The sequence below is a fragment of the Microbacterium sp. PAMC21962 genome, from assembly GCF_019443465.1.
Classification (GTDB): Bacteria; Actinomycetota; Actinomycetes; order Actinomycetales; family Microbacteriaceae; genus Microbacterium; species Microbacterium hominis.
This window is the reverse complement of the sequence record NZ_CP080381.1, coordinates 399,159-455,569: the sequence shown is the minus strand read 5'-3', so window position 1 is coordinate 455,569 and position 56,411 is coordinate 399,159. Positions and strand designations below refer to the sequence as shown.

Annotated in this window: 55 protein-coding genes and 4 tRNA genes (1 of these 59 only partly in view); 39 read left to right on the top strand and 20 right to left on the bottom strand. The window is 70.2% G+C overall.

Annotated elements, in window-relative coordinates; translation table 11 throughout:
* On the bottom strand, positions 1-155 hold the beginning of the coding sequence (locus tag KY498_RS02190) for a DNA topoisomerase (ATP-hydrolyzing) subunit A (RefSeq protein WP_191008591.1). 2,290 nt of this gene lie to the left of the window's left edge; the window shows 155 of its 2,445 coding nt (coding positions 1-155); the start codon lies at positions 153-155; its stop codon lies beyond the left edge, outside the window.
* A 73-nt stretch (positions 156-228) separates the two neighbouring features.
* Here KY498_RS02190 and KY498_RS02185 point away from each other — a divergent pair, with 73 nt between their 5' ends.
* On the top strand, positions 229-1,365 hold the full coding sequence (locus KY498_RS02185) for an alkaline phosphatase family protein (protein WP_191008592.1): 1,137 nt from the start codon (positions 229-231) through the stop codon (positions 1,363-1,365).
* Between the two features lie 21 nt (positions 1,366-1,386).
* On the opposite strand, the gene sepH is transcribed toward KY498_RS02185, so the two are convergent.
* Positions 1,387-2,433 carry a septation protein SepH gene (sepH, locus tag KY498_RS02180; protein ID WP_191008593.1) on the bottom strand — a complete coding sequence of 349 codons (1,047 nt, stop codon included), beginning with the start codon at positions 2,431-2,433 and terminating at the stop codon, positions 1,387-1,389.
* A 245-nt stretch (positions 2,434-2,678) separates the two neighbouring features.
* Here sepH and KY498_RS02175 point away from each other — a divergent pair, with 245 nt between their 5' ends.
* Positions 2,679-2,969 carry a DUF4193 domain-containing protein gene (locus tag KY498_RS02175; protein WP_060959552.1) on the top strand — a complete coding sequence of 97 codons (291 nt, stop codon included), beginning with the start codon at positions 2,679-2,681 and terminating at the stop codon, positions 2,967-2,969.
* A 7-nt stretch (positions 2,970-2,976) separates the two neighbouring features.
* Here the strand turns inward: KY498_RS02175 and KY498_RS02170 are convergent, their stop codons facing one another.
* Entirely contained in the window at positions 2,977-3,456 is a 480-nt protein-coding gene (locus KY498_RS02170; protein ID WP_060959553.1) for a DUF3093 domain-containing protein, read from the bottom strand.
* Between the two features lie 12 nt (positions 3,457-3,468).
* On the opposite strand from KY498_RS02170, the gene dut reads away from it, so the two are divergent.
* The 5 genes from dut (at position 3,469) to dxs (ending at position 10,353) form a co-directional block, all read left to right on the top strand.
* Complete coding sequence (gene dut, locus KY498_RS02165; protein ID WP_191008594.1) at positions 3,469-3,918, top strand: dUTP diphosphatase; 450 nt, start codon at positions 3,469-3,471, stop codon at positions 3,916-3,918.
* Positions 3,915-4,499 carry a DUF3710 domain-containing protein gene (locus tag KY498_RS02160; protein ID WP_060959555.1) on the top strand — a complete coding sequence of 195 codons (585 nt, stop codon included), beginning with the start codon at positions 3,915-3,917 and terminating at the stop codon, positions 4,497-4,499. The genes dut and KY498_RS02160 overlap by 4 nt, the downstream gene beginning before the upstream one ends.
* A complete protein-coding gene (locus KY498_RS02155; RefSeq protein WP_101306354.1) occupies positions 4,496-5,248 on the top strand; it encodes a DUF3159 domain-containing protein in 753 nt (250 codons plus the stop codon). Before KY498_RS02160 ends, KY498_RS02155 begins: the two co-directional genes overlap by 4 nt.
* Positions 5,249-5,449: 201 nt before the next feature.
* Complete coding sequence (locus KY498_RS02150; RefSeq protein WP_060959557.1) at positions 5,450-8,287, top strand: aconitate hydratase; 2,838 nt, start codon at positions 5,450-5,452, stop codon at positions 8,285-8,287.
* A gap of 86 nt (positions 8,288-8,373) precedes the next feature.
* A complete protein-coding gene (dxs, locus tag KY498_RS02145) occupies positions 8,374-10,353 on the top strand; it encodes a 1-deoxy-D-xylulose-5-phosphate synthase (RefSeq protein ID WP_060959558.1) in 1,980 nt (659 codons plus the stop codon).
* 6 nt (positions 10,354-10,359) lie between these two features.
* Here the strand turns inward: dxs and KY498_RS02140 are convergent, their stop codons facing one another.
* A complete protein-coding gene (locus KY498_RS02140; RefSeq protein WP_191008595.1) occupies positions 10,360-10,863 on the bottom strand; it encodes a hypothetical protein in 504 nt (167 codons plus the stop codon).
* Positions 10,860-11,540 carry a TetR/AcrR family transcriptional regulator gene (locus KY498_RS02135; protein WP_191008596.1) on the bottom strand — a complete coding sequence of 227 codons (681 nt, stop codon included), beginning with the start codon at positions 11,538-11,540 and terminating at the stop codon, positions 10,860-10,862. Before KY498_RS02135 ends, KY498_RS02140 begins: the two co-directional genes overlap by 4 nt.
* Before the next feature lie 42 nt (positions 11,541-11,582).
* Between KY498_RS02135 and pepN the strand changes: the two genes are divergently transcribed.
* Positions 11,583-14,096, top strand: coding sequence for an aminopeptidase N (gene pepN / locus KY498_RS02130; RefSeq protein ID WP_191008597.1), 2,514 nt, complete (start codon positions 11,583-11,585; stop codon positions 14,094-14,096).
* Between the two features lie 116 nt (positions 14,097-14,212).
* Here pepN and KY498_RS02125 read toward each other — a convergent pair whose 3' ends face one another.
* The 4 genes from KY498_RS02125 to KY498_RS02110 all read right to left on the bottom strand — a co-directional run bounded on the left by KY498_RS02125 (position 14,213) and on the right by KY498_RS02110 (position 19,438).
* Positions 14,213-16,357 (bottom strand): 3-hydroxyacyl-CoA dehydrogenase NAD-binding domain-containing protein, encoded by a 2,145-nt coding sequence (locus KY498_RS02125; RefSeq protein WP_191008598.1) that lies wholly within the window; start codon positions 16,355-16,357, stop codon positions 14,213-14,215.
* 11 nt (positions 16,358-16,368) lie between these two features.
* Positions 16,369-17,571 carry a thiolase family protein gene (locus KY498_RS02120; protein WP_061781758.1) on the bottom strand — a complete coding sequence of 401 codons (1,203 nt, stop codon included), beginning with the start codon at positions 17,569-17,571 and terminating at the stop codon, positions 16,369-16,371.
* Positions 17,572-17,643: 72 nt separating this feature from the next.
* Positions 17,644-18,840 (bottom strand): HRDC domain-containing protein, encoded by a 1,197-nt coding sequence (locus tag KY498_RS02115; RefSeq protein ID WP_060959564.1) that lies wholly within the window; start codon positions 18,838-18,840, stop codon positions 17,644-17,646.
* The gene (locus KY498_RS02110; protein WP_060959565.1) at positions 18,833-19,438 is read right to left on the bottom strand and encodes a DUF3000 domain-containing protein; all 606 of its coding nucleotides are present in this window, start codon (positions 19,436-19,438) and stop codon (positions 18,833-18,835) included. Before KY498_RS02110 ends, KY498_RS02115 begins: the two co-directional genes overlap by 8 nt.
* A gap of 25 nt (positions 19,439-19,463) precedes the next feature.
* Between KY498_RS02110 and KY498_RS02105 the strand changes: the two genes are divergently transcribed.
* The 4 genes from KY498_RS02105 to KY498_RS02090 all read left to right on the top strand — a co-directional run bounded on the left by KY498_RS02105 (position 19,464) and on the right by KY498_RS02090 (position 23,970).
* The gene (locus KY498_RS02105; RefSeq protein WP_191008599.1) at positions 19,464-20,714 is read left to right on the top strand and encodes a S9 family peptidase; all 1,251 of its coding nucleotides are present in this window, start codon (positions 19,464-19,466) and stop codon (positions 20,712-20,714) included.
* Positions 20,711-21,739, top strand: coding sequence for a cell division protein ZapE (zapE, locus tag KY498_RS02100; RefSeq protein WP_191008600.1), 1,029 nt, complete (start codon positions 20,711-20,713; stop codon positions 21,737-21,739). The genes KY498_RS02105 and zapE overlap by 4 nt, the downstream gene beginning before the upstream one ends.
* Positions 21,740-21,930: 191 nt before the next feature.
* Positions 21,931-23,202: an ammonium transporter gene (locus KY498_RS02095; protein ID WP_060959568.1), complete on the top strand. Its 1,272-nt coding sequence runs from the start codon at positions 21,931-21,933 to the stop codon at positions 23,200-23,202.
* Between the two features lie 207 nt (positions 23,203-23,409).
* A complete protein-coding gene (locus tag KY498_RS02090) occupies positions 23,410-23,970 on the top strand; it encodes a type II toxin-antitoxin system PemK/MazF family toxin (protein WP_191008601.1) in 561 nt (186 codons plus the stop codon).
* 19 nt (positions 23,971-23,989) lie between these two features.
* On the opposite strand, the gene KY498_RS02085 is transcribed toward KY498_RS02090, so the two are convergent.
* From KY498_RS02085 to KY498_RS02075, 3 genes are all read right to left on the bottom strand, one after another.
* On the bottom strand, positions 23,990-24,340 hold the full coding sequence (locus KY498_RS02085) for a YnfA family protein (protein ID WP_191008602.1): 351 nt from the start codon (positions 24,338-24,340) through the stop codon (positions 23,990-23,992).
* Between the two features lie 4 nt (positions 24,341-24,344).
* Positions 24,345-24,821, bottom strand: a complete 477-nt coding sequence (locus KY498_RS02080; protein WP_191008603.1) for a hypothetical protein — start codon at positions 24,819-24,821, stop codon at positions 24,345-24,347.
* A 78-nt stretch (positions 24,822-24,899) separates the two neighbouring features.
* Positions 24,900-24,975, bottom strand: a tRNA-Val gene (locus KY498_RS02075).
* A 159-nt stretch (positions 24,976-25,134) separates the two neighbouring features.
* Here KY498_RS02075 and KY498_RS02070 point away from each other — a divergent pair.
* The 5 genes from KY498_RS02070 to KY498_RS02050 all read left to right on the top strand — a co-directional run bounded on the left by KY498_RS02070 (position 25,135) and on the right by KY498_RS02050 (position 26,423).
* Positions 25,135-25,207: transfer RNA gene (locus KY498_RS02070), tRNA-Gly, on the top strand.
* A gap of 67 nt (positions 25,208-25,274) precedes the next feature.
* Positions 25,275-25,345, top strand: a tRNA-Cys gene (locus tag KY498_RS02065).
* Positions 25,346-25,373: 28 nt separating this feature from the next.
* A tRNA-Val gene (locus KY498_RS02060) sits at positions 25,374-25,448 on the top strand.
* Positions 25,449-25,734: 286 nt separating this feature from the next.
* Complete coding sequence (locus KY498_RS02055; protein WP_191008604.1) at positions 25,735-26,013, top strand: hypothetical protein; 279 nt, start codon at positions 25,735-25,737, stop codon at positions 26,011-26,013.
* Between the two features lie 8 nt (positions 26,014-26,021).
* Positions 26,022-26,423 (top strand): hypothetical protein, encoded by a 402-nt coding sequence (locus KY498_RS02050; protein ID WP_191008605.1) that lies wholly within the window; start codon positions 26,022-26,024, stop codon positions 26,421-26,423.
* Between the two features lie 266 nt (positions 26,424-26,689).
* On the opposite strand, the gene KY498_RS02045 is transcribed toward KY498_RS02050, so the two are convergent.
* Positions 26,690-27,559 (bottom strand): hypothetical protein, encoded by an 870-nt coding sequence (locus KY498_RS02045; RefSeq protein ID WP_191008606.1) that lies wholly within the window; start codon positions 27,557-27,559, stop codon positions 26,690-26,692.
* 169 nt (positions 27,560-27,728) lie between these two features.
* Positions 27,729-27,914, bottom strand: a complete 186-nt coding sequence (locus tag KY498_RS16615) for a tyrosine-type recombinase/integrase (RefSeq protein ID WP_219879433.1) — start codon at positions 27,912-27,914, stop codon at positions 27,729-27,731.
* A gap of 519 nt (positions 27,915-28,433) precedes the next feature.
* Here KY498_RS16615 and KY498_RS02035 point away from each other — a divergent pair.
* Genes KY498_RS02035 through KY498_RS02025 form a run of 3 tightly spaced genes read left to right on the top strand, consistent with a single transcriptional unit; the run spans position 28,434 to position 30,416 of the window.
* Positions 28,434-29,222 carry a hypothetical protein gene (locus tag KY498_RS02035; protein ID WP_191008608.1) on the top strand — a complete coding sequence of 263 codons (789 nt, stop codon included), beginning with the start codon at positions 28,434-28,436 and terminating at the stop codon, positions 29,220-29,222.
* Between the two features lie 16 nt (positions 29,223-29,238).
* Positions 29,239-29,748 (top strand): glycine cleavage system protein R, encoded by a 510-nt coding sequence (locus tag KY498_RS02030; RefSeq protein WP_191008609.1) that lies wholly within the window; start codon positions 29,239-29,241, stop codon positions 29,746-29,748.
* Positions 29,749-29,756: 8 nt separating this feature from the next.
* Positions 29,757-30,416, top strand: coding sequence for a DNA alkylation repair protein (locus KY498_RS02025; RefSeq protein ID WP_191008610.1), 660 nt, complete (start codon positions 29,757-29,759; stop codon positions 30,414-30,416).
* A gap of 41 nt (positions 30,417-30,457) precedes the next feature.
* Here KY498_RS02025 and KY498_RS02020 read toward each other — a convergent pair whose 3' ends face one another.
* Positions 30,458-31,618 (bottom strand): SLC13 family permease, encoded by a 1,161-nt coding sequence (locus tag KY498_RS02020; RefSeq protein WP_082734146.1) that lies wholly within the window; start codon positions 31,616-31,618, stop codon positions 30,458-30,460.
* A gap of 181 nt (positions 31,619-31,799) precedes the next feature.
* Between KY498_RS02020 and thrS the strand changes: the two genes are divergently transcribed.
* Genes thrS through KY498_RS02005 form a run of 3 tightly spaced genes read left to right on the top strand, consistent with a single transcriptional unit; the run spans position 31,800 to position 34,909 of the window.
* Complete coding sequence (thrS, locus tag KY498_RS02015; protein WP_191008611.1) at positions 31,800-33,818, top strand: threonine--tRNA ligase; 2,019 nt, start codon at positions 31,800-31,802, stop codon at positions 33,816-33,818.
* A 43-nt stretch (positions 33,819-33,861) separates the two neighbouring features.
* Positions 33,862-34,431: an HIT domain-containing protein gene (locus tag KY498_RS02010; RefSeq protein ID WP_191009694.1), complete on the top strand. Its 570-nt coding sequence runs from the start codon at positions 33,862-33,864 to the stop codon at positions 34,429-34,431.
* Between the two features lie 13 nt (positions 34,432-34,444).
* Positions 34,445-34,909: an SMI1/KNR4 family protein gene (locus KY498_RS02005; RefSeq protein WP_223848930.1), complete on the top strand. Its 465-nt coding sequence runs from the start codon at positions 34,445-34,447 to the stop codon at positions 34,907-34,909.
* Between the two features lie 228 nt (positions 34,910-35,137).
* Here the strand turns inward: KY498_RS02005 and pdxY are convergent, their stop codons facing one another.
* Positions 35,138-35,989 carry a pyridoxal kinase PdxY gene (gene pdxY, locus KY498_RS02000; protein WP_101306378.1) on the bottom strand — a complete coding sequence of 284 codons (852 nt, stop codon included), beginning with the start codon at positions 35,987-35,989 and terminating at the stop codon, positions 35,138-35,140.
* 7 nt (positions 35,990-35,996) lie between these two features.
* Positions 35,997-37,355: an aminotransferase class I/II-fold pyridoxal phosphate-dependent enzyme gene (locus KY498_RS01995; RefSeq protein WP_191008612.1), complete on the bottom strand. Its 1,359-nt coding sequence runs from the start codon at positions 37,353-37,355 to the stop codon at positions 35,997-35,999.
* 134 nt (positions 37,356-37,489) lie between these two features.
* On the opposite strand from KY498_RS01995, the gene pdxS reads away from it, so the two are divergent.
* The 12 genes from pdxS to KY498_RS01935 all read left to right on the top strand — a co-directional run bounded on the left by pdxS (position 37,490) and on the right by KY498_RS01935 (position 49,154).
* Positions 37,490-38,329: a pyridoxal 5'-phosphate synthase lyase subunit PdxS gene (pdxS, locus tag KY498_RS01990; protein WP_240191343.1), complete on the top strand. Its 840-nt coding sequence runs from the start codon at positions 37,490-37,492 to the stop codon at positions 38,327-38,329.
* Positions 38,323-38,925: a pyridoxal 5'-phosphate synthase glutaminase subunit PdxT gene (gene pdxT, locus KY498_RS01985; RefSeq protein WP_191008614.1), complete on the top strand. Its 603-nt coding sequence runs from the start codon at positions 38,323-38,325 to the stop codon at positions 38,923-38,925. The genes pdxS and pdxT overlap by 7 nt, the downstream gene beginning before the upstream one ends.
* A gap of 43 nt (positions 38,926-38,968) precedes the next feature.
* Positions 38,969-39,775 carry a hypothetical protein gene (locus KY498_RS01980; protein WP_191008615.1) on the top strand — a complete coding sequence of 269 codons (807 nt, stop codon included), beginning with the start codon at positions 38,969-38,971 and terminating at the stop codon, positions 39,773-39,775.
* Positions 39,776-39,821: 46 nt separating this feature from the next.
* Positions 39,822-40,355, top strand: coding sequence for a DUF1697 domain-containing protein (locus KY498_RS01975; RefSeq protein ID WP_191008616.1), 534 nt, complete (start codon positions 39,822-39,824; stop codon positions 40,353-40,355).
* 34 nt (positions 40,356-40,389) lie between these two features.
* Entirely contained in the window at positions 40,390-41,148 is a 759-nt protein-coding gene (locus tag KY498_RS01970; RefSeq protein ID WP_060959584.1) for a YebC/PmpR family DNA-binding transcriptional regulator, read from the top strand.
* Between the two features lie 123 nt (positions 41,149-41,271).
* A complete protein-coding gene (ruvC, locus tag KY498_RS01965) occupies positions 41,272-41,838 on the top strand; it encodes a crossover junction endodeoxyribonuclease RuvC (RefSeq protein ID WP_060959585.1) in 567 nt (188 codons plus the stop codon).
* A gap of 58 nt (positions 41,839-41,896) precedes the next feature.
* The gene (ruvA, locus tag KY498_RS01960) at positions 41,897-42,520 is read left to right on the top strand and encodes a Holliday junction branch migration protein RuvA (protein ID WP_191008617.1); all 624 of its coding nucleotides are present in this window, start codon (positions 41,897-41,899) and stop codon (positions 42,518-42,520) included.
* On the top strand, positions 42,513-43,544 hold the full coding sequence (gene ruvB / locus KY498_RS01955; protein WP_191008618.1) for a Holliday junction branch migration DNA helicase RuvB: 1,032 nt from the start codon (positions 42,513-42,515) through the stop codon (positions 43,542-43,544). The genes ruvA and ruvB overlap by 8 nt, the downstream gene beginning before the upstream one ends.
* Positions 43,545-43,607: 63 nt before the next feature.
* Entirely contained in the window at positions 43,608-44,048 is a 441-nt protein-coding gene (yajC, locus tag KY498_RS01950; protein WP_060959587.1) for a preprotein translocase subunit YajC, read from the top strand.
* Positions 44,049-44,086: 38 nt separating this feature from the next.
* Positions 44,087-45,826 (top strand): protein translocase subunit SecD, encoded by a 1,740-nt coding sequence (gene secD, locus KY498_RS01945; protein ID WP_101306384.1) that lies wholly within the window; start codon positions 44,087-44,089, stop codon positions 45,824-45,826.
* Entirely contained in the window at positions 45,826-46,815 is a 990-nt protein-coding gene (gene secF, locus KY498_RS01940; RefSeq protein ID WP_060959589.1) for a protein translocase subunit SecF, read from the top strand. Before secD ends, secF begins: the two co-directional genes overlap by 1 nt.
* A gap of 59 nt (positions 46,816-46,874) precedes the next feature.
* On the top strand, positions 46,875-49,154 hold the full coding sequence (locus KY498_RS01935; protein ID WP_060959590.1) for a bifunctional (p)ppGpp synthetase/guanosine-3',5'-bis(diphosphate) 3'-pyrophosphohydrolase: 2,280 nt from the start codon (positions 46,875-46,877) through the stop codon (positions 49,152-49,154).
* Here KY498_RS01935 and KY498_RS01930 read toward each other — a convergent pair.
* The 3 genes from KY498_RS01930 to KY498_RS01920 all read right to left on the bottom strand — a co-directional run bounded on the left by KY498_RS01930 (position 49,133) and on the right by KY498_RS01920 (position 51,783).
* Positions 49,133-49,705, bottom strand: coding sequence for an SAM-dependent methyltransferase (locus tag KY498_RS01930; protein WP_191008619.1), 573 nt, complete (start codon positions 49,703-49,705; stop codon positions 49,133-49,135). The genes KY498_RS01935 and KY498_RS01930 overlap by 22 nt on opposite strands.
* Before the next feature lie 149 nt (positions 49,706-49,854).
* Positions 49,855-51,372: a DUF349 domain-containing protein gene (locus tag KY498_RS01925; protein WP_219879432.1), complete on the bottom strand. Its 1,518-nt coding sequence runs from the start codon at positions 51,370-51,372 to the stop codon at positions 49,855-49,857.
* A 117-nt stretch (positions 51,373-51,489) separates the two neighbouring features.
* Positions 51,490-51,783 carry a dioxygenase gene (locus KY498_RS01920; protein WP_191008621.1) on the bottom strand — a complete coding sequence of 98 codons (294 nt, stop codon included), beginning with the start codon at positions 51,781-51,783 and terminating at the stop codon, positions 51,490-51,492.
* Between the two features lie 192 nt (positions 51,784-51,975).
* On the opposite strand from KY498_RS01920, the gene KY498_RS01915 reads away from it, so the two are divergent.
* From KY498_RS01915 to rpsD, 4 genes are all read left to right on the top strand, one after another.
* The gene (locus KY498_RS01915) at positions 51,976-53,268 is read left to right on the top strand and encodes a replication-associated recombination protein A (RefSeq protein WP_191009696.1); all 1,293 of its coding nucleotides are present in this window, start codon (positions 51,976-51,978) and stop codon (positions 53,266-53,268) included.
* A 29-nt stretch (positions 53,269-53,297) separates the two neighbouring features.
* Positions 53,298-54,842 (top strand): tetratricopeptide repeat protein, encoded by a 1,545-nt coding sequence (locus tag KY498_RS01910; protein ID WP_191008622.1) that lies wholly within the window; start codon positions 53,298-53,300, stop codon positions 54,840-54,842.
* Between the two features lie 44 nt (positions 54,843-54,886).
* Positions 54,887-55,621 carry a DUF1361 domain-containing protein gene (locus KY498_RS01905; protein ID WP_191008623.1) on the top strand — a complete coding sequence of 245 codons (735 nt, stop codon included), beginning with the start codon at positions 54,887-54,889 and terminating at the stop codon, positions 55,619-55,621.
* A 153-nt stretch (positions 55,622-55,774) separates the two neighbouring features.
* Positions 55,775-56,404 carry a 30S ribosomal protein S4 gene (gene rpsD / locus KY498_RS01900; RefSeq protein ID WP_060959594.1) on the top strand — a complete coding sequence of 210 codons (630 nt, stop codon included), beginning with the start codon at positions 55,775-55,777 and terminating at the stop codon, positions 56,402-56,404.
* Positions 56,405-56,411 lie beyond the last annotated feature (7 nt).

Genomic DNA, 56,411 nt, shown 5'->3' with positions numbered 1-56,411 from the left:
ACGGGCTTGAGCCCGTCCCGGGCGTCGGGAAGGGCGCGGGAGTAGATCACCGAGTACGCATACTCGAGGAAGGAGTCCTGCATCTCCGCAGAGACGTCGACGTCCTCGATGCGGCCGTGATCCTCGGGGATGGACGCGGTGCGCGAAGCTGCCATGGATGTGCGGTTCCCTCGGTGCTCGGGTGGGCCGGGAAGAGGGGCCCGTGCGCCGTGTGCGAGACTGGCCCCGATGTCTCTCAGCCTACCCGCGGACCCGCCATCGGCCCGGAGCCTCACCGGTATCGTGCCGCAATTGCTGCGCTCTCTGAACGGCCCCGCGGACTGGTTCCCGCCCGCCCGTTCGGCCGTCCTCGTGCTCGTCGACGGGCTCGGTCGGGGCAACCTCGCGGCCCGCGCCGGCCACGCCCGCTTCCTCATGGAACGCCTGACGAAGAAGGACACCGCGCGCAGCACCTTCCCGTCGACCACGGCGACGGCGCTCACGAGCCTGCTGACCGGAGTGGATGCCGGCATCCACGGCATCGTCGGCTACCGCGGCCGCGTGCCGGGCACCTCCTCCGCTCCCAACCAGCTCAAGGGATGGGAGACCGACCGGCTCGACCCCCTGACGTGGCAGCGGGCGGAGCCGCTGCTGCAGCGCGAGTCGGACGCCGGGCGGGCGTGCTTCGTCGTGAGCAAGAGCGTGTACCGCGATAGCGGCTTCACCCGCGCGATCCAGCGCGGGGCGACGTTCGTCGGTGCAGCGACTCCCGCCGAGCGCCTCGCCACGGCCGCCGACCTCGCCGCGACCCACGCCGGCGCTCTCGTCTACGTCTACCTCCCCGAGCTCGACACCCTCGGGCATGCGCACGGGTGGGAGTCCGAGAACTGGTTGCGCGGCCTCGAAGACCTCGACGCCGAGCTGCGCCGCTTCGAGAACGCGCTGCATCCGGGCACCGGCGCGCTCGTCACGGCGGATCACGGCATGGTCGACGTTCCCGCTCACCGCCACGTGCTGCTGCGCGAGGGCGACGCGCTCCTCGACGGCGTCGAGCTGGTCGCGGGCGAGCCGCGTCTGCTGCAGCTGTACAGCGAGGAGGGCGCCGCCGACGGCGTCGCCGCACGCTGGCGGGAGGCCGAGGGCTCACGCTCGTGGGTGCTGACCCGCGCGGAGGCGATCGCCGCGGGCCTCTACGGTCCCGAGGTGGATGCCGAGGTGCTGCCGCGCATCGGCGATGTGCTCGTCGCGGCCCGCGGGGCCGTGGCGTACTACGACGACCGTCTCTCGGACAAGAAGCCGCAGCGGATGGTCGGACAGCACGGCTCACTCACCGATCAGGAGCGCATCGTCCCGCTGATCCGGCTCGGCGCCTTCACCACCCGGTAGCGCGGCGCGACTCGAGGCGGCTCAGCCGTCCTCGGTCCGCGCGCCGAAGACGATCTCGTCCCACGACGGCATGGAGGTGCGGCCCTTGCGCCGCGACGCCTCGCTGATGACGGTGTCCTCGATGCCGGCGGCGCTGTCGTCGGTCTCGGCGTCGGCGTCGTCGTAGCCCGGTTCGAGCGCGTCGAAGAGTGCGACGGGGGAGTGGGCGCGTTCGGGTGCCGACTCCTCGGCCGGCATCGGCTCGCGCTGACCCCTGCGCCGGCGCAACGCCTCCAGGAGGTCCGCCGTCTCCGCCGAGGTCACGGCATGATCGGGGGCCCGCTTGATCGCGGCATCCTGAACGGCGGGCGCGACCGGCGTGCGCACGTCGGGCCGGACGATGTCCGCCTCGGGTGCCGTTGCGGAGGGGTCGAGGTCGAGGCGGCGGGGACCGAACGCCCCCGAGTCGAATCGGGACGCATCCTTCAGGGGCGAGGCGTCGAGCGCGCGCAGCCGGGGGATCAGCCCCTCCGGCAGCGAGCCCTGACGCGAGAGCTGCGTCGCGTCGGTGTTGAGGGGCGCGAGGCTGCTCCGGCGCGGGTCGAAGCTCCACCGCGCGTCGTGGTCGACCTCGTTGGCCGTGAACTCGAGCTTCACGACCCAGCCGTCCTCGTCCTTCCAGCTGGTCCAGCGTTCGCCGGTGGCGCCCGCTTCCGCGAGCTTGGCGCGCACCGCCACGCCGAACGTCGGCTGCGCGTTCGCGTCGAGCTCGCCGGCGATCAGCACGGGAACGGCGAGGGCCTGACCGACGATGTGCTCGCGCTCGGCCAGCACCGGGCGCTCGAAGCGCTGCACGTCCTCGATCCGCGCACCGAGGAGCTCGGCGACCTCCTGCGCCGACAGGCCGGAGCGGATGTGGGCCTGGATGTCGCGCGGGCTCGGTCGCGCGGAACGCGGTTCGCTCTCACGCTGGGAGCGGCGCAGCTGACTGCGCAGCGTCTCATCGACCGGCAGGGCATAGCGCTCGCCCGCCTCCGTGGCGAGGACGAGGATGCCCTCTTCGGTTCCGATGACTTTGAGCTGTTCCATGCGAAACACCCCTCCCGTTCCCTGCTCGGGCACGATTCCGTTGCCGCGCCCATGCTGTCACAGCAGATCGCCGCCCCTGGGAATATCGCGGGCGTGCCGCGAGTTCCATGCGACGCACCCGCCGGAAGCGGGCACGCGCACGACGATCATTTGCGAAATCCCGACCCGTCGTGCAAACTATCGCCGCCCCACGTCGGTCCGCCCGCCGCTGGTCGGCATTTGGCAACAACCTGGAAGTTGAGAGCATGGCGACCGATTACGACGCCCCCCGCAAGACCGACGACGACAGCGAGTCGATCGAGGCTCTGAAGGAGCGCGTTCCCGACAAGATGTCCGGGGCCGTCGACGTCGAGGATGCCGACAACCCCTCGGGCTTCGAACTGCCCGGAGCCGATCTCTCCGACCTCGAGCTCGACGTGGTCGTGCTCCCGCCGCAGGAGGACGAGTTCACCTGCATCGAGTGCTTCCTCGTGAAGCACCGCACGCAGATCGACCACGAGACCGCCGGCGGCGCCGTCTGCGTCGAGTGCGCCTGATCTGACGTCAGCGCGTCTGCGCACGCCTGATCGCGGCGATGACCCGGTCAGGCGTGCGTGTCGCGAACACCCACTGCGTCACCGGGTCGCCCGGATCGGTGACGGCGATCCGCACCACCGGGTCGATGCCGCCCCTGAGCAGATGCCACGCGTCGCGCGAGAGCTCCGGCCCCCGAGCCGCCCGGGCCTCCTCGCCCCAGAGGGCCTCCGCCTCGCCGAGGTCGTCGACGCCGATGTGGGCGCGACCGACCCGCAGCTCGCCACCTCGCACCTCGACGACGGGGGAGGCGAACACCATCAGTGCGATCAGGGCCGCCGCCACGGCGATGCCGGCCCCGAGAGCGATCGTCGGATCGAGCGGCACGAAGACCAGCGCCACCATGGGCGCGAGCACGGCGGCGCTCAGCAATGTCCACAGCGACGGGCTGAGCCGCTCGCGGTAGACGAGGTCGGTGGGCGAGAAGGGGGCTGTGGCGGCGATGTGCATTACCCTCGTGGAGTGATCGAATCCGTGGACGTTCCCATTATCGCGTCGCAGGTTCCCGTCTACGCGCACCCGGGCGATGCCGGCGCCGATCTGGTCGCGACCGAAGCCGTCCGCCTCGAGCCCGGCGAGCGGGCGCTCGTGGGAACGGGCGTGCGCATCGCACTGCCCGACGGCTACGTCGCGTTCGTCGTCCCGCGCAGCGGGCTGGCCGCCAAGCACGGCATCACCATCGTCAACGCGCCCGGAACGATCGACGCCGGCTACCGGGGCGAGATCAAGGTGGCGCTGTTGAACACCGACCCCCGCGTCGCGTACGAGATCGCCCCCGGCGACCGCATCGCGCAGATCATCGTCATGCCCGTGCCGCGCGTCCGCTTCCTTCCCGTCGAGACGTTGCCCGAGTCCACCCGGGGCGAGGGCGGCTTCGGCTCGACGGGCTACCAGACAGGAGTCATCGCATGAGCGACGAACCGCAGACCCCCGGCGCCGGCGACCGCGCCTCGACCGGCCCGTTCGACGAGTCGGAGGCCAACCCGGTCCGGCCGTACATCGACCTCGGCGGCATCAAGGTACTCCCGCGGGAGGGCCTCAACCTCCGTCTCGAAGTGGAGGAGCAGACGAAGCGGATCGTGGCCGTCGGCCTCGACTACGCCGAGTCGACCCTGCAGGTGCAGCCCTTCGCCGCCCCCCGCTCGAGCGGCCTGTGGGACGAGACCCGCGAGCAGATCCGCCAGCAGATCCGCCAGCAGGGCGGACGGGTCGAGGAGCGCGAGGGCCCGCTCGGGCCGGAGCTGCTGGCCGAGGTGCCGGTCGTCAGCGGACCCGACGCCGTCGCGGGCAAGCGCCTCGCGCGGTTCGTCGGCGTCGACGGTCCGCGGTGGTTCCTGCGCGGCGTCATCGGCGGCGCGGCCACCACCGACGTCGATGCCGCGGCACGGGTGGAAGACCTCTTCCGTTCGATCGTGGTCGTCCGCGGCGGCAGCCCCATGCCCCCGCGCGACCTGATCCCGCTGAAGATGCCGGCAGCTCCCGGTACGGCATGAGCATCCCCGACGACGACGCGCGAGCGTCGGCATCCGACCCCCTCACGCCGCCGTCGGCCTCCGACATCCTGGGACAGGCGCTCGGCGGTGCCGCGCGGCGGGCCGGACTGGACCCGTCGCGACAGTCGCACACCGGTCACGTCGTGTGGGCCGCCATGGGCGGCTGGCGGGGCGTGCTGGAGAGCGTGCTGCCGGGGCTGGCGTTCGTCATCCTCTTCACGGTGACGCAGGACCTCGCGCTCTCGCTCGCGATCTCGGTGGGAGCCGCGGCGCTGTTCACCGTCGTGAGACTCGTGCAGCGCTCGCCCGTCAGCGCTGCGCTGGGCGGTCTCATCGCCGCCGCAGCCGCCGCAGCGCTCGCGCTGTGGACCGGACGCGGCCAGGACAACTTCGTCCCCGGCCTCATCACCAACGCCGTGTACGGCACCGCGTTCCTCGTGTCGGCCCTCATCGGGTGGTCGATCATCGGCCTGGCGGTCGGCTTCCTCATGAACGAGGGCACCGCCTGGCGGGCCGACAACCGCAAACGTCGCGTCTTCTTCTGGCTGGCGATCGCCTGGGCCGGCCTCTTCTACCTCCGTCTCGCCGTGCAGCTCCCGTTCTACTTCTCCGGCGACGTCACGACCCTCGGGACCCTCAAGCTCGTGATGGGTCTGCCGCTGTTCGCTCCGCTCGTCGCCGTGACCTGGCTCGCCGTCCGGGCGGTCTACCCGCGCCGCGTCGAGGACGACGGCGACGTCGCGGCGTGATAGATTTATCTTGATATCAAGATAAATTCGTCCCCTCGCGGTACGCCACCGGCGCCCACCGCGGGTAAGGCCAGCCTCACTAGCCCGGCGACGCGGCGGCGGGGAAGATGGAGGATCAGGCAACGGCCCTCCATGCCGAACCCTGCATCCGCCGACGACTGAGCCCGCGGCCTCAGGAACTCCCAACGAAGGAGAGCAGACGTGTCCACTGTTGACAGCTTCGGAGCCAAGAGCACCCTCACGGTCGGTGGCACCGACTACGAGATCTATCGGATCGACACCGTCGCCGGTTACGAGAAGCTCCCGTTCAGCCTCAAGGTGCTGCTGGAGAACCTTCTGCGCACCGAGGACGGCGCGAACGTCACCAAGTCCCAGATCGAGGCCCTCGGCAACTGGGATGCCGACGCGGAGCCCGACACGGAGATCCAGTTCACGCCCGCGCGCGTCGTGATGCAGGACTTCACCGGCGTGCCCTGCATCGTCGACCTCGCCACGATGCGCGAGGCCGTCACGGCCCTCGGCGGCGACCCGGCGAAGATCAACCCGCTCTCGCCCGCCGAGATGGTCATCGACCACTCCGTCATCGCCGACCTGTTCGGCACCGAGAACGCGCTCGAGCGCAACGTCGAGATCGAGTACGAGCGCAACGGCGAGCGTTACCAGTTCCTGCGCTGGGGCCAGACGGCGTTCGACGACTTCAAGGTCGTCCCGCCGGGCACCGGCATCGTCCACCAGGTCAACATCGAGCACCTGGCCAAGGTCATCTACGACCGCACCGGCCGCGACGGCGTGCTGCGGGCGTACCCCGACACCTGCGTCGGCACCGACTCGCACACCACCATGGTCAACGGCCTGGGCGTGCTCGGCTGGGGCGTCGGCGGCATCGAGGCCGAGGCCGCGATGCTCGGCCAGCCCGTGTCGATGCTCATCCCGCGCGTCGTCGGCTTCAAGCTGACCGGGGAGATCCCGGCGGGCGTGACGGCCACCGACGTCGTGCTCACCATCACCGACATGCTGCGAAAGCACGGCGTCGTCGGCAAGTTCGTCGAGTTCTACGGTGCCGGCGTGGCGTCGGTGCCGCTCGCCAACCGCGCCACCATCGGCAACATGAGCCCCGAGTTCGGCTCCACCGCGGCGATCTTCCCGATCGACGACGTGACGCTCGACTACCTGCGTCTCACCGGCCGCGACGAGCAGACCGTCGCCCTCGTCGAGGCGTACGCGAAGGAGCAGAAGCTCTGGCACGACGCCGCCAGCGAGCCCGTCTTCAGCGAGTACATGGAGCTCGACCTCTCGACGGTCGTACCGTCGATCGCCGGCCCGAAGCGCCCGCAGGACCGCATCCTGCTCAGCGAGGCCAAGACCCAGTTCGAGAAGGACATCGTCGACTACACGACGCCGTCGGTGTCGAACTCGATCGTCGACCTCGAGTCGAAGCACTCGTTCCCGGCCTCCGACCCCGGCTCCGCCCCGGGCGACGAAGAGCCCGAGACGCGCGACGTCCACATCTCCAGCGGCGCTCCGGCCGCGGCATCCAACCCGGTGCCGGTGACCTCACCCGCGGGCGACTCGTACCTGCTCGACAACGGCGCCGTCACCCTCGCCGCCATCACGTCGTGCACCAACACCTCGAACCCGTCGGTCATGATCGCCGCGGGCCTGCTCGCCCGCAAGGCGCGCAACCGGGGCCTCAAGCAGAAGCCGTGGGTCAAGACGACGCTGGGCCCGGGATCGAAGGTCGTCACCGACTACTACGAGAAGTCCGGACTCGACAAGGACCTCGAGGGCCTCGGCTTCTACACCGTCGGCTACGGCTGCACGATCTGCATCGGCAACTCCGGACCGCTCATCGAAGAGGTGTCGGCGGCCATCAACGAGAACGACCTCGCCGTCACGGCCGTCCTTTCGGGCAACCGCAACTTCGAGGGGCGCATCAGCCCCGACGTGAAGATGAACTACCTCGCCTCGCCGCCCCTCGTGGTCGCGTACGCCCTGGCCGGGTCGATGCACTTCGACTTCGAGACCGACCCGCTCGGGAAGGATGCCGAGGGCAACGACGTGTTCCTCAAGGACATCTGGCCGTCGCCCGAGGAGGTCCAGGAGGTCATCGACTCGTCGATCTCGCGCGACCAGTTCATCAAGCAGTACGCCACCGTGTTCGACGGCGACGAGCGCTGGACGAGCCTGCCCACCCCCGAGGGCCCGGTCTTCGAGTGGGATGCCGACTCGACCTACGTCCGCAAGGCGCCGTACTTCGAGGGCATGTCGATGGACCTCACCCCGGTGAGCGACATCCACGGCGCACGCGTCATGGCGGCGCTGGGCGACTCGGTCACGACGGACCACATCTCGCCGGCCGGCAACATCAAGGCGGGCACCCCCGCCGCGCAGTACCTCACGGAGCACGGCGTCGCGCAGAAGGACTTCAACTCCTACGGCTCGCGCCGCGGCAACCACGAGGTCATGATCCGCGGCACCTTCGCGAACATCCGCCTCAAGAACGAGCTGGTCGCCGCCGTCAACGACGGTCAGATCATCGAGGGGGGCTTCACCCGCGACTTCACGCAGGAGGGCGGCCCGCAGTCGTACATCTTCGACGCGTGCGAGAATTACCGCGCCCAGGGCACCCCGCTCGTCGTGTTCGGCGGCAAGGAGTACGGCTCCGGCTCGTCGCGCGACTGGGCGGCCAAGGGCACGTCCCTCCTCGGCGTGAAGGCCGTCATCACCGAGAGCTTCGAGCGCATCCACCGCTCGAACCTCATCGGCATGGGCGTCGTCCCGCTGCAGTTCCCCGACGGCCAGAGCTGGAAGTCGCTCGGCCTCGACGGCACCGAGATCGTCTCGATCGAGGGCCTCGAGCAGCTCAACGAGGGCGTCACGCCGAAGACCGTGAAGGTCACCGCGGCCCCCAGCGAGTTCTCGCCGGAAGGCAAGGAGACCATCGTCTTCGACGCCAAGGTGCGCATCGACACCCCCGGTGAGGCGGACTACTACCGCAACGGCGGCATCCTCCAGTACGTGCTGCGCTCGCTCGTCTGATCGCCGCGTATAACGCCCCGGCATCGGTCCCCGCAAGGGGACGCGGATGCCGGGGCGTTCGCGTGCGCGCGAAGTAGACTCGGAGGATGAGTCTGCTCGCCTCGATCACCGGTCCGCGGGACCTGGACTCCCTGTCCGCGGAGCAGCTCGCGCAGCTCGCGCAGGAGGTCCGCGAGTTCCTGATCGAGAACGTCGCCCGCACGGGCGGACACCTCGGCCCGAACCTCGGTGTCGTCGAGCTGACGATCGCCCTGCACCGCGTCTTCGACTCGCCGAACGACCCGTTCGTCTTCGACACCGGACACCAGTCGTACGTGCACAAGCTCCTGACGGGGCGTCAGGACTTCCGCGAGCTGCGCTCCCGCGGCGGACTGGCCGGCTACCCCCAGCGGGCGGAGAGCGTCCACGACGTCGTCGAGTCCTCGCACGCCTCCAGCTCCCTCAGCTGGGCCGACGGCATCTCGCGCGCGCTGACCCGCACCGGCCGCAAGGACCACCACGTCGTGGCGGTCGTCGGCGACGGCGCCCTGACCGGCGGTATGACGTGGGAGGCGCTCAACAACATCTCCGACGACAACGACCGCAACCTCGTCATCGTCGTCAACGACAACGGCCGCTCCTACGCGCCGACCATCGGCGGCATGGCGCGCTACCTCAACCGCGTGCGCACGCTGGAGAGCTACGAGAGCCTGCGCAAGAGCTCGGCATCCTTCTTCCGTCGCCTCGGGCCCATGGGGCGCGCGCTCTATCGCGGGGTGCGCGGAGGCACGCACGGCTTCCTCTCCCGATTCTCGAACAACGAAGCCCTGTACTCGAACCTCGACATCAAGTACCTGGGTCCGATCGACGGCCACGACCTCGTCGCTCTGCAGGAGACGCTGCAGCTCGCGAAGGACTACAGCGCACCCGTCATCGTCCACGTCATCACCGAGAAGGGGCGCGGGTACGAACCCGCGCGCAACGACGAGGCGGACCAGTTCCACGCGGTCGGCAAGATCGACCCCGCCACGGGGGAGCCGCTGGGCTCCTCGGATGCCGTCGCCTGGACCGACGTCTTCGCCGACGCCCTCCTCCACGCGGGGGAGCGGCGAGACGACGTCATCGCGATCACGGCGGCCATGCTGCGGCCGACGGGCTTGCAGCCGTTCGCGCAGCGCTTCCCCGACCGCGTCTACGACGTGGGCATCGCGGAACAGCACGCCGTGGCATCCGCCGCGGGGCTCGCGTTCGGCGGCCTGCACCCGGTCGTCGCGATCTACGCGACCTTCATGAATCGCGCCTTCGACCAGGTTCTGATGGACGTCGCGCTGCACCGCGCCGGTGTCACGTTCGTGCTCGACCGCTCCGGAGTGACCGGCCCCGACGGTCCGAGCCATCACGGCGTGTGGGACCTCGCGATGCTGCAGCTCGTCCCCGGCATCCGCATCGCCGCACCCCGCGACGAGGCCCGCCTGCGGGAGGAGTTCGACGAGGCGATCGCCGTCGAGGACGCACCGACCGTCATCCGCTTCCCCAAGGGCGCCGTGGCGACGGAGCAGCCGGCGATCGAGCGTCTGCCCGACGGCGTCGACGTGCTGTGGCGCGACGGCGCGGAGGACGTGCTGCTGGTCGGCATCGGACCGATGACGCAGCTGGCCGTCGAGGTCGCGACGCGTCTTCGCGCGCAGGGGATCGGGGCGACCGTGGTGGATCCGCGGTGGGTCGTGCCCGTTCAGCCGTCGATCGTGAAGCTCGCCGCCGCGCACCGTCTCGTGATCACGATCGAGGACGGCATCCGCGTCGGCGGGGTCGGCACGCGCGTGCGGCAGGTTCTGCGCGAAGCGGGCGTGGACACCGCGGTGGACGAGTTGGGTCTGCCCGACGCCTTCATCGATCACGCGACGCGGGAGCAGATCCTCGAGGATGCCGGGCTGTCGGCGGCGAAGATCGCGCAGGACGTCGTCGCCCAGGTGCTGGGGACGCGGATCCCGGTGGCGCGCCCATCCAGCGACACGGGCGCCATCTGGACCGTGCAAGGCGGGGCGGGCAGCTCCGAGCACGCCGAGCACGGGGACGGCCGCGGCTGAGGCCGCTCACCCGCCGAGCAGGCGGTCCTCCTCTTCGATCGCGGGGGTGCGACGCTTCGGTGTCCGCGCTCCCTGCCACCGTCCGTAGGCCGTGGCGCCCGCGCAGAGCGCGAGCAGGACCGTGACGATCGTCGGATCGAGCGCCACCGCTCTCGACAGCGCGACGAACACACCGACCACCGCCGCACCGATGCCGACGCCGAAAGCCGCGAAAGCAACGAGGTGGACCCAGCGGCGACGCACGCCGCGAAGCGCGTGGCCGATCAGCGCGGCGACGGGAAGTCCGACGATCGTCACGACCAGCGAGATGAGCGCGCCGAGGACGGCGAACCATCCGGCGGCGTAGACCGCCACGGAGACGGTCGACAGGTCGAACCGCGCGGCGCTGACCACCAGCGTCCACACCCCAGCAGCGATCACGAGCAGCGCGACGAAACCGAGCCACGCGTGCAGCGCACCGCGCCAGAGCTGGTCGCGCGTGAAGGCTGCCGGTCGCACCGGTGCGCTCACCGCCCTGCCTCCGCGATGAGCTCGAGCAGATCGCGGACGACGCCGCGCACCAGCGGCAGCCGCGCCAGGGGCAGGGTGGTCCGCAGCAGCGCGAGTCCGCGATCGAGCAGTCGCCGGGTGCGCTCCTGCCCCTCGGAGCGGTCGTAGACCCAGAACAGGGCGAGGAGGAGATGCCCCAGGAAGAGCGCGGGCGGCAGCGAGCGGGCGAGCTCTGTCGGCACCGCGCCCGAGCGGGCGCCCTGCACCGCCTCCGCGAACAGGCCTTCGGTGATGGCGCGGGCCTCACGGGAGGCCTCCGCGAGCGGGTTGATCTCCGAGCGCGGCGAGACGGCGGCGGAGAGGAACTCGGCCGCGTGCCCGTGGTAGGCGGTGAGCTGATCGAGCCCCGTGCGATAGACGATCGCGATGCGGTCGACGATCTCGTCCGCGTCGGCGAGACGGGGCGCGGCGGCCTCGCGGTGTCCGCGCTGCACGTCGAGGTACAACTCCTGCACCAGGTCGTTCTTGGTGGCGAAGTGGTAGTAGGCGTTGCCGACCGATACGCCGGCCTCCTGCGCGATCAGACGCATCGTGGTGGCGTCGTAGCCCCGGTCGCGGAACGACTTCAGCGCGATCTCGCGCAGCCGCGCCCGCGTCCGGTCGCTCTTCGACATCGCGGGTGCCTCAGAAGTGAACATGTTCGAAAAATAGCACAACCCGCCCCGTGACAGCATGGAGGGATGAGCTCCGCCAACCTCACGCGCGAAGAGACGGCGGCACGCGCCGCGGTCATCCACCTCGACACCGTCGACATCGATCTCGACCTCCGCTCGGCCCCGGATGCCGCCGAGAGCACCTTCCGCACACGCGCGACCCTCACCTTCACCGCTCGGGCGGAGAGCACGTGGATCGACTTCATCGGCGCCGCGGTGGACGCGGTCGTCGTCAACGGCGTCGAGCAGGGAGTCGACTGGGACGGCGCACGCGTGAGCGTCGCCGGGCTGCGCACCGCAGCGAGCACCACGAACACCGTCACGATCGTCGCCACCGGGCGATACAGCACGTCGGGCGAGGGCCTGCACCGCTTCCGCGACCCCGTCGACGGCGAGACCTACCTGTACACCCAGTACGAGCCGGCCGACTGCCGGCGCGTGTACCCCTGCTTCGAGCAGCCCGACATGAAGGCGCGCTGGCGCTTCACGGTCACCGCTCCCGCCGGCTGGCAGGTGCTCTCCAACGGCGCCGAGACCCGCCGCGAGCCCGTCGACGGGGGAGTGCGCACCCGGTTCGCCGAGACCCTGCCGCTGTCGAGCTACATCACCGCGGTCGCGGCGGGTCCGTATCACCGCGTCGACGGCACGCACCACGGCGCAGCCGGCGAGATCCCTCTCGGAGTGCTGTGCCGCGCCTCCCTCGCTCCTCATCTGGATGCCGACGAGATCCTGGACATCACGCGACGGGGGCTGACGTTCTTCGAGGAGGCGTTCGACTTCCCGTACCCCTGGGGCACGTACGACCAGATCTTCGTGCCGGAGTACAACCTGGGCGCCATGGAGAACCCGGGCCTGGTGACCTTCACCGAGGCCTACGTGTTCCGCGGCGCGTCCACCGCCGCGCAGCACGAGGCCCGGGCGAACACGATCCTGCACGAGATGGCCCACATGTGGTTCGGCGACCTCGCGACGATGCGGTGGTGGGACGACCTCTGGCTGAAGGAGTCGTTCGCCGACTACATGGGCACGCATGCCGCGGCCGCGGTCGGCGGGTTCCCGGATGCCTGGGTCAGCTTCGCCACGCGACGCAAGGGCTGGGCCTACACGCAGGACCAGCTGCCGACGACGCACCCGATCGTCGCGGACATCCCCGACCTCGAGGCCGCGAAGCTCAACTTCGACGGCATCACCTACGCCAAGGGCGCCTCCGTGCTCAAGCAGCTCGTCGGCTTCGTCGGCGAAGACGCCTTCTTCCGCGGCGCGCAGCGCTACTTCGCCGACCACGCGTACGGCAGCACCACCCTGCCCGACCTGCTCAGCGCCCTCGAACAGGCGTCCGGACGCGACCTGCGCTCCTGGAGCGCGGCGTGGCTGCAGACGACCGGCGTCACCGAGCTGCGCGCCGAGCGCACCGCCGACGCGCTCGAGCTGACGGTGTCCACGGTGCGCCCCGATCGCGTGACCGTCGGGCTCTACGTCGAGCGCGACGGCCGCCTCGTCCGCCGCGTCGGCCTGGCGACCGACATCACCGCCGAACGCACCGCGCTCACCGGCGCGGCTCTGGAGGACGTGGTTCTCATCGTCCCCAACGACGACGACCGGACGTACGCGAAGGTCCGGCTGGACGACGCGTCGACGGACGCCGTCGCGCGCGGCCTCTCGACGATCGACGACGCTCTCGCGCGGGCCGTCGTCTGGGCGGCCCTCTGGAACGCGGTGCGCGACGGCATCCTGCCCGCTCAGCAGTACGTCGGAATCGTCGCGCGGCACGCGCCGTCGGAGACCGATGCCGCGCTGCTGACCGAGGCCGCCGCCCGCGCGGCCTTCACGATCGCGCACTTCGCGGCGGACGGCGACCGGTCCGCCCTGGCGGCGCAGTGGCTGGAGACGGCGTGGAACGCGCTGCAGCACGCGAGGCCCGGGTCTGACGCGCAGCTCATCTGGGCCCGCACGGTCGGCGCCGCGGCATCCGTCAGCGCCGAGCGCGCGCCGGACCTGCGTGCGATCCTCGCCGGCGCCGCCCCGGCACCGGAAGGGCTGAGGCTCGACCCCGACCTCCGCTGGGCCTGGACCGTCGCCCTGTCGGCCACCGGCCACGCGGATGACGCGGACATCGCGGGCGAGCTGGCTGCCGACGACACGGCGTCGGGACGCGTCGCGGCACGCACCGCCCGGACGGCGCGTCCGGATGCCGCGGTCCGCGCCGCCGCCTGGAACGACGCCTGGACCGACGCGACCTTGACCAACGACCATCTGGACGCGACGATCGCCGGCGTGCGCGCCGGCGGACGCCGCGACCTCATCGCCGGCTTCGACGACGACTACTACGCGCGCATCCTGCCCGCATGGCGGTCGCGCTCGATCGAGATCGCCCGGCGCCTCGTGATCGGCCTCTTCCCGGCATCCCCCTCGCTCGACGCCGCCGACGCGTGGCTGCGGGATCACCCGGACGCGCCGGGGGCCCTCCGCCGTCTCGTGATCGAGCAGCGCGACGGCCTCGCGCGCGATCTGCGGGTGCGGGCGGCACAGCCCTCGCGCTGAGCAGGCGACGGCGCAGCCACCGGATTCGGACATGAAGAACGGAATCGGATGCCGCGAGGTGCGGCATCCGATTCCGTTGTGATCATCCGAATCCGTGACGGCGGATCCGGCGGTCGTCAGCCGCCGATGCCGCGGATGGGCGGGTGGTGGAAGGTGTCGCCGAACGCCCGCTCGGACGCCCCCTCGCGGTCGAGGTAGGGCGACGCGCCGCCGTCGATGAACGGCCAGCCCGCACCGAGGATGAGGCACAGGTCGATGTCCTCGACCTCGGGCACGACGCCCTCGTCGAGCATCAGCTTGATCTCGGTGGCGAGGCCGTCCTGCACGCGACGCAGGATCGTGTCGGCGGATGCCGGTGCGGACCCGACATGGCCCTTCAGCGCCTTCTCGGCGGCCTTGGTGAATCCGGTCACCCGTCCACCCTTGTCCTTCTCCACGACCTCCGGCAGCTCGGCGAGCTGGTGGAAGTTCTCGTTCGCGTAGAAGCGGTCGGGGAACGCATGGACCATCGTGTCCTGCACGTGCGCCGCCACCTTCCAACCGACCAGGTCGATGAGCTGGAACGGCCCCATCGGCAGGCCGAGGGGGGCGAACGCCTTCTCGACGTCGGCGACCGGGGTGCCCTCGTACACGGCGCGAGCGGCCTCACCCATGACCTTCGCGAGCAGCCGGTTGACGACGAAGCCGGGGGCGTCGGCGGTCAGCACCGCGTTCTTGCCCAGCCCCCGCGCGACCACGAAGGCGGTCGACAGCGCAGCATCCGTCGTCTGCGGCGTCTTCACGATCTCGATGAGCGGCATGACCGCCACGGGGTTGAAGAAGTGGAAGCCGACGAGGCGTTCGGGGTGCGCGAGCTTCGAACCGATCTCTTCGACCGACAGCGACGAGGTGTTGGTCGCGAGGATCGCGTCTTCGGCGACGATCTTCTCGATCTCGCCGAAAACGGCCTGCTTGACCCCGACCTCCTCGAAGACCGCCTCGATGACGAAGTCGCAGTCGGCGTACAGGCTCTTGTCGGTCGTCCCGGTGACCAGCGCACGCAGCTTGTTCGCCGCGTCGGCGTCGAGGCGCCCCTTCGCCTCGAGCGTGCCGATCTCGTCGTGGATGTACGCGACACCCTTGTCGACGCGCGCCTGGTCGAGGTCGGTGATGAGCACCGGCACCTGGAGCTTGCGCACGAACAGCAGCGCGAACTGGCTCGCCATGAGACCGGCGCCGATGATGCCGACCTTGGTGACCTTCTTGGCGAGGGTCTTGTCCGGCGCGCCGACGGGACGCTTCGCGCGCTTCTGCACCAGGTCGAAGGCATACATGGATGCCGCGAACTGATCGCCCGTGACGAGGTCAGCCAGCGCCTCGTCCTCCCGCGCGAAGCCCTCGGCCTTCGTGCCGCTCTTCGCCTTGTCGAGCAGTTCGAGCGCGGCATAGGGGGAGCGGGGGACGGTGCCGATCTTTGATTCGAGCATGCCGCGTGCCATCTTGATGGCGATCGGCCATTTGGTGAGACGCTCGATCTTGCCCGGCTCGTTCTTGCGGTCGACCTTCACGGCACCCGTGAGGACGCCGTCGGCCCAGGCGAGGGAGCTCTCCAGGTAGGTCGCCGCGGGGAAGATCGCGTCGAAGATGCCGTACTCGAACGCCTGCTGGGGCTTCAGCATGCGGTTCTGCTTCAGCGGGTTGCTGATGACGACCTCGAGCGCGTTCTCGATGCCGATGAGGTTGGGCAGCAGGTAGGCGCCGCCCCACCCGGGGATGATCCCCAGGAACACCTCGGGCAGCGCGATCGCGGCCGCCGAGGCATCCACCGTGCGGTAGGTGGAGTTCAGGGCGATCTCCAGGCCGCCGCCGAGGGCGAGGCCGTTGACGAAGGCGAAGGACGGCACACCCAGGTCGCCGAGCGCGCCGATCACCTTGTGACCGAGCTGCGCCACCAGGCGGGCGTTGTCCTTCGACCCCACGCGGGTGATGTCGGAGAGGTCCGCACCGGCGGCGAGGATGTACTGCTTGCCGGTGATGCCGACGGCCTGGATCTCGCCGGCGGCGGCGCGCGCCTTCAGCGTCGCGAGCGTCTCGCCCAGCTCCGTGAGCGTCGCCGGACCCAGGGTGTTGGGGCGGGTGTGGTCGCGGCCGTTGTCGAGCGTGATGAGGGCGAGCACCTTCCCGGACGGGAGGGTGATGTCGCGCACGCGCGAGTGCGTGACGACCTCGCCGTCGGCGAGAGCGGTCAAGGGCGAGAAGTCGATCTCTTCGTAGTTGGTCATGTCCGTACCTCTCAGCGCTTCTTGCCGTTGTAGTGCGGGTTCTCCCAGATCACCGATCCGCCCTGCCCGAGACCGACGCACATCGCGGTCAGGCCGTAGCGGACATCGGGCCGCTCGGCGAACTGCGCGGCGAGCTGGATCATCAGGCGCACACCGGAGGCGGCCAGCGGATGACCCAGGGCGATCGCGCCGCCCCACTGATTGACGCGCGGGTCGTCGTCGGCGATGCCGAAGTGGTCCAGCAGCGACAGCACCTGCACCGCGAAGGCCTCGTTCAGCTCGAAGAGGCCGATGTCGTCGATCGTGAGCCCGGCCTTCTTCAGTGCCTTCTCCGTCGACGGGATGGGGCCAATGCCCATGATCTCCGGCTGCACACCGGCGAAGGCGAACGAGACCATGCGCATCTTCGGCGTCAGCCCGAGCTCCTTGACCGCGCCGCCGCCGGCCAGCAGCGACATCGTCGCGCCGTCGGTCAGGGGCGACGACGTGCCGGCCGTCACCCGACCGTGGGGGCGGAACGGCGTCTTCAGCGCCGCGAGGTCTTCCATCGTGGTCTGCGGGCGGCGGCCCTCGTCCTCGGTCGCCAGGCCCCAGGTGCCCTCGGCATCCTTGATCGCGACGGGCACGAGGTCGGGCTGGAATCTGCCGGCCTCGTACGCGGCCTGCGCCTTGTGCTGGCTGAGCATGCCGAACCGGTCGGAGCGCTCCTTGGTCAGCTGCGGGAAGCGGTCGAAGATGCGCTCGGCCGTCACACCCATGTTCAGCGCGCCTGGGTCGACCATCTTCTCGGCCACGAAGCGCGGGTTGGGGTCGGCGTTGCCGCCGATGGGGTAGTGCCCCATGTGCTCGACGCCGCCGGCGAGGGCGACGTCGTACATGCCGGCGCTGATCGATGCACCCATCATGGCGACGCTCGTCATCGCTCCGGCGCACATCCGGTCGATCGCGAAGCCCGGCACCGTCTGGGGCAGACCGGCGAGGATGGCCACCGAGCGCCCGAGCGTCAGCCCCTGCTCGCCCGTCTGGCTCGTGGCGGCGATCGCGACGTCGTCGACGCGCTCGGCGGGCACCGCGGCGTTGCGCGCCATGAGACCGATCGTCGCCTTGACCGCGAGGTCGTCCGCGCGGGTGTTCCAGTACATGCCCTTCTCGCCGGCACGCCCGAACGGGGTGCGCATTCCATCGACGAAGTAGACGTCCGAGAGCTCGGCCACACTGCCTCCAAGGGTTGAGATTCAGTCCAGCGTACGGTGAAACTCAGTCTCACCGAAACGCTTGGGACGATTCTACGATGCCAGGTCGGACGCAGCCTCGGGTGTCTGGACGGATTCGACAAAAGCGCCGGCGATGACGGGGGCGGTGAGCGCGATCTGCCACGGGCGCGCGCCGTGCGACGCGAGCGCGTCGCCGATGGATGCCGCGTCGATCTCAGCCGGGGGAGTCCAGGCGATGCGACGCAGAGTGTCGGGGGTCAGGAGGTTCTCGGTGGGCATCCGCAGCTCGACCGCGAGCTGCTCGAGCAGCGGTCGCGCGGCCTTCAGGCGCAGGTCGGCGGCGGGATTGCGATCCGCCCAGGCGCGAGGCGGCGGCATCCCGTCGCCCGTCGCGCGCTCCGCCGGCAGCACGGGATCGGCGCGGCCCGCCTCGATCGCGGCCCACCAGCGGTCGAGCTGGCTACGACTGGCTCGCCCCGTGAAGTCCTTCACGCGTGCCAGGTCCTGCTTGCTGGCCGGGTCGGCCAGCACCGCTGCGACCAGCGCGCGATCGGGAACCAGGCGGCCGGGGGAGGTGTCCTGCTCGCGCGCGAACTCCTCGCGCGCGAGCCACAGCGCACGGGCGACCGCCAGCGCGCGACGTCCGCGGACGGTGTGCAGGCCGCTGAGGCGACGCCACGGCTCTTCGCGGGCGGGTTTCACCGGTCGCGTGCGCACCGTCTCGAACTCCTGCGCCGCGATCTCCGTCTTGCCCTGCTCCTCGAGCTCGGCCACCAGCACGTCGTGGACGTCCACGAGATGGAGGACGTCGAGCGCCGCATACTCCAGCCACGGCTGCGGCAGCGGACGGGTCGACCAGTCGGCCGCGGAGTGGGCCTTGGCGAGACTGATGCCGAGCGTGTCCTCGACGACGGCGCCCAGTCCCACGCGCTCGTGCCCGAGCAGGCGGGCGGCCAGCTCGGTGTCGAAGAGGGACGGCGGCTCGAGACGCTCGTCGCGCAGCGACGGCAGGTCCTGACTCGCGGCGTGCAGGATCCAGGGGATGTCGCCGATCGCGTCCTGAAGCGCGCTGAGGTCGCCGACGGCCGGGGGGTCGATGAGGAAGACACCCGCCTCCCGCCGGAAGACCTGGATGAGGTACGCCCGCTGCGAGTACCGGAAGCCGGAGGCCCGCTCGACGTCGACCGCGACCGGGCCCGTGCCGGCGACGAGCGCGTCGACGGCGGTGGCGAGACCGGCGGCATCCGTGATGACGTCGTACTCAGCCACGCGTTCCCCTTCCCGTTGCACCCCGCTGCGAGCCGAACACGGCGATGCCCTCTGATCCCGGCGGAAGTCCCGCCAGCATGCACACCAGCTCCGCCCAGGCCTCGACATGAGCGGACAGATCGCCGTCGGGCGTCCAGGACGACCTCAACTCGATCTGCGCCCCGTCGCCTTCGTCGGCCAGCGATCCGAATCCCTTCGACAGGGTCTTCGTCGCCGTTCCGGACTCCGCATGGAAGGCCGCGCCGCGCGTGTCGAGCGCGTCGACGAGCCAGGACCAGGCGACGTCCGCGAGCAGCGGGTCGACGCCGATTTCAGGTTCGAGCGGAGCTTGCGCAAAACACACGATACGCCACGCGCCGCCCCAGGCGTCCGGCTCGGAGGGGTCGTGCATGAGCACGAAGCGCCCGGTGCCGTACTCGGAGTCGATGCCCTCGGCATCCGGTCGCACGTCGCCGGCGAACGCGATCGCCTCCGGGGCGAGACTCGTCGGCGCGGCGATCTCGCGCACGGAGAAGTCGGATCGGAACGTGAGGGCGCGCAGCTGCTGCGCGGCACGCGCGAAGGCGGGCGTCTCAGCGGCGGGACGGGTGTCATCCACGCTCACAGACTAGGATGGCCCCACGATGAAGGCACCCAGGCGCGCCGCCTTCGGCGCCTCACGAATCGGCCCTGCGGCGACTCTGCGGATGCTGGCTCTCGCTCTCGCCGCCGCCCTGTTCGCGGTGGTGGCGATGGCCGCGGGAGTCGCCCTCCGGATGGCCCGTCGCGTCGTGACCCCCTCGGGGCGCGTACCCGATACCCGCATCGTCGACATCGACGTCCCCGCGCAGACGATCACGCTGGCGCGCACCGCCGATACCGTGCTGCCCGGCCGCTACGGCCTGTTCACCACCGGATCGGCCGACTACCTGAAGGTCGGGTCGGTCCTCTCGAGCGACGAGACCACCGTCAAGCGCAAACTGCTCACCCAGGTGAGCGGGCAGTCGACGCTTGCGCCCGCCGCCGCGTTCAGCGGCTGGTACTACCAGCGGCCCGAGGAACTGCACCTTCCGTTCACGACGGAGCACGTCCACGCGGCGATCGGACCCTGCCCGGCCTGGCTGTTCCCCGCCGAGCCCACCCGCGACCTCGACGACGAGACCTGGGTCATCCAGATTCACGGGCGCGGCACCACACGGGCCGAATGCCTCCGCGCGGTCCCCGTCTTCCACGCGCTCGGCATCACCTCCCTCGTCGTGTCGTACCGCAACGACGGCGACGCCCCGCGCAGCCGTGCGGGCGCCTACGCGCTCGGCGCCACCGAGTGGCGCGACGTGGATGCCGCCGTCGGCTGGGCCCTCCGACACGGAGCGCGCCGCGTACTCCTGATGGGGTGGTCCATGGGCGGGGCCATCGCCCTGCAGACCTCGCTCGGCTCGGCGCATCGCGAACAGATCTCGGGCGTGATCCTCGACTCGCCCGTCGTGGACTGGCGCACCGTGCTCGCCTACCAGGCGAAGGCCCTGCACGTGCCGTCTCCGGTCACCGGTCTGGCCATCGGCGCGCTGCGCTCCGACTGGACCGCGCCGGCCACCGGTGCGGACGGGGCGATCCCGTTCGACCGGCTCGACATCGTGGCCCGGGCGGGCGAGCTGCGGCATCCCGTGCTCATCCTGCACAGCGACGACGACGGCTTCGTGCCCTCGAGCGCCTCCCACCGGCTCACCGCCGCGCGGCCCGATCTGGTCGACCTCCAGGTGTTCCGCACGGCCCGCCACACCAAGCTGTGGAACTACGACCAGCAGCGGTGGACCGACGCGATCGGCGACTGGCTCCGCGAACGCGACCTGCTGCCGGTGCCGGCGACGCACCCGACCGACGAGGGAGAACGATGACGTCGACGACCACCGGGATCGTCCGGCTCGCGGAGCGCCAGCCCGCCGTCTCGGGCGCCGAGATGGTGGCCGCGCTCGTGCCGCCGCCGCAGTTCGACGACGCGACGTTCGAGACCTATCGCGCCGATCCCGCCTACCCGTCGCAGCAGGAGGCGAAGGACCGCCTCATCGCGTTCAGCCGGGGGAGCGGCCCGGCCGAGCGCGGCGGGCTGTTCCGGCGGGCGAAGAAGGCACCCGAGATGAAGCACGGCGTCTATCTCGACGGCGGTTTCGGCGTCGGCAAGACCCACCTTCTCGCCGCGATCTACCACGCGGTGCCCGCACGCCGGAAGTACTTCGGCTCGTTCATCGAGTACACCGCCCTCGTCGGAGCGATCGGCTACCAGAAGACCGTCGAGCTGTTCCGCGGCGCCGATCTGCTCTGCATCGACGAGTTCGAGCTCGACGACCCCGGCGACACGATGGTGATGACGCGGCTGCTGGGAGAGCTGGTGCCCACCGGCACGCGGCTGGCCGCCACCTCCAACACCCCGCCGAACGCACTGGGGGAGGGCCGCTTCGCCGCCCAGGACTTCCTCCGAGAGATCCACGCGATGGCCGCGAGCTTCGAGACGATCCGCATCGACGGCACCGACTACCGCCAGCGTGCCATCGACGGCCACGCCGAGGTGTGGGACGACGACGGCTATCGCGCCGCGATCGACGAGGCCGCCGCATCCGGCGTGGTCTCCGACGACCGTTTCGGCGACCTGATCGCCCACCTCGCCACCGTGCACCCGTCCCGCTACGTGCGCCTGCTCGACGAGCTGTCGGCCATCGGCCTGCGCGATGTGGTCACACTGCAGGATCAGTCCGCGGCCCTGCGCCTGGTCGCCTTCGTCGACCGCGCCTACGACGCGCAGATCCCCGTCCGCGCGACCGGCCGCCCCCTCGACGAGGTCTTCGGCGACGACATGCTCGCCGGCGGATACCGGAAGAAGTACCTCCGCGCGATCTCGCGCCTCAACGCGCTCACGCATTCCTGAGGGGATTCACCGGCGTCGACCGCCCGGACGAAACGTGATGTTTACCTGAGCGGTGCCCGTGTAACCGACGCGAAACACGAGACGCATGCCGTCGGAAACGGCACGCCGCGACACTGATTGCGCTGGGACGTCCCGACCCCGAAACCGCGACGACCCGGTCCGAGTTACACAACACATCAGTGAGGACCTTCATGGACAGCGGAAATCTCGCTTGGTATATCGCCGCAACGGCGCTCGTGCTCTTTATGACGCCCGGAGTGGCCTTGTTCTACGGCGGGCTCGTCAAGGCCAAGAGCGTCATCAGCATGATGATGATGAGCTTCGGCGCGATGGGACTGGTCGCCGTGCTCTGGATCCTCTACGGATTCAACATGCAGACCGCCGACTGGTGGGGCGGCATCCTGGGCAACCCCTTCTCCGACTTCGGCCTCGGCACGATGGCGACCGGTGAGGACGCGACCGTGAACCTCACGGCCGTCGCCTATGGCGCCACCTTCGCGATCATCACCGTGGCCCTCATCTCCGGCGCGATCGCCGACCGCGCCCGCTTCGGCTCGTGGATGATCTTCGCGTTCTTCTTCGCGACGATCGACTACTTCGCCGTCGCCGGCTGGGTGTGGAACACCAACGGCTGGATCTTCAACCTGGGCACGACACTGGGCTTCTCGACCGAGGTGATCGACTACGCCGGTGGCACCGCTGTCCACATCAACGCCGGCGCGGCCGCCCTCGCGCTCGCCCTGGTCCTCGGCAAGCGCGTCGGCTTCCAGAAGGGCATCCACAAGCCGCACAACGTGCCGCTCGTGATGCTGGGAGCCGCGATCCTGTGGTTCGGCTGGTTCGGCTTCAACGCCGGCGCGGCCGCCTTCTACGCCGCCCCCGAGGGCACCACGGGTGACATCCTGAGCGGTATCGCCGGTGTCGGCTCGCCCGCGGGCCTCATCGTGCTCAACACGCTCGGCGCGACCGCTGCCGCCATCCTCGGCTGGGCGATCGTCGAGAAGCTCAAGGACGGCAAGCCCACGGCTGTCGGCGCCGCCTCCGGTGCCGTCGCGGGCCTCGTCGCGATCACCCCCTCCTGCGCCAACCTCGCTCCCGGTTGGGCTCTGCTGCTCGGCATCATCGCCGGTGCCGTCTGCGCCCTGGCCGTCGAGCTCAAGTGGCGCCTCGGGTTCGACGACTCGCTCGACGTGGTCGGCGTCCACCTGGTCGGCGGTCTGATCGGAACCCTGTTCCTCGGCTTCTTCGCGACCGGCACGGGCCTGTTCCTCGGCGGCAACGCCGAGCAGCTCATCCTGCAGGCGATCGCCGCGGTCACCGTGCTGATCTTCTCCTTCGTCGTCGCCTACGTGCTCGGCTTCATCATCGAGAAGACGATCGGCTTCCGCGTCAAGAACGAGGACGAGGTCGCCGGCATCGACACCGCCGTCCACGGTGAAGAGGGCTACGCGCTCGTCGACTGACGCTCCCGCGTCACCAGCCCGAAGGGGCGTCGGATCTCCCGGTCCGGCGCCCCTTCGGCGTGCGCCCACGCTCGCGGTGCGCCAGCCGCTACGCGTTGTACCAGCCGCCACGGGACGGACCGCCCGTGGGGTAGCGGCTCGCACGCGGGATAGCGGTTCGGAGATCAGCGGGGTGGGGGAGGGGAGCGTGGTTGGTAGCGTGTGTCCATGACGGAGCGCCAGCGGAACGGATCCCTGACGGCACTGCTGCACGGCGTCGTCGGCCTCTTCAGCCGCAATGGGTCGCGGCGGGCGGCGCCCTCGTCCCGGTCGGCGGGAGCACCCACCCCGCCGTCCTCGCCGGGACGCGAGGGGGAGACCGCCACGCGCGAGGTACGGCCTCCCGCCCGTGGCGGGCTGCGCATCACCTACAGCCCGCGGCGCGACGGTGCGCCGGATGCCGGGGAGGTCGTGTGGACCTGGGTGCCCTATGAGGAGAACGACGGTCGGGGGAAGGACCGCCCGGTGCTCGTGATCGGTCGCCACGGCGCCGACCGCGTCTACGCCGTGCGGCTCACCAGCAAGTCGCACGACGGCGACCGCGACTACCTGTCGATCGGGCCGGGCGCGTGGGACGCGCAGGGCCGACCCTCGTGGGTCGACATCGAGCAGCTGTACAGCGTGCACGTGCGCGGCATGCGACGTGAAGCGGCGACACTCGACCGTCGCCGCTTCGCCGGGGTGGCCGCGGCGCTGCAGCAGCGGTACGGCTGGACCAGCGACCTGTAGCGGACGCGATCGCCCGCGATCACTCCGAGACGGCGCGCTGCACGACCGGCGCGAAGATGATGATGGCCGCCCCCAGCAGCGCCACCCCCGAGCCGACGTAGTCCCACACGGTCGGCTTGAAGCCGTCGATCACGATGCCCCAGGCGAGCGAGCCGGCCACGAACACACCGCCGTACGCCGCCAGCACGCGTCCGAAGTGCGCGTCGGGTTGGAAGGCCGCGACGAAACCGTAGGCCCCGAGCGCGAGCACACCGAGCAGCGCGAACAGCCAGCCCTTGTTCTCCCGCACCGACTGCCAGATGAGCCAGGCGCCGCCGATCTCCGCGACCGCGGCGAGCAGGAAGAGGACGATGATGCGCGCCGTGGTCATGGCGTCAGTCTGCCAGCGCCCGATGTCGGGGGTGTTTCCCGCCGCCGGAGCCCGCTCGTCGCGGTTCCGGTGCCAGGAAGGGCCGTGGCCAGGCACCGAGCGCGAGCACCGCGAGCACCGTCTGGACGAGGCCGGTCGTGAAATAGATGCCGTGGAGGGGCGACCAGACCAGCAGCATCGCGATCTCCACGAAGATCCAGATCATCATCACGAGGCCGGATGCGGCGTGCAGTCCCCACGTGACGGAGAGATGCCGTCGCTGCGCGGCCAGGGCGAGCGCCTGCGCCCCGCCGACGACGAATCCGAGGATGAGTGCGGGCCAGACCCACGAGGTGAACGGGGTGCGCTCGAGCCACTCCGGCGGCATCCCGACGCTGTCGCCGCCCACGACCGTGAGCAGAAGGAGCCCGATGACGGCGGACACCAGGTTGAAGCAGGCCACGATGAGCAGGGACAGCCGGATCGCGCGGGGAACCCTCATGGGCGCGACCCTACCGGCGCACCGGCGACCGAGCATCCGCGCACGGCCGTGAAATGGCCCGAGGGAGAGGGAGGTGGATGGTGGGCGATACCAGACTCGAACTGATGACCTCTTCCGTGTGAAGGAAGCGCGCTACCAACTGCGCCAATCGCCCATGGCCCGTGCGGGCCGAGATCCGATGCTACCGGATGCGGGCCCCAGGCACGAATCCGTCAGCGCTCGGATGCCGAGACACGCGCGGGGTGCGCCCGGTTTTGCGATGCGCGGATAGTCGGCTAAAGTCGATCAAGTTCCCGGGGCAACCAGGGAGCACGCGGATGTAGCGCAGTTGGTAGCGCATCACCTTGCCAAGGTGAGGGTCGCGAGTTCGAGTCTCGTCATCCGCTCGAGTGCAGGGATCTCTTTTCGAAGTGATCACGGCACGTGGGGTCAAACCACACGGTTAATCCACACGGTGGCGTGGCCGAGCGGCTAGGCACCGGCCTGCAAAGCCGTTTACACGGGTTCGAATCCCGTCGCCACCTCGCCTCATAACTGAACATGCCTGTACAGGCGCGATTGGCGCAGCGGTAGCGCGCTTCCCTGACACGGAAGAGGTCACTGGTTCGATCCCAGTATCGCGCACCACAAGAAACCCTCGGTTTACCGGGGGTTTCGTGCTGTTTAGGGGAGTCTAGGGTCGCAAGCGTTGGACATACGCGGGACTCGGCTCTCACAGGAGTACCAAGTGCAAACTTGAAGCGCCCGCGCGTCGGACGCGCATCCGGGTGTTCGTCGGACAGTATGACTGCGCGCCGAATGCCACCCCGCCGCAACAGAGCAAGCGGCGCAGTTCGCGCGCGATCGGGGGATGGCTCGTGGCGAGCGCGTTTCTCCCGACGGTCGCTCTTGCATTTGTGCCCACGGGCGAAGGGTGGGGGTCACTGTCGCCGTCATTCTGGTGCTTATGGGCGGTGGACTTCGGTTCGGCGGTGCCTTCATGTTCGACAAGGCGGGCCGGGCAGACCCCACGTTTGTGCGCGCCGCCGTCGGGCGACTGGTGCTTCTCACGGCGCAAGCTAAGCGGGCACGCATACGAGCTGAAGTCGCCTTCGACAGCGAGTCCGGCGCGAAGCTGAAGTCGTCTGTAGGTCAGCTCAGCCCCGATGCGACCGATGTGCTCGCGTTGGAGGATCAGAAGTCAGAAGGGTAGGACCCGGCATGAGTCGGATCGAGGGCAAAGTGGTAACCGTATTGAACGAGCGCGAACTCGTGCTCAACGTCGGCTCGGAAGAGGGAGTCAAGGTCGGCATGCGGTTCAAGATCTTGTACCCAGACGGCATCGAGATCACAGACCCTGACGCTGGAGCCCAGCTGGGAAGCGTCGAATGGCCGAAGACTGAAGTCAAGACTGTTAACGTTCAGCCTCACATGGCCATCGGACGAACGTTCCGAACGATCACCATTCCCGAGAGCGGTTCGCGTTTCGGTGGCTTTCGGTCGGCCCTCTATGGCGTCGGACTAGACGACTACATGCCTGAGAAGCAGGCCGTCGAGACTTCGCGGTCTAGTGACGGCTTTGCGGCGAAGCAACTGGATCCGTCGGACTCTGTTGTGAAGTGAGGCGATCCGGCAGTGGAGATCGTGATCCTTCCGAGAAGGGCGATCTCGGCGCACACTGAAGAGGGTTACTAGCCGATTCAGGGCCGCGGAGCGTGGCGACGCACTCGGTTCTCTCTCGATTTGTCCAACACATGTCGATGATGCCGGAACGATGCTCAGAGGGAGCGCTGTGCCGAGCTCGGACGCGCCTCAGCGCCGACTGCGGGCGTGCGACGCCGCCTTCCATTTACGTGTCCGCCCCAACGTCGGGAGGCCCTGCGCGGTCCTCAGCGGTAGACCGCGATAGCCCGCAGGAGCAACGCGGGTCCAATCAGTTCAGCTTCATCCGTCGATAAGGTCACGCCGAGCGCGGCGGCCGGTTCGATGAACCCACCGACCGCGGAAGTCAGAGCTTCGCGTTCCAGCTTGGTTACAGGAGCATCGGGCGTGAGCCTGACAGTTGGCCAGCGATCACCGGCGCCCAGAACCATCTCGACCTGAGCCACGACGGTGTACGTGCCATCGATGCGCCCCAACGCGCCGATGAGCCACTCTGCGTCAAGGATGACGGCGACGGGCGGGTCGGATTCTCCTAATGGCGAGAGGCGCAGCAGGACCTCGTCGGTGCCGCCTAGGAGAGCGTCCATCGTCTTCACCGCGGACTTCGTTGCCTTCAGCTGTTCGCCTTTTTGTGCAAACGGAGAGCCTTGATCCTGGGCCTGAGCGGCGAACCAACGGTACAGCCTGAGGAGAGTCTGAAGCGGCACCAGTTCCAAGGTCCCGGTGACCTCAACTGTGTCGCCAGGTTCCACGTCGTGCATCGCACTCGCGTCCCAGCCGTCGAAGGTTCCGAGCGCTTTCTCTTCGAGGAGCTTCTGATACCAGATCTCGAAAATCGAGAACCTCGTGCGGGTCCGCACGACCTCCTCTTCAAGAGCGGTCGTCGCTTTACGGCCGCCTTCGATCTTCGCACCCGCCGAACCCAGCCCAGCGTTCAGGCCTCCCGCGAGGCCGCCCTCGCGCGCCTGCGCAATCTTCGCGACGACTTCATCGATCTTTCCCGATTCCAGGGCGGAAAGACTATTGATCACCACGCCGTCATCAAGATAGACGAAGCCGCGATGCACGCGCTTTTTCGGAGCGTTGTACTTGCCCACGTGTCAGTCCCCCCGGTTGTCGGCCTCAGCGCCTCAACCAGATTATCGACGGAAGGACCGGGCTATCTCAATGGTCACGCTCAACGTAGCGAGCGACACGTTCGCCAATGCGAAGTCCTGGGCGCGCGCGGTGCGCAGAGATCCGTATCCCGGAGATCGGCTCCACAGTTCAGGCGAGCATAGAGGCCACGGCATAGGAGCTGCTGCGCTCCAGGCGAGCGCGTGCGCGGCCCATGCTGTCCTGGAGATCGCGAAGCGGCACACCTGCATCCAGCGCAAGGGTCGCGTGCGTGTGACGCAGTCCGTGAGGCGACGCCTGCCCCTGGATGCCCGCGGCACGTGCGAGGCGCTGCACGGTGCGGAACGCCTCGGATGCCGCCCAGCGTCGGCGGCGTCCTGTGCTTTCTGGGCGAGGTCGACGAGGATGGCCATGTTGTCGCGTCCGGCTGGGGTGGACTCGTCGAGGGTCGCGTTGTACCCGCAAGTCCGTAGGAACGTCGTGTCGCGAAGCTGCTGTACGACAAGGGCGTCGACCCCGCCATGCGCGAGATCCCGCCGATAGTGAGCACACCAGGGGCCATAAGGGCGGCCCCACAAGGAGCGACACCAAAGGCCCTCAAGCGCAAGAAGCAGTGACGGGGAATCCGCCTCTCCCACCGCAGACGAAAAAGGCGGGACGTTTGCATCTGACGTCCCGCCTTGCGCAGTCCACCTCGGGAGATGGTGCTGCGATTGTGATGGTCCCCAGACCGTTCACCTCCTCACCGTAACCACACGCGATCACAGACGACGCTTTGGGATCCGGCGTGGCGCCGTCGCGCTCCGCCGTGGATTTCTTGGTGCCGTCTTGGTGCGATGTCGTCAAACTCGGGTCGTGCCCCCCACGCGAGCCCAGGCCGATCAGACGTCTGACCCCGTTCCGCCGCGGTCGCGGGTTCCCGAACCGACCGCCGCCTTCTGGGCCGCCAAAGCGGTATCGACGGCGCTGGGGGAGGCGGTCTCCGACTACTCCATCCGCATCATGCCGCCCGAGGTCGCCGTGCTCCTCGGCTTCGCGTTCTTCGTGGGCGCCGTCGGTTTCCAGCTCACCCGTCGCCGGTACCGTCCGCGCGCCTACTGGCTCGCCGTCGCCGCGGTCGGCGTTTTCGGCACGATGGCCGCCGATGTCATGCACGTGGCCCTGGGGGTCCCTTACCCCGTCGCCGCGACGGCCTACGCCGTCGCCCTCGCGATCGTGTTCGTGCTGTGGCGACGTGTCGAAGGAACCGTGTCGGTGCATCAGATCACGACCACCCGCCGCGAGCTGTTCTACTGGGCCGCGGTGGTCGGCACCTTCGCGCTCGGGACCGCGGTGGGAGACTTCACGGCCGTGGGACTCGGCATCGGCTACGTCGGCTCGATCGCCCTGTTCACGGTCGCGATCGCGGTGATCGCCGCGGGCCACCGGTGGGGCCGTTGGCCCGCGGTGCCGGCGTTCTGGGCCGCCTACGTCCTGACGCGTCCCTGGGGCGCGTCCGTCGCGGATGCCCTCGCGAAGCCGATCGCCGAGGGCGGGGCGGGCCTGGGGTCGGGGTGGGTGGCGCTCGCCTTGACGCTGCTCCTGATCGTCCTGGTGGAATCGATGCGCCGCCGCGGAGCGACGCTCACACCCGCCGTGGCCTGAGCATTAGGCTCGCGGCATGGCCCACCTCGTGCTCACCGTCGTCGGCGACGACCGCGCCGGTCTCGTCAGCGCCCTCGCCCACACCGTCGCGGACCACGGTGGCAACTGGGAGCAGAGCGAGCTCGCCGAACTGGCGGGCGCGTTCGCCGGCATCGTGCTCGTGTCGGTGCCCGACGAGCAGCAGCAGTCCCTCATCACTGCGCTGAACGGCCTCGACGGCATGCTGCGGATCACGGCCCACGACGCACCGTCGCCGACGTCGATCGCGACACCGCACGCCGTCTCGTTCACGGTCCTCGGCAACGACCGCGCCGGGATCGTCCGCGACGTCACCGCCGCCATCGCGGCCCACGCCCTGAGCATCGACACCTTCCGCAGCCGTACGCTCGACGCCCCCATGGCGGGCGGCACCCTGTTCGAGGCGACCGTCACCGTCAGCCTGCCGGCCGATGCGGATGCCGGTGCCCTCACGAGCGCCCTCGAAGCGCTCGCCGGCGAGATCCAGGTCGATCTCACCGTCGGCTGACGCCGGAGATGGACGAGCTCGCCGACGCGATCCGCGCCGATCTGCGGCTCTCCGCCGACCCCTCGCGCGCCGCCGGCCAGCAGGCCTACATGAAGTCGGCGATGCCGTTCCTCGGCGTGCGGGTGCCCGCCGCGAGGCGGCTCGCACACGCCCGCGCGCGCGGCATCCGCGACGGCGTCGTGCTGCAGGAGACCGCGCTCACGCTCTGGGACGGCGCGCAGTTCCGCGAGGAGCGGTATGCCGCGCTGGCCCTGCTCGCGCTGCGGCCGGTGAAGGGCGACCTCGCAATCGTCCCGATGATCGCGCACATGGTGCGGACGGGTCAGTGGTGGGACATCACGGACGAGCTCGCGCACCGCGTCGCGGACCTGCTCGACGCCCACCCCGCGGAGGCGACCCCGCTCGTGCGCGCCTGGAGCGTCGACGACGACCTGTGGATGCGGCGGCTCGCGATCATCGCGCAGCTCGGCCGACGCGACCGTCTCGACCTCGATCTGCTCACCGATGTCATCGAGCAGAACGCCGACGATCCGGAGTTCTTCATCCGCAAGGCGATCGGGTGGGCGCTGCGCGATGCCGCGCGCACGAGACCCGACGAGGTGCGCGCGTTCGTCGCCGCACACCGTCTGAGCCCCCTCAGCGCCCGAGAGGCCCTCAAGAACCTCTGAGCCCGCCTGCCCACGATCCGACCGGGTCTCCCGCGCCGGACTCAGCGCAGCGCGAGCGGGAGGACGGCCAGCGCCACCGTGACCGGGGCGACGACGAGCCCCAGCAGGATGTAGCGCTTCCACGGCACATCGACGCCCACGGCGTGCAGCCGTTCGTGCCACAGCAGCGTCGCCAGCGATGCCCAGGGCGTGATGAGCGGTCCCGCGTTCACGCCGATCAGCAGAGCCGCCAGACGCACGGGAGAGCCCGCCGCCGACTCGAGCGCGAGGTACGCCGGCAGATTGTTGACGACGTTCGCGCCCAGGAGGCCGACGCCGGCGACCTGCCACAGCGAGACGAGATCCTCACCCGTTCCGGTCGCCGCAGCCAGCAGCGCCCCCGACCCGAGCGCCTCGGCGGCACCGACCGCCAGGAAGAGCCCCGACGCGAACACGACCAGCTGCCACGGGACCAGAGCCCACCGCAGCACACGCGGCGAGCGCCAGGCGAAGACGACCGACAGCACGACGGCGGCGCCGAGCGCCGGCATCCACGGCGGGATGCCGATGACCAGCAGCGGCATCATGACGACGAGCACCACGGCGGAGATGCGCAGCAGGGCCGGGTCGGCGACGCGCGGCGGCCGCGCGGGGGTGAACCGACCGCGGAGGTCGCGGCGATTCGTCAGCCACAGGAGCACGACCGTGACGACGGTGGCGATGACCGCCGACGGGCCGAGCAGCACGAGGAAACCGAGGGCGTCGAGATCGCCCAGCCGGTGCGCGGCGAGGAGGTTGGTGAGGTTCGACACGGGCAGGAACAGCGACGCCGTGTTCGCCAGCCACACCGTCGCGAACGCGAACGGCATCGGCGACAGCCCGTTCGCGCGCGCCACCGCGACGACCACCGGCGTCAACAGCACCGCGGTGGTGTCGAGCGACAGGAAGGCGGTCACCACCGCCGCGAACGCGACGACCATCAGCCACAGGACGATCACGCGCCCCCGCGACAGGCGCGCCAGCCGCGCCGCGGCGGCGTCGAAGACACCGGCCTGCGCCGCGAGCTCGGCCACGACCGTGACGGCCACGACGAAGAGCAGGATCGGCCAGACCCGATCGCCGATCTCGAGGGCGGCCTCCGGTGGCAGCACCCCGAACACGACGGCGGCGCCGCCCAGGAGCAGCAGCACCGCTCCGACCACGGCAAGCATCACGGCATCCATCATGGACCCTCATCGAGCGGTCCGGTGCGGCGATAGACTGCACACATGGAACAGAGCCGGATCAGCGCCTTCGCGACCGGCACCCGAACGCCCGGTGCACGAACGATCTGGGCCTGAGCGGGCAGGGCGCGCGGCGCCCGAAGCTGAGCATCCCATCCGATCCATCTTCTGGAGACCTTCCTTGACTGACGTCTCACCCGCGGCGGCCGTGACCTACCCCGCCGACGGCTTCACCCTGTTCCCCGACCGCTCCGTCGTCGCTCTGCGCGTCAACGGCGACCTCAAAGACCTCGCGACGGTCGTCACGGCCGCCGACGAGGTCGAGCCGGTCCTCGTCGACAGCCCCGACGGCCTGTCGATCCTGCGCCACTCGACCGCGCACGTCATGGCTCAGGCCGTGCAGCGCATCAAGCCGCAGTCCAACCTCGGCATCGGCCCGCCCATCACCGACGGCTTCTACTTCGACTTCGGCAACGTCGACCCCTTCACTCCCGACGACCTCAAGGCCATCAAGAAGGAGATGGAGCGCATCGTCCGCGAGAACCAGCGGTTCGTGCGCCGCGTGGTCGACGAGGCCGAGGCGCGCGAGCTGATGGCCGACGAGCCGTTCAAGCTCGAGCTCATCTCGCTCGCCGGCGGTCCGGGCTCGGGTGCCGACGCCGCCGAGGGCGCGTCGGCCGAGATCGGCGCCGGCGAGCTCACGGTCTACGAGAACGTGAACCGCGACGGCGAGGTGGCCTGGCGCGACCTGTGCCGCGGTCCGCACGTTCCCGGTACCCGCTACGTGTCCAACGGCTGGGATCTCACCCGCGTGGCCGGTGCGTACTGGCGCGGCAGCGAGAAGAACCCGCAGCTGCAGCGCATCTACGGCACCGCGTGGCCCACGAAGGACGAGCTGCGCGCCTACCAGCAGCGTCTGGAAGAGGCGGCCAAGCGCGACCACCGCAAGCTCGGCAAGGAGCTCGACCTCTTCTCGTTCCCCGACGAGATCGGCCCCGGCCTCAGCGTGTTCCATCCCAAGGGCGGCATCATCCGCTACGAGATCGAGCGCTACATGCGCGAGCGTCTGCTCGCGAGCGGCTACGAGGTCGTGAACACCCCGCACATCACCAAAGGCGACCTGTTCATGACCAGCGGACACCTGCAGTGGTACGCCGACGGCATGTACCCGCCCATGGTGCTCGACGAGGTCGTGGATGCCGACGGTCACGTCAGCCGCGAGGGCCAGGAGTACTACCTGAAGCCCATGAACTGCCCGTTCCACAACCTGATCTTCCGCTCGCGCGGCCGCTCGTACCGCGAGCTGCCGCTGCGGTTGAGCGAGTTCGGGTCGGTGTACCGCTACGAGAAGAGCGGCACCCTCTCCGGCCTCACGCGCGTCCGGGGCATGACCCAGGACGACACCCACATCTACGTGACGGCCGACCAGGTCAAGGGCGAGCTCACCCACAGCCTCGACTTCGTGCTCCAGACGCTCCGCGACTACGGTCTCAACGACTTCTACCTGGAGCTGTCGACGAAGGAAGACGGCAACCCGAAGTTCATCGGCGCCGACGAGCTCTGGACGGAGGCGACCGAGACCCTGCGCGAGGTGGCCGAGGCATCCGGGCTCGAGCTCGTGCCCGACCCGGGCGGCGCCGCGTTCTACGGACCGAAGATCTCCGTGCAGGCGCGCGATGCCATCGGCCGCACCTGGCAGATGTCGACCATCCAGCTCGACTTCAACCAGCCCGAGCGCTTCGAGCTCGAGTACACCGGACCCGACGGCGAGAAGCACCGCCCGGTGATGATCCACCGCGCACTCTTCGGCTCGGTCGAGCGGTTCTTCGCGATCCTCCTGGAGCACTACGCCGGCGCGTTCCCCGTGTGGCTCGCACCCGTGCAGGTCGTCGGCATCCCCGTCGCGGACGACTTCGCACCATACCTCGACGACATCGTCGCGCGCCTGCGGGCCGCCGGCGTACGCGCCGAGGTGGATCACTCCGACGACCGGATGCCGAAGAAGATCCGCACGCACACCACCCAGAAGGTGCCGCTGCAGCTGATCGCGGGGGAGCAGGACCGCTCCGCCGGCACGGTCTCGTTCCGCTTCCGCGACGGGTCGCAGACCAACGGCATCCCCGTCGACGAGGCGATCGACAAGATCGTCGCCGCGATCTCGGGCAAGCTGCTCGTGAACACCGCGGAGGACCTCGCATGAGAGGGTCCGGTCGTTGAGCGAGCCGAAGGCGACCCCCCGGTCGTTGAGCGAGCCGGAGGCGAGTCGAAACGCAGACGCCTCTCTCGAGGAGGCGAGCGCCTTCGCCGGCGTCCCCGACGGCTTCCAGCGGCTCTGGACGCCGCACCGCATGGCCTACATCCACACGGGCGCCGACGCCCTCCGCGGATCGGGGTGCCCGTTCTGCGCGGCGCCGCAGAAGTCGGATGCCGACGGCCTCATCGTGCACCGGGGCGTCACGTCGTACGTGCTGCTGAACCTGTTCCCCTACAACTCCGGCCACATGCTCGTGTGCCCGTACCGCCACATCGCGACGTACGACCAGGCGACGGCGGAGGAGGTCGCCGAGATCGGCGCGCTCACCCAGGTGGGCATGCGGGTGCTGCGCGAGGTCTCGCGCTGCGACGGCTTCAACATCGGGATGAACCAGGGTGCCGTCGCGGGTGCCGGTGTCGACGAGCACCTGCATCAGCACATCGTGCCGCGGTGGGCGTCCGATGCGAACTTCTTCCCGATCATCGCGCGCACGAAGGCCCTGCCCCAGTTGCTCGGCGAGGTGCGCGAAGCCGTCGCCTCCGCCTGGCCGCACGCGTGAGGACAGCGCCGTCGTGGTGAGCGTCGGAGGGCCTGACGACGGCGCCGAGCCCCTGACCGTCGACGAAAGCCGGCTCCGGGCGCTGCCGGCATCCACCGTCGAGCTCAGCGGCGACATCACCGCGTTCGATGTCGCCCGCGCCGTCGCCGAGACGCGGGAGCGGCAGGATCCGCTGTACTGGGTGGACCTCGAGGTCGCCGCGGGATGGGTGATCGTCGGCGACAACGGCCAGGGCGACGAATGGTGGCTCGGGCCGCGCGGCGATGTCTGGTTCTTCGACCACGTCGACGGCGAGAGGGCCGTGTCGCGCTTCGCGCCGATGCACCTCTCGATCACGGAGTGGCTGATGGTGGGGCACGTGCTCGCGTCGTTCGAGGCGGCTGACGAGACGAGCGACACCGCTGTGGAGCGCACCCGCGCCGCGCTGGAGGCGATCTCGCCCGAGCTCAGCGCACGCTGGCCGTACGACCTGTTCTGACGGGGTGGGGCGTTTCGACTCGCTGCGCTCGCTCAACGACCGGAAACGCGGCGAGGGGCGTTTCGCTCGCTCAACGACCGGAAACGCGGCGAAGGGCGTTTCGCTCGCTCAACGACCGGGAGAGGGGGCGAGGCGCGTATCGACTCGCTGCGCTCGCTCAACGACCGGGAGCGCGGGGAGTCCCGGTCGTTGAGCGAGGCGCGCAGCGCCGAGTCGAAACGCCGAACCTCAGCGCACCTGCGTGACGGGGAACTGCAGCCGCGGGTGGGCGTAGAACTCCTGCGCCTCCACGAGCTGGAGTTCGCGCGCGCCGGCGTCGAACGTCGTCTGCAGCAGGTCGTACACGCTCGACACGGTCTTCGCGAGGGCATCCGCGGCATCACCGCTCGCCCGGTAGTGGGCCGTGAACAGCGCCGCCGTGACATCGCCCGACCCGTTCGCCTTCATCGGGATGCGCGGCGTCTGCACGATCCACGCGCCGTCGTCGGTCACGGCGAGCATCTCAATCGTGCCCTCCGGTGCGTCGGGGCGCTCGACCGAGGTCACGAGCACGGTGCGCGGTCCCATCGCGCGCGCGGCGTCGGCCGACGCGAGGGTCGAGGCGAGGTCGCCCGGCTCGGTCTGCGTGAGGAAGCCGAGCTCGAACTGGTTGGGCGTGATGATGTCGGCCGCCGGCACGACGCGCTCGCGCAGCAGGATCGGGATGGCGGGAGCGACGAAGCATCCGCTCTTCGCATTGCCCATGACCGGATCGCACGCGTAGATCGCCGCCGGGTTCGCGGACTTCACGCGCGCGACCGCGTCGAGGATGACGTCGGCGATGCCCTCCCCACCCTGGTAGCCGCTGAGCACGACGTCGATCTCCCCGAGGACGCCCCGCTCCTCGATCCCGGTGATGACGTCGCGGACGTCGTCGGGCGAGATGAGCGGTCCGCGCCAGGCTCCGTACCCGGTGTGGTTGGAGAAGTTCACCGTGTACACCGGCAGCACCTCGACGCCGATGCGCTGCAAGGGGAACACGGCGGCCGAGTTGCCGACGTGTCCGTACGCGACGGCGGACTGGATGGAGAGGATCTTCATCGGGCGATCATCCTGCTTTCGAAGTCGCGGCTGCGGCGGGGATCGCCGCGGCCAGGTCGGTGGCCAGACGCGCGAGATCGGCGTCGGACAGGTCGTGCACCGTGAGGCGCAGATGGCGGGCGGCGTGGGCGTTCTCGAGCACGAACTCGTCGCCCGGACGCGCCAGCCAGCCGCGGCGCATGAGCTGCTCGGATGCCGCCCGTGCCGGAACCGGCAGCGGCACCCAGAGGCTCAGCCCGTCACCGGCCGACACCGGCACGCCGTGCGCGGTCAGCGCCGCCGCGGCGGCGGCGTTGCGCGCCGCGTAGTGGGCGGATGCCGCGGCCACCGCGGCGACGGCCTCCGCGTCGGTGAGCTGCTCCAGAGCGAGCCGCTGCAGCAGATGACTGACCCACGTGGCGCCCGGGTTCAGACGCTCCGCGAGCCGATCGGCGGTGTCGGGGTCGGAGGCGACGACCGCGAGGCACATGTCGGGGCCCAGGAACTTCGAGACGGAGCGGATGAGCGCCCAGCGATGATGGCCGGGAGCGATCACCGAGTGGAACGGCCGCGAGGACAGCAGCGAGAAGTGGTCGTCCTCGATCACGAGCACGTACGGGTGGTCTGCGAGCAGGGCGCGGAGGGCCGCGGCGCGCTCGGCCGTCAGGCTGGCGCCGGTCGGGTTCTGGGCGCGCGGCGTGAGCAGCACGGCGCGCACCCCGGCATCCAGCGCAGCGCGGAGGCCGTCGACGGTCATGCCCTCGTCGTCGACCGGAACCGCGACCGGGCGGTAGCCGCCGAGGCGGACGGTGTTCAGGCTCGCGAGGAAGCAGGGGTCTTCGAGGGCGACGGCGTCGTCGCGGGTGAGCGTCTGTGCGAGCAGGCGCTCGATCGCATCGGAGGCGCCGCCGGTGATCGTCAGTCGCAGGGCGCGGTCGTCACCGACGGCGTCGCGCATCCACGCCTCGGCCCAGGCGGCGAGATCGCGATCGATGACGGGTTCGCCGTACAGCACCGGCCGGCCGGCGATGCGCCCGAGAGCCGGGCGGAGGTCGGGGATCAGCGCGGGGTCGGGGTTGCCCGCCGCGAGGTCGCGGAGCACGGTGCCCCGCGCGAAGCCCTCCTGCGCGACCGGGGTGCGTTCCGCGACGCGCGTGCCGGCGCGGCCGCGCGCTTCGAGCAGGCCCGCCTGGGTGAGGAGGCGGTAGGCGGCCACCACGGTGTTGCGGTTGACGCCGAGCTCGTCGGCGAGCGCTCGCACCGGTGGCAGCGGCGCACCGGGGGAGAGGACGCCGCGCTCGACGTGCTGGCGCACGCTGTCGGCGATCTCGGTGGCGGTGGCGCCGACGATGCGGACCTCGGTGGTCGATCCGCGGGGGCTGGTCACACCGTGAAGTCTATGTGACAGATCATGCTACGTTTTGGCCTAGGCCAATATCCGGCATCCGAACCCTCCCGAAGGAGCCCGCCGTGTCCACTCCCGTCACCGGATCGTCCCGCGTCAAGCGGGGACTCGCCGAGATGCTCAAGGGCGGCGTCATCATGGACGTCGTCACCCCCGATCAGGCGAAGATCGCCGAGGACGCCGGGGCCGTCGCGGTCATGGCACTCGAGCGCGTCCCCGCCGACATCCGCGCCCAGGGCGGCGTGTCGCGGATGAGCGACCCCGACATGATCGACGGCATCATCGAGGCGGTCTCGATCCCGGTCATGGCGAAGGCCCGTATCGGCCACTTCGTGGAGGCGCAGGTTCTCCAGGAGCTCGGCGTCGACTACATCGACGAGTCCGAGGTGCTCTCTCCCGCCGACTACGTCAACCACATCGACAAGTGGGACTTCACCGTCCCCTTCGTCTGCGGCGCCACCAACCTCGGCGAGGCCCTCCGGCGCATCACCGAGGGTGCGGCGATGATCCGCTCCAAGGGCGAAGCCGGCACCGGCGACGTCTCCGAGGCGATGAAGCACATCCGCAAGATCCGCGGCGAGATCGCCGCGCTCGGGGCGCTGTCACGCGACGAGCTCTACGTCGCCGCCAAGGAGCTGCAGGCCCCCTACGATCTGGTCGCCGAGATCGCGGAGACCGGGACGCTCCCGGTGGTCCTGTTCGTCGCCGGCGGCGTCGCCACGCCCGCGGATGCCGCGATGATGATGCAGCTGGGCGCCGACGGCGTGTTCGTCGGCTCGGGCATCTTCAAGAGCGGTAACCCGGCCGCCCGGGCCGCCGCGATCGTGAAGGCGACCACCTTCTTCGACGACGCGGCCGTCATCGCCGACGTGTCCCGGGGCCTGGGCGAGGCGATGGTCGGCATCAACGTCTCCGACCTCCCGGCGCCGCACCGCCTCGCCGAGCGCGGATGGTGACGACGGGGATGCCGCGAGTCGGCGTCCTCGCCCTCCAGGGAGACGTCCGCGAGCACGTCCGGAGCCTCGAGACGCTGGGAGCGGAGGTGGTGGCGGTGCGCCGGCCCGCCGAGCTGGCCGCCGTCTCCGGTCTGGTCATCCCGGGCGGCGAGTCCAGCGTGATCGACAAGCTGGCGCGCACCTTCGGCCTGCAGCAGCCGATCCGCGCCGCGATCGCGGACGGGATGCCGGTGTACGGCACGTGCGCGGGGCTCATCCTGCTGGCGGATCGCATCACCGACGGCATCCGTGGACAGGAGACCTTCGGCGGACTCGACGCCACCGTGCAGCGCAACGCGTTCGGGTCGCAGGTCGACTCCTTCGAGACGGAGCTCGCGGTCGCGGGATTCGATGAGCCGGTCTCGGCCACCTTCATCCGCGCACCGCGGGTGGTGGAGACCGGACCGGACGTCGAGGTGCTGGCCTCCCTGCCGGACGGGGCGGTCGTCGCCGTGCGCCAGGGGGCACTGCTCGGCACCGCCTTCCATCCCGAGATGTCGGGGGAGACGCGCTTCCACGCACTGTTGCTCGACCTCGTCGCCGCCCGCGCGCGCTGAGCGGATGCTGCGACCCGCAGAGGCGGCTGCGTAGGATCGCACCATGGCACGACGCGCATCGCGGATGATCGAAAGCGCGGTGGCGGGTGCGGCCTCGGTCGTCCTCCTCGCGGGATGCGCGGCCCCCGAGAACCCGGCGGACGCGGCCGCGCGCGACACGGTCGCGTGGCTCGTCGGGGAGATCTCACCCCGGCAGGCCTCCGACATCGACGGATGGGCGCGGCTGGCCACGGAGGCCACCGGCGACCGGAGCACGATCACCCTCATCGGCATCACGCCGCAGACCGCGCAGGAGCCGATCGACCCGCTCGGCACGCTGTCCTTCCGCGTCGAGATGACCGCACGCAGCACCGATATGTGGTCCGCCGACACCGTGTCGAGCACGTCGTGCTACGCCGTCGACTTCACGAGGTACGGCGCCGTCGCTCACGAGCGGCCGTGGGGCGCTCCCAGCCCGGTCCGCACGATCGACTGCCCCGACGGAGCGACGGCCGTGACGGCGCCACCCGACACCTCTCCGGTGTTCGTGGTCCCCGAGGAGGCGGCCGACGCGATCCTCGCGGTGGTCGGCGACGCTTCTGCGACGGCCTCGACGAGCGAGCTGGAGAGCGCGATCCTGGCCCGACTCACCCCGCCCACCGGCCCCTACGAGCACCTCGCCCCGCTCGAGGTCGTGCGGACCGCCGACGGCGCGCTCGGAGCCTCGATGGGCACCGAGAGCAGATGCGTGCTCGTGCGCCGCGTGGATGGCGTGACCGAGCGGGTGTACGCGCCGCGCGTGTACCTGCAGCCGGGCGAGCTCGGCTGCCGCGGAACGACCGCGCTCAGCGACCTGCGCCCGCCCCACTGACCGTCCTCGAGCGTGTGGTGTCGGTGCGGCGGGCTAACGTGGCGGCATGACGACCTGGGTGGCGCTGCTTCGCGGCGTGAACGTCAACGGCATCACGATCCGCAGCGCGGACCTGGCCGCGCTGCTGCGCCGGCTCGGATTCGACGACGTGAAGACGGTGCTCGCCAGCGGCAACGCCCGCTTCTCGACCGACGTGGACGTCACGGGACGGGCCGACCTCAAGGCGCGGATCGAGGCGGCTCTGCGGGAGCAGTTCGACTACGACGCGTGGATCGTGCTCATCACGCTCGACGAGCTGGAAGCCGCGACGACCACGTACCCGTTCGACGCCGACGACGAGACTCGACAGCCCTACGTCGTCTTCTGCAGCGAACTGGCGGTGCGCGACGCGCTGGTGGATGCCGCGGCATCCCTCGACCCTGCAGAAGACCCCACACAGCCCGGATTCGGCGTCGTCTACTGGAGCCCCGAGAAGGGACGCACGCTGGACACGCCGTTCGGCAGGCTGCTCGGCCGGTCCGAGTACAAGCCCACGACCACGACGCGCAACCTGCGCACACTCGTCAAGATCCTGCGCTGAGAAGCAGCGGTGTCGCCTGAGTAAACTGGAGATCATGTCCGGACACTCCAAATGGGCCACGACCAAGCACAAGAAGGCGGTCATCGACTCCCGCCGCGCCAAGTCGTGGGCGAAGCTCATCAAGAACATCGAAGTCGCCGCCAAGCTCGGCGGCCCGGACCTCCAGGGCAACCCGACCCTCTTCGATGCGGTCCTGAAAGCCAAGAAGACGTCCGTTCCGAAGGACAACATCGACCGCGCGATCAAGCGCGGCGCCGGCATCGGCGGCGAGTCGGTCGAGTACTCCTCGATCATGTACGAGGGCTACGGCCCGAACGGCGTCGCGCTGATGATCGAGTGTCTGACCGACAACAAGAACCGCGCCGCCGCGGAGGTGCGCACCGCGCTCAGCCGCAACGGCGGCACGCTCGCCGACCCCGGCTCGGTCGCCTACAACTTCACCCGCAAGGGCGTCATCGTGGTCTCCGAGGAAGGCACGAGCGAGGACGACGTGATGCTCGCGGCCCTCGAGGCCGGCGCCGAGGAGATCGAGCCGCACGCTCAGGGCTTCGAGGTCATCACCGAGGCCTCCGACCTCGTGGCGGTGCGCTCCGCGCTGACGGATGCCGGCATCGAGTACGAGTCGGCCGACGTGGAGTTCGTGCCGAACCTCAAGGTCGAGATCGACGCGGAGACCGCGCGCAAGATCTTCCGCCTGATCGACGCCCTCGAGGACAGCGACGACGTGCAGAACGTCTTCAGCAACTTCGACCTCAGCGCCGAGGTGCAGGCCGAGCTCGAGAACGACGAGTAGACCGCGTTTCGACTCGCTCCGCTCGCTCAACGACCGGGGGGAGCGGGAGAACCGGTCGTTGAGCGAGCGGCGAAGCCGCGAGTCGAAACGCCGTCCGCAGCCATCGACGCTTAGCGTGGGGGAGTGGCATCCGCTCTCCGCATCCTCGGCATCGACCCCGGCCTGACCCGCTGCGGCGTCGGCGTGGTCGACGTGCGGGCGGACCGCTCCGCGACCCTCGTCCACGTCGGGGTGGTGCGCTCGGGCGCGGACCTGCCGGTGTCGGAGCGGCTCGCGCTCATCGCGGCGGGGCTGCGCGAGGTGCTCGCGGCGCACCGACCCGACGTCGTCGCCGTGGAGCGCGTGTTCGCGCAGCAGAACCGCAGCACGGTGATGGGCACGGCGCAGGCCAGCGGCATCGCGCTGCTGCTCGCGGCCGAGCACGGACTTCCCGCCGCGACGCACACGCCCTCGGAGGTGAAGGCGGCCATCACCGGCTACGGCTCGGCCGACAAGCTCCAGGTGCAGACCATGGTGGCCCGCGTGCTGCGCCTCGACGCACTGCCCCAGCCCGCCGACGCCGCGGATGCGCTCGCGATCGCCCTCTGCCACGGATGGCGGCGGGGGACGCCGGTCGCGGGCGGCACGGGCGAAACCCTCACGCCCGCCCAGCGCGCCTGGGCGGAGGCCGAACGCGCGAGCCGACGCTGAGGCGGCAGGGGCGCGTGTCGATCGAACAAATCTGCGAACCGGTGTCTAGGGTGGTGGCATGATCTCCTCGCTGCGCGGCCGCGTGCTGCACCTCGACTCCGAGTCGGCGATCCTCGAGGTCGGCGGCGTCGGCTTCAGCGTCGCCGTGCCCGCCCAGGTCGCCCGTGCCCTCCACATCGGCGACGACGCGATGCTGCACACCGCGCTCATCGTCCGCGAGGATGCGCTCTCCCTCTTCGGCTTCGCCGAGCGGCAGGAGCTGACGGTGTTCCAGCATCTGCTCAGCGTGTCCGGCGTGGGTCCGAAGTCGGCTCTGGGCGTGCTGTCCTCCCTGAGCGTGGCGCAGATCGCCGACGCCGTGGCCGCCGAGGACGACGCTCCCTTCCGCCGCGTGTCCGGCATCGGTCCCAAGACCGCGAAGCTCATCGTGGTGCAGCTCGCCGGCAAGCTGCCGGCCGGGGTCGGCGCGACGGCGGCGCCCGCGGCATCCACGGGCAACGACATCGCGGGCCAGGTTGTCGCCGCCCTCACCGCTTTGGGCTGGAACGAGCGCACCAGCGTCGAGGCCGTCGCGATCGTGGTGGAAGCCGCAGGCGACGCCGATCGTCGATCCGTGCCCTCGCTGCTCAAGCTCGCGCTGGCGCAGCTGGGGCCGGCCCGTCCGGAGCGTGCCGGTGTCTGACCCGCGCGATCCGAGCCTCGCCGAGGATGAGACCGAGCTCGCGGTGGAGGGGGCGCTGCGACCGGGGTCGCTCGCCGAGTTCGTCGGCCAGCAGAAGGTGCGCGGACAGCTCCAGCTGCTGCTCGATGCCGCGCGCATCCAGCAGCGTCCTCCGGATCACATCCTCCTGTCCGGCCCGCCCGGGCTCGGCAAGACGACCCTCGCGATGATCGTCGCCCACGAGAGCAGCCGACCGCTGCGCCTGTCGAGCGGACCGGCGATCCAGCACGCCGGCGACCTGGCCGCGCTGCTGTCGAGCCTGGTGCCGGGGGAGGTGCTCTTCATCGACGAGATCCACCGGATGGCGCGCTCCGCGGAAGAGATGCTGTACCTGGCGATGGAGGACTTCCGCATCGACATCATGGTCGGCAAGGGCGCCGGCGCCACCAGCATCCCGCTGGACCTCGCGCCGTTCACGCTCGTGGGCGCGACGACGCGATCGGGCCTTCTGCCCAACCCCCTGCGCGACCGGTTCGGGTTCACGGCGCACCTGGAGTACTACGAGCCGAACGAGCTCGAGCAGGTTGTCTCGCGATCGGCCGCCGTCCTCGGCGTCGATCTGCCGCGGTCGGCACGTGCGGAGATCGCCCGCCGCTCCCGCGGCACACCCCGCATCGCGAACCGACTGCTGCGCCGCGTGCGCGACTACGTGATCGTGCACGGCACGCCGGACCGGACCGCATCCGACGCGCACGTGGCCGCGGCGCTGAAGCTGTACGACGTCGACGCGATCGGCCTCGACCGGCTCGATCGCGCGGTGCTGGATGCCGTGGTCCGCCGTTTCCGCGGGGGTCCGGTCGGCCTGAGCACCCTCGCGGTCACGGTGGGAGAGGAGGCGGAGACGATCGAGTCGGTCGTCGAGCCCTACCTCGTGCGCATCGGCTTCCTGGGGCGCACACCGCGTGGGCGCGTCGCGACGCCCGAGGCCTACGCGCATCTACGCGTCGCACAGCCCGGCGAGGCGCTGAGATTCGATGACCTATAATCACTGAAGGCTTTCTGCCGCCTTCTTCGCGTCGATCGGCGCGCTCCCGAAAGGTGTGTCCGCATGGATTGGATTCTGCTCGTCGCGATGGCGGCGCTGCTCGGCTTCATGTTCTGGAGCTCGCGGCGTCGTGCCACCCGCATGAAGGCGGAGCAGGAGGCCAAGGCCCGCGCGATGGTCCCCGGCGTCAAGGTGCTCCTCCAGGGCGGCCTCTACGGCACGCTCGTGGCGTACGACGGGGAAGACCTGTCCAAGCCCGCGTTCGTCGAGCTCGCCCCCGGCATGGAGGTCGAGGTCCACAGCCAGGCCATCCTGCGCGTCGTGGACGAAGAGGAGGGGACCGTCACCGAGGACGAGTTCATCGAGGCGGAGTCCGACCAGGCCGAGTACGCCGCGGATGTCGCCGACGGCGAGATCACCTCGGTGAGCGACGACCGCGCCGCGAGCAAGGTCGAGACCTCGACCGAGGCCTCCGACGCGGGCGACGCGAAGCCCCAGGCCTGATCCAGACGCGCATCGCTCCCGAAGAAAGCTGACCCTCCGTGGCCACACCCACCCCGGTGCGCCGTGCCTGGCGCGCACTGACCGGTCTCCTCGTCATCACAGCCCTGCTGTTCGGCGTGAACGCGCTCGGCGTCTACGTCTTCGGTAAGAGCTCCTGGACCCCCGAGCTCGCGCTCGACCTGCAGGGCGGCACGCAGATCATCCTCGAGGCGAAGACGCCCGACGGTGCGACGCCGTCGACCGACCAGATGAACCAGGCCGCCGCGATCATCCGTCAGCGCGTCGACGCGTCCGGCGTGGGCGAGGCCGACATCACGACCCAGGCCGGCAACCAGATCGTCGTGCAGATCCCCGGCCAGGCCGATGAGGAGACGCGCAAGCGCATCGAGTCCTCGGCGCAGATGCAGCTGCGCGCGGTGCTGGCCACGACCGCCGCGAGCACGTCCTACGTCGGAGAGGACGGCAACTCCACGCCGTATCCCACGCCCGACCCGGGCCTGGCCTCGACGCCGACGGCGTCGCCCACCGACGGGAGCGATCTGAACTGGATCACCCCCGCGCTGCAGGCGAAGTTCCTGGCGTACGACTGCGCCGCCGCCGACAACGACCCCGCCAACAGCCCCGCCGGCGAGCCGCTGATCGCCTGTGACCCCACCGGCACCGCGAAGTACCTCCTCGGTCCCGTCGAGCTCGACGGATCGGCGATCACCGACGCGACCAGCGGCATGAACACGCAGAACGGCCAGTGGGTCGTCAACATCGTGTTCGACGAGCAGGGCACCAAGACCTTCGGCGAGGTGAGCCAGCGCCTCTACGCGTTCACGCAGGCCGGCAAGAGCCCGCAGAACCAGTTCGCCTTCGTGCTCGACGGCGCGGTCATCTCCGCTCCGTCGATGAACGGCGTCATCCTCGACGGCAAGCCGCAGATCAGCGGCTCGTTCAACCAGGAGAGCGCCAAGACGCTCGCGGATCAGCTCAAGTACGGCGCCCTGCCGCTCAGCTTCGGCATCGTCAGCGACAACGCGATCTCCGCGACGCTCGGCTCGCAGCAGCTGCAGATCGGCCTCATCGCGGGTCTGATCGGACTCGCTCTCGTCGCCCTGTACTCGCTGATTGTCTACCGCGCCCTCGGCTTCGTGATCATCGCGTCGCTCGGCGTGATGGGCGTGCTGACCTACATCACCCTGTGCATCCTCGCGTGGCGGATGGGCTTCCGCCTGTCGCTCGCCGGTGTCGCGGGCCTGATCGTCACGATCGGGTTCACGGCGGACTCCTTCATCGTGTACTTCGAGCGCATCCGCGACGAGCTGCGCGACGGCAAGTCGATCACGGGCGCCGTCGAGGACGGGTGGGGTCGCGCCAAGCGCACGATCTACATCTCGAAGTCGATCAACATCCTCGCCGCCGTCGTGCTCTACATCCTCGCCGATGCGACGGTGAAGGGCTTCGCCTTCACCCTCGGCCTCACGACGCTGATCGACATCCTGATCTTCATCCTCTTCACCCATCCCGTGCTCCAGCTGCTGGCGCGCACGCGCTTCTTCGGCGGGGGTCACCCCCTGTCGGGCCTGGACCCCGAAGCACTCGGCGCCGTCTACCGGGGCCGCGCGCAGTTCCGTGCGCCGGTGTCGGAGGGCGCGAAGGGTGCCGCAGCCCGGCGCGCCGCACGCTCGCGCGGAGAGGCGGAGCGCCGGCAGACGATCGCCGAACGCAAGCAGGCGGAACTGGCGGGCAAGAACGGAACCAGACCGAGCTCGACGACGGAGGGAGACGACTGATGCGCTCCATGAACGAGTTCGGAAACGACCTCTACACCGGAAAGACCTCCTTCCCCTTCGTGGGACGCCGTCGCCTGTGGTTCATCATCGCCGCGGTGCTGGTCATCGGCGCGGCCCTCGTCCCGCTGTTCCGCCCCATCCAGTTCTCGATCGAGTTCACCGGCGGATCGCAGTTCACCGTCAACCAGGTCGCGAGCCCCGACCAGACCGCCGCGACCGCCGCCGTGCAGTCCGTCGTCCCCGGGGCGACCACCAAGGTCACGACGATCGGCTCGGACGCCCTCCGCATCCAGACCGACCAGATGACCAACACCCAGACGCAGGCCGTCACGACCGCGCTCGCGCAGGAGTTCGGCGTGCAGGAGTCGGACGTCAGCTCGTCGTTCATCGGACCCAGCTGGGGTCAGGACGTCACGCGCCAGTCGCTGTGGGGTCTCGCGATCTTCCTCGCGCTGACCTTCGTCATCCTCGCGATCTACTTCCGGACGTGGAAGATGTCCGTCGCGGCAATCATCGGCCTCGTCGACGTCCTCGTGATCACGGTCGGCGTCTACGCGCTGTTCGGGTTCGAGATCTCGCCGGCCGCCGTCATCGGCTTCCTGACGATCCTGTCCTACTCGCTGTACGACACCACCGTCGTCTTCGACAAGGTGCGGGAGAACACGCGCGAGGACGGCGAGAAGTCGGGGCGGACGTTCGGCGAATCGGTCAACCTGGCCGTCAACCAGACGCTGATCCGCTCGATCAACACGACCGTCGTCGCGGCCCTGCCCACCGGCGCGATCCTGTTCATCGGTGCGCTCTGGCTGGGTGCGCAGACGCTGACCGACATCTCGCTGTCGATCTTCGTCGGAACGATCGTCGCGGCCTACTCGACGCTCTTCGTCGCCGCCCCCCTGTACTCGCTGCTGCGCGAGAACGAGACGGAGCTGAAGGCGCGCGACACCCGGGTGCTCGCGGCACGCGAACGCGCACGCGTCGAGGCGTGAACGCGGCGCCGTGGGCCCGGGCGTAGGATTGACGGATCATTCAAGGCGGAGGTGAGCGGATGGCCGAGACGGTTCCCACGTCCAACAGTGCCGGAAACGTCGCGCCACCGCCAAGCTCCTCCCTGCGCCGCCTCGTGCCGCGCATCTTCTCCCGCGCGCCGTCGCGCAACGGCCTCGAGCAGCTGATCCGCACGGTGCGCACGCACCACCCCAAGGGCGATGTCGCCATCATCGAGCGCGCCTACGAGGTGGCCGCCCGGGCGCACGCGGCGCAGAAGCGTCAGAGCGGCGAGCCCTACATCACGCATCCGCTCGCGGTCGCGCAGATCCTCGCCGACCTGGGCCTCGGTCCCCGCGCGATCGCCGCGGCCCTCCTGCACGACACCGTCGAAGACACCGACTACCGCCTCGACGAGCTGGCCGCGGAGTTCGGCGACGAGGTCGCGATGCTCGTCGACGGCGTCACCAAGCTCGACAAGGTCAAGTACGGGGATGCCGCGCAGGCCGAGACCGTCCGCAAGATGATCGTCGCGATGTCCAAGGACATCCGGGTGCTGATCATCAAGCTCGCCGACCGCCTGCACAACGCACGGACCTGGGGCTTCGTCCCGCCCGAGAAGGCGGCGAAGAAGGCGACCGAGACGCTCGAGATCTACGCGCCGCTGGCGCATCGCCTCGGCATCCAGGCCGTCAAGAGCGAGCTCGAAGACCTCTCCTTCGCCGTCCTGCATCCGAAGCTCTACGCCGAGATCGACAGCCTCGTGAAGCAGCGCACGCCGCAGCGCGAGGAGTACATGCACAAGGTGATCGAGGCGGTCGAGGCGGACCTCCGCGATCTGCGCATCCGCGGTCGCGTGATGGGGCGGCCCAAGCAGCTGTACTCCGTCTACCAGAAGATGGTGGTGCGCGGCCGCGAGTTCGACGACATCTACGACCTCATCGGCATCCGCGTGCTCGTGAACACCGTGCGCGACTGCTACGCGGTGCTGGGCTCGATCCACGCGCGGTGGACACCGATCCCCGGCCGGTTCAAGGACTACATCGCGACCCCGAAGTTCAACCTCTACCAGTCGCTGCACACGACGGTGATCGGTCCCGGCGGACGCACCGTCGAGATCCAGATCCGCACCAACGAGATGCACCAGCAGGCCGAGTACGGCGTGGCGGCGCATTGGAAGTACAAGGAGCGGATGGCCGGCGGCAAGTCCGAGGCCAAGTCGGTCGACACCGACATGGCGTGGATCGCCCATATCTCCGACTGGCAGGCCGAGACGGCCGATCCGGGCGAGTTCCTCGACTCGCTGCGCTTCGAGATCGGGGCGAAAGAGGTCTACGTCTTCACGCCCAAGGGACGCGTGATCGGTCTTCCCGCCGGCGGCACGCCGGTGGACTTCGCGTATGCCGTGCACACCGAGGTCGGCCATCGGACGATGGGCGCCAAGGTCAACGGGCGCCTCGTTCCCCTCGAGTCCGAACTGCACTCGGGTGACGTCGTCGAGGTGTTCACCTCGAAGAACCCGGATGCCGGCCCGAGCCAGGACTGGCTGGGGTTCGTCAAGAGCACCCGTGCCCGCAACAAGATCCGCGGGTGGTTCACGAAGGAACGCCGAGAGGAAGCCGTCGAGCAGGGCAAGGACGCCATCGCCCGCGCGATGCGACGGCAGAACCTGCCGCTGCAGCGGCTGATGAACCAGGACTCGTTCACCGAGGTCGCCCATCAGCTCCGCTACGAGGACGTCACCGCGCTCTACGCCGCCGTCGGCGAAGGACACGTGTCCACCCAGTCGGTGCTCGAGAAGGTCACGGCGCTCGTCAGCTCGCAGGAGGACACCTCCACCGGGCCGATCGAGATCCCGCACATCGGGCGCTCGAAGGCTCCGCGCGGGGGAGACTCCGGCGTGCTGGTACGCGGGGCGCCCGACATCCTCGTCAAGCTCGCGAAATGCTGCACGCCCGTCCCCGGAGACCAGATCGTCGGGTTCGTCACGCGCGGCAGCGGCGTGTCGGTGCATCGCGCGGACTGCACGAACGTGCGCTCGCTCAAGGACGACCCCGACCGGATGATCGACGTCTCGTGGGCCCCGACGACCAAGAGCGTCTTCCTCGTGCACATCCAGGTCGAGGCCCTCGACCGTTCCGGGCTGCTGAGCGACATCACGCGCGTTCTCAGCGAGCACCACGTGAACATCCTGTCCGCCTCCGTGCAGACCACGAACGATCGCCTGGCGCTGAGCCGGTACGTCTTCGAGATGGGCGACATCGTGCACCTGGATCGCGTGCTGAACGCGGTGCGCCGCATCGACGCCGTCTACGACGTCTACCGCGTCACCTCCTCCTGAGCCCGGACCTCCTGCGCCCGCGCGCGGAGGTAGACGATCGCCGCGCGCTTGTGATGCAGCGGCGGCCCCTCTGCCACCGCATCCGCCGTCGACCGGGCGAGGCCGGGGCGCCACGCCACGAGGGCGTCGACGGCTCCCTGCGTGTCGATGCCGCCGCAGAGATCGCGGACCAGGTCGCCGAGGGTCTTCTCCGGTGTGGTCACCGCGGCGCCCGAGATGACCTCGACGTCCTCCGGCCGGAGCGCGACATCGCGGTACACGAGCCGCACGTCGAGCACCGACGGGATGCGGCGCGCCGTCACGCGCTGCACCCGCTGGCGCACCGGGGGCTCGGCGAGGGCGCCGTGCACCCAGGCCGCCGACTCGTGCGTCAACGCCAGCGCGGCCGACAGCCACGGCCGCGCCGATCCGGCGCGAAGTTCCCGGGTCTCGACGGCGTCGGCGGGCATGTACGCCTCGCCGACCTCGACGACATGACCGTCGAGACGCGCGGCCGACAGCTCCGTTCGTGACAGACGGTCGCCGGGGAAGTAGAGGAACGGCCAAGGCATGACAGCAGTCTCACGCCCCCGGCGTGCGCGCACGCACGACAGGCACCGAACTGTGGACAATCGCGAGCGACGCCCCCGCCGGGGAGGAAGCCGCAGAGGCAGGGAGCAGGGGGCAGAGGAGCCGGCGGAGAGACCGCCGGCTCCGGATGTCAGCCGCCGAGCGCCTTGAGCCAGCCCTTGCGCGCCTCGAGCGCTTCGGTGGCCTTGGCGATGGCCCCGGCGTTCTTGGACGCCTTCGCCTTCTCGAGATCGGCCTCGAGACCCGCGATCGCGTCGCGCAGCTGCTGCGTCATGTCGTTCTGACGCGCCTTCGTCTCGGGGTTGTTCGACTTCCAGTCGGCGTCCTCGCGCGCCTTGAGGCTCTGCTCGATCTTGCGGAGGTCGTCGTCGAGGCTCCGCTCGGCCTCGCGGGGGAACACGCGTCCGATCTCGTCCCAGCGGCGCTGGATGCCCGTCAGGAGCGTGCGGGCCTTCACCAGGTGCTTCTCCTGCGGCACCGCGGCCGCCTCGGCGAGCAGCTCGCGCTTGGCGTCGATCTTCTCGCGCGAGGCTTCGGCGTCGGCCTGCTCGCGGTCGCTGCGCGCGGCGTAGAGGGCGTCGCCGGCCGCCTTGAAGCGGGCCCACAGGGCGTCGTCCGCCTTCTTGCCCGCGCGGCCCGCGCTCTTCCACTCGTCCAGCAGCGTGCGGTACGCGCCGATGCCGTCCTCGCCCTTGCTGGCGAGGGCCTCGGCCCGCTCGACGAGCCGCGCCTTGGCGTCGCGCGCGGAGCGGTGCTGCTCGTCCATGCCGGCGTAGAACTCACGACGGTGCTTGTCGAGAACCGCACGCGCGTCGCGGAATCGCTTCCACAGCTGCTGGCCCGTGCTCTTGGGAAGGCGCGGCCCGGTGGCCTGGTGCGCCTGCCACTGCGCGAAGAGCTCGCCCACCTCGGCGGTCGTCTGCTTCCACTGGATCGACTTCGGATCGCGGGCGGCGATGGCCTCGATGCGCTCGACGAGAGCGGTCCGCTCGGCGATCGCGGCATCCACCGCTTCGCGCTGGGCCTGGGCCTCCTCCGCGGACGCCTCGCTGAGCGCGGCATCCAGGGCGGAGAGGCGCTCTTCCAGCGCCGCGAGGTCGCCCACCGCGGCCGCGCCGGTCACACGCTCGCGAACGGTCGCGAGGGTGGCCCGCAGATCGGATGCCGAGGCGCCGCCGTTGCGGTGGCGCACCTCGAGGAGGGTGACCTCGCCGGCGAGGTCGACGTACTTGCGCTCGAAGTAGGCGAGCGCCTCCGCGGGCGTACCGTCCGGGTACTGGCCCACGACGCGCCACTCATCGCCCTCACGCACCGAGACGGTGCCGTCGTCGTCCACGCGGCCGAACGTGTCGGGCACCGCCGACGGCAGGGGAGCGACGGCCGCCCGACGCGCCGGCGGGCGCGGCACGGGAACGGCTCGCGGCGTCGGCACGGGAGCCGCACCGGCGTCCGCGGCGGGCGCAGGGTCGGCGGCGGGTTCTTCGACGAGAGCCGACTCCACCGGCGCCTCGTCGGAGGGCGCCTCGTCGACGGGCGCGGTCGCGGTCGGAGCGTCGGCGTCCGCGCCGTCGTCGGCGAGCACGGGTTCCTCGACGGCGGCCTGCTCTGCGGGCTCGTGGTCGGGCTGGGAAAGGGAGACGTCAGTCACGGATAGCACCTCGTCGCGGCGCACGCCGCATGGGGGTTCGGTCGGCTTACAGCCTATATGCGCGACCCCGTCGTCCGTGGTGGGCGCACGCACCCGCCGGACCCGGGGCCGGACGCGTCAGGGAGTGGGGGTCGGCGTCGCGATCTGCGACGACCCGGGCAGCTCGATCGGGGTCGGCGCGGGGGTGCCGGTGTCGGTGGGAACCGGCGTCGGGGCGCCCGGTCCCGTCGTGTAGTAGGCGACCTGGCCGCCGACGACGGCGAGGATCAGCAGACCGCCGGCGACTCCGGCGATGAGGTTGTCGCGGCGGCGACGCGCGATCAGGCCCTCATGGAACTCCTGGCGCGCACGGTAGGCCCGCGCCCGCTCCTTCTCGACGCGCGATTGCTTCTTCCCTGTCGCCGCAGCCACCCGGACCTCCCTCGTTCCCCGCGATCCGGGGGCGCACAAACACTACGCGAAGACTACGTGTCGGCCGTTCCCGCCCACAAACGGCGCCGTCGGGTCCCCGTCGGCGACCCCGGCGTCGGGGGGCGCGGATAGCCTGGGTGCGTGGCATCGGCATCCGCTCTCTTCCAGGGTCAGACCCCGTTGGCCGTTCGGATGCGCCCCACGTCGCTCGACGAGGTCGCCGGGCAGGCGCACCTGCTGCGCCCGGGGTCGCCCCTGGTCGCGCTCGCGGATCCGTCCGGCGCGGCCAAGACCGCCGTCTCGGTGATCCTCTGGGGACCGCCGGGCACGGGCAAGACCACGCTCGCGCAGGCCATCGCGCGCACCTCGGGGCGCCGCTTCGTCGAGCTGTCGGCGGTGACGGCGGGCGTGAAGGACGTGCGCGAGGTCATGCAGGAGGCCATGACCCAGCGCGACCTCTACGGGATCTCGACGATCCTGTTCCTCGACGAGATCCACCGGTTCACCAAGGCGCAGCAGGACGCGCTGCTTCCCGGCGTCGAGAACGGCTGGGTCATCCTCATCGCGGCCACGACCGAGAACCCGTCGTTCTCGGTCATCTCGCCGCTGCTGTCGCGCTCGCTGCTGCTGACGCTGCAGCCGCTGACCGACGACGATCTGGGCCTGCTCCTGGACCGCGCCGTCGACGACGCGCGCGGGCTCGCCGGCCGCGTCCGGCTCGACGCGGAGGCGCGGACGGCCCTCATCCAGCTCGCGTCGGGCGACGCCCGCCGGGCGCTGACGTCGCTGGAGGCGGCGGCCGCGATGGTCGCCGACGGCGACGAGACGGCAGACGAGTCCGAGGTCGAGGCGCCGACCGTCACCGCCGCTCAGGTCGCCCAGGCCGTCGATCGCGCCCTGCTGCGCTACGACCGGCAGGGCGACGAGCACTACGACGTCATCAGCGCGTTCATCAAGTCCATCCGCGGATCCGACGTGGATGCCGCGATGCACTACCTCGCGCGCATGATCGAGGCCGGTGAGGACCCGCGCTTCATCGCGCGGCGCCTGGTGATCTCGGCATCCGAGGACATCGGGCTCGCCGACCCTCAGGCGCTCGTCATCGCCGTCGCGGCCGCCGACGCCGTGGCGTTCATCGGCATGCCCGAGGGCAGGATCCCGCTCGCGGAGGCGACCTCCTACCTCGCGACGACGGCGAAGTCGAATGCCGCGTACACGGCGATCGACAAGGCGATCGCCGACGTCCGCGCGGGAGGTTTCGGCCGCGTCCCCACCCACCTTCGCGATGCCCACTACCCGGGCGCCAAGCGCCTCGGCCACGGCAAGGGGTACGTCTATCCGCACGACCTCGAGGTCGGTGTCGCGACGCAGCAGTACCTGCCCGACGAGCTCCGCGGCCGTCGCTACTACGAGCCGACGGGACGCGGGCTCGAGCGCGACATCGCGGCCCGCGTCGAGAAGATCCGGAAGATCCTCGGCGACTGACGCGGCCGCCCCGGTGCGAGGATCGGATGATGGACGACGACAGCGCAACAACCCCCTGGGTCCGCCTCGGCCACGAGACCGTCTACGACGGCTACACCACGGTGCGCCGTGACACCTACCGTCTTCCCGACGGCTCCGTCTCGGACTGGGACGTCCTCGTGCAGGGCGACACGGTCGCGGTGATCGCGGTGACGGACTCGGGCCGTGCGCTGCTGTTCGAGCAGTTCCGCGTCGGCCCGCGCATGCCCGTGCGGGAGCTTCCGGGCGGCCTCATCGATCCCGGTGAGGACCCGGTCACCGCAGCGGCGCGGGAGCTGCGGGAGGAGACCGGCCACCGCGCGGCGGCCCTGTTCCACGCCGGCTCGGAGTGGTCGGGCGCCAACTCGACGCGGCGCAAGCACGTCGTGATCGCCGCCGGATGCCGCCGCGTCGGCGAACCGCGATGGGAGACGGGCGAGACGGGCTCCGTCCTCACCGTCACCCTCGACGCCCTCATCGCCCACCTGTTGTCGGGAGACCTGAGCGACGCGGGGGAGGCGGTGCGGGGCCTGCAGGTCTTCCTGCGATCCGACCTCGACGATCCGACCCTCCGCGACCTGCAGGGCGTCGTCGGCTCGGCGTGGACGGGGCGCGACGGCGCCGCGGTCGGTGCGGCGACGGCGGCGGCGACGGCGGCGGATCCGGCGGCAGCGGAGGACGACCTCGACCGCTTCTGGGAGCACGTCGACCTCGAGCGACCGGACCGGGCCCGCGCCGACCTGGCCGCGATCCTGGCCGCCCGCGGGCAGGACGACGCCCGCGCGAGCTACGAACGCGCCTCTCTGCACGATTCCCTCGGAGAGGAGCGGGAGGCGATCCCGCTGTATCGCGACGCCCTCGGCCGGGGACTGGCGGGCCCGCACCGCACACGCGCGGTCATCCAGCTGGCCAGCTCCCTGCGAAACGTCGGCGAGTCCTCGGCCGCCATCGCCCTTCTGCGGGGCGTCGCCGACGACGACCCCCTCATCGACGCCGCCCGCGCCTTCCTCTCACTCGCGCTGTTCTCCGACGAGAAGCCGGCGCGCGCGCTGACCACCGCCCTCACCACCCTCGCTCCGCGACTGCCGCGCTATCAGCGCGCGGTCCGCGCGTATGCGGGCGAGCTGAGCGCACCCGATCGGGTCCGCGCCATCGCCGTCGGGCTCGTCGTGCACGACGGTCGCGTGCTGCTGGAGTCGTACCCCGCGAACGACCGGCACGGCGAGTTCCTCCGGGCGCCGGGCGGCGGAATCGCCTTCGGCGAGCCGGCCGCGGTGGCACTCGCCCGCGAGTTCGCGGAGGAGCTCGACGCCGCGCTCGACGACGTCGAGCCGCTCGGCGTCACCGAGAACATCTTCGATGGCCCCGCCGGACGCGGCCACGAGATCGTGCACGTCTTCCGGGTGCGCTCGCACACGCTCAGCGCCCTCCCCGTCGACGGGCGGATCGCGGTCGGCGACAGCCACACGAGCGTCGGCTGGTACGACATCGCCGCCGCGACGCGGGACACGACGCGGCCCGTGTACCCCGTCGGCATCCTCGACCTGCTCGGCTGACCCGCGCGCCCCGGCGCGCGCGGGCGATGTGCCAGGCTGGCGGGGTGTCGGCTCTGCTTCTCGGTGTCCTGGCGGTCGCGCTGCTCAACGTCTACGCCGCCGTGCTCGTCGTGCTGCGAGCCCGCGTGTACGCCGTGCGGCTGTACCGGCCGATGCTCGTGAACATCGGCCTGTCCTTCCTGCCGGTGCTGTTGGCGATCGTCTTCGGGGTCGGCTTCCTGCTGCTGACACCCGTGTTCGGCCGCGCGGCGCAGGTGGTCGACGGCGGCGGCACGGTCGCGATCTGGGTCTACCTCGTCATCGCGACCGCCGTCTGGCTGCTGTTCTTCCCGAACTCGGTCTACCTCATCACGGAGCTGAACTTCAGCCACCGCGCGCGGGCGACTCCCGTCCCGCTCTGGTACGACATCGTCCAGACGCTGGCGCTGACGCTGTCGGGCATCGCGAACGCCGTCCTCAGCCTGGCGGTCGTCCAGACGATGGTCGTCCTGCTGCTCGATCCGGCGGACCGGCGCATTCCCGGCGGGAGCTGGGTGTTCGCCGGGGTCGTGATCGTGCTCGGCGCCGTCGGGGTCTACCTCGGCCGCTACCTGCGGTTCAACAGCTGGGACGTGCGCCATCCCACCTCGATGATCCGCAAGCTCACCGGGCACCTCCGCCTGCGCGGGAAGGCGCTGGAGGCCTTCGGTTTCGTCCTGACGCACGCGCTGCTGATCGCGCTCCTGTACGTGCCGCTGTTCGCGCTGGGCTGGTCCGCGCTCAGCGGGGGAGCGCTCTGATAGGCTTGAGGGGCTCGAAACCGGTTTTCGGGCATCCCCTCTCTTCTTGACCGACCTTCCGGCATGCCCCGGCGTGCAGTCCGGACAGGGCGAGGAGAGGCGATACGTCCGCGAGGCGCGACAGTCGCGTCCGCGTAACGAAAGGAACACTTCGTGGCTACGAAGTCCCAGGACCGCCGCAAGGTGCGTCTGTCGCGTGCCCTCGGCATCGCGCTGACCCCCAAGGCAGCCAAGTACCTCGAGAAGCGCCCGTACGCCCCCGGCGAGCACGGCCGCACCAAGCGCAAGCAGGACAGCGACTTCGCCGTCCGTCTGCGCGAGAAGCAGCGTCTGCGCGAGCAGTACGGCATCCGCGAGAAGCAGATGCGCAACACGTTCAACGAGGCCCGCCGCAAGGACGGCCTGACCGGTGAGAACCTGGTCGAGCTGCTCGAGATGCGCCTCGACGCCCTCGTGCTGCGTGCCGGCTTCGCCCGCACCACCGCGCAGGCCCGTCAGCTCGTCGTGCACCGCCACATCCTCGTGGACGGCCAGCTCGTCGACCGCCCGTCGTTCCGTGTGAAGCCGGGTCAGCTCATCCACGTCAAGCCGAAGAGCGAGTCGCTGGAGCCCTTCCAGGTCGCCGCGCTCGGTGGCCACGCCGAGGTCCTGCCCCCCGTTCCGGGCTACCTCGAGGTCGAGCTCGACAAGCTCCAGGCGCGTCTCGTGCGTCGCCCCAAGCGCGCCGAGGTCCCCGTGACCGGTGACGTGCAGCTCGTCGTCGAGTACTACGCCGCGCGCTGAGCCGTTT

What these genes read in the sequence shown, in the direction of transcription:
- secF (WP_060959589.1), top strand. Translation starts at nt 45,826, where the DNA reads ATGCGCTCCATGAACGAGTTCGGAAACGACCTCTACACCGGAAAGACC.
- KY498_RS02090 (WP_191008601.1), top strand. Translation starts at nt 23,410, where the DNA reads ATGACGGAGCGCCAGCGGAACGGATCCCTGACGGCACTGCTGCACGGC.
- pdxS (WP_240191343.1), top strand. Translation starts at nt 37,490, where the DNA reads ATGCTCAAGGGCGGCGTCATCATGGACGTCGTCACCCCCGATCAGGCG.
- KY498_RS02085 (WP_191008602.1), bottom strand. Translation starts at nt 24,340, where the DNA reads ATGACCACGGCGCGCATCATCGTCCTCTTCCTGCTCGCCGCGGTCGCG.
- KY498_RS01980 (WP_191008615.1), top strand. Translation starts at nt 38,969, where the DNA reads ATGGCACGACGCGCATCGCGGATGATCGAAAGCGCGGTGGCGGGTGCG.
- ruvA (WP_191008617.1), top strand. Translation starts at nt 41,897, where the DNA reads ATGATCTCCTCGCTGCGCGGCCGCGTGCTGCACCTCGACTCCGAGTCG.
- KY498_RS02030 (WP_191008609.1), top strand. Translation starts at nt 29,239, where the DNA reads ATGGCCCACCTCGTGCTCACCGTCGTCGGCGACGACCGCGCCGGTCTC.
- pdxT (WP_191008614.1), top strand. Translation starts at nt 38,323, where the DNA reads ATGGTGACGACGGGGATGCCGCGAGTCGGCGTCCTCGCCCTCCAGGGA.
- KY498_RS01970 (WP_060959584.1), top strand. Translation starts at nt 40,390, where the DNA reads ATGTCCGGACACTCCAAATGGGCCACGACCAAGCACAAGAAGGCGGTC.
- pepN (WP_191008597.1), top strand. Translation starts at nt 11,583, where the DNA reads ATGAGCTCCGCCAACCTCACGCGCGAAGAGACGGCGGCACGCGCCGCG.
- KY498_RS02175 (WP_060959552.1), top strand. Translation starts at nt 2,679, where the DNA reads ATGGCGACCGATTACGACGCCCCCCGCAAGACCGACGACGACAGCGAG.
- KY498_RS02050 (WP_191008605.1), top strand. Translation starts at nt 26,022, where the DNA reads ATGAGTCGGATCGAGGGCAAAGTGGTAACCGTATTGAACGAGCGCGAA.
- yajC (WP_060959587.1), top strand. Translation starts at nt 43,608, where the DNA reads ATGGATTGGATTCTGCTCGTCGCGATGGCGGCGCTGCTCGGCTTCATG.
- KY498_RS02020 (WP_082734146.1), bottom strand. Translation starts at nt 31,618, where the DNA reads ATGGATGCCGTGATGCTTGCCGTGGTCGGAGCGGTGCTGCTGCTCCTG.
- KY498_RS02080 (WP_191008603.1), bottom strand. Translation starts at nt 24,821, where the DNA reads ATGAGGGTTCCCCGCGCGATCCGGCTGTCCCTGCTCATCGTGGCCTGC.
- KY498_RS01930 (WP_191008619.1), bottom strand. Translation starts at nt 49,705, where the DNA reads ATGCCTTGGCCGTTCCTCTACTTCCCCGGCGACCGTCTGTCACGAACG.
- KY498_RS02185 (WP_191008592.1), top strand. Translation starts at nt 229, where the DNA reads ATGTCTCTCAGCCTACCCGCGGACCCGCCATCGGCCCGGAGCCTCACC.
- KY498_RS02025 (WP_191008610.1), top strand. Translation starts at nt 29,757, where the DNA reads ATGGACGAGCTCGCCGACGCGATCCGCGCCGATCTGCGGCTCTCCGCC.
- KY498_RS02095 (WP_060959568.1), top strand. Translation starts at nt 21,931, where the DNA reads ATGGACAGCGGAAATCTCGCTTGGTATATCGCCGCAACGGCGCTCGTG.
- KY498_RS02105 (WP_191008599.1), top strand. Translation starts at nt 19,464, where the DNA reads ATGAAGGCACCCAGGCGCGCCGCCTTCGGCGCCTCACGAATCGGCCCT.
- KY498_RS02160 (WP_060959555.1), top strand. Translation starts at nt 3,915, where the DNA reads ATGAGCGACGAACCGCAGACCCCCGGCGCCGGCGACCGCGCCTCGACC.
- dxs (WP_060959558.1), top strand. Translation starts at nt 8,374, where the DNA reads ATGAGTCTGCTCGCCTCGATCACCGGTCCGCGGGACCTGGACTCCCTG.
- KY498_RS01915 (WP_191009696.1), top strand. Translation starts at nt 51,976, where the DNA reads ATGCGCCCCACGTCGCTCGACGAGGTCGCCGGGCAGGCGCACCTGCTG.
- KY498_RS01910 (WP_191008622.1), top strand. Translation starts at nt 53,298, where the DNA reads ATGGACGACGACAGCGCAACAACCCCCTGGGTCCGCCTCGGCCACGAG.
- pdxY (WP_101306378.1), bottom strand. Translation starts at nt 35,989, where the DNA reads ATGAAGATCCTCTCCATCCAGTCCGCCGTCGCGTACGGACACGTCGGC.
- KY498_RS02170 (WP_060959553.1), bottom strand. Translation starts at nt 3,456, where the DNA reads ATGCACATCGCCGCCACAGCCCCCTTCTCGCCCACCGACCTCGTCTAC.
- KY498_RS01935 (WP_060959590.1), top strand. Translation starts at nt 46,875, where the DNA reads ATGGCCGAGACGGTTCCCACGTCCAACAGTGCCGGAAACGTCGCGCCA.
- KY498_RS02135 (WP_191008596.1), bottom strand. Translation starts at nt 11,540, where the DNA reads ATGTTCACTTCTGAGGCACCCGCGATGTCGAAGAGCGACCGGACGCGG.
- KY498_RS01975 (WP_191008616.1), top strand. Translation starts at nt 39,822, where the DNA reads ATGACGACCTGGGTGGCGCTGCTTCGCGGCGTGAACGTCAACGGCATC.
- KY498_RS02125 (WP_191008598.1), bottom strand. Translation starts at nt 16,357, where the DNA reads ATGACCAACTACGAAGAGATCGACTTCTCGCCCTTGACCGCTCTCGCC.
- KY498_RS02155 (WP_101306354.1), top strand. Translation starts at nt 4,496, where the DNA reads ATGAGCATCCCCGACGACGACGCGCGAGCGTCGGCATCCGACCCCCTC.
- sepH (WP_191008593.1), bottom strand. Translation starts at nt 2,433, where the DNA reads ATGGAACAGCTCAAAGTCATCGGAACCGAAGAGGGCATCCTCGTCCTC.
- zapE (WP_191008600.1), top strand. Translation starts at nt 20,711, where the DNA reads ATGACGTCGACGACCACCGGGATCGTCCGGCTCGCGGAGCGCCAGCCC.